At 66.0% G+C, this 57,160-nt stretch carries 51 protein-coding genes, 1 pseudogene and 1 riboswitch (1 of these 53 cut by a window edge); of the genes and pseudogenes, 19 read left to right on the top strand and 33 right to left on the bottom strand.

Features of this window, described 5'->3' with window-relative positions:
- From J7024_RS19355 to J7024_RS19375, 5 genes and pseudogenes are all read right to left on the bottom strand, one after another.
- Positions 1-284: pseudogene (locus J7024_RS19355) on the bottom strand (NADP-dependent oxidoreductase); the annotation flags it as partial.
- Positions 285-318: 34 nt separating this feature from the next.
- Positions 319-1,107 carry an SDR family oxidoreductase gene (locus J7024_RS19360; RefSeq protein ID WP_124826507.1) on the bottom strand — a complete coding sequence of 263 codons (789 nt, stop codon included), beginning with the start codon at positions 1,105-1,107 and terminating at the stop codon, positions 319-321.
- 419 nt (positions 1,108-1,526) lie between these two features.
- Positions 1,527-2,114: a phosphatase PAP2 family protein gene (locus tag J7024_RS19365; RefSeq protein ID WP_175750674.1), complete on the bottom strand. Its 588-nt coding sequence runs from the start codon at positions 2,112-2,114 to the stop codon at positions 1,527-1,529.
- An 81-nt stretch (positions 2,115-2,195) separates the two neighbouring features.
- Complete coding sequence (locus J7024_RS19370) at positions 2,196-3,512, bottom strand: Nramp family divalent metal transporter (protein ID WP_124826510.1); 1,317 nt, start codon at positions 3,510-3,512, stop codon at positions 2,196-2,198.
- A complete protein-coding gene (locus J7024_RS19375; protein ID WP_124826511.1) occupies positions 3,461-4,534 on the bottom strand; it encodes a helix-turn-helix domain-containing protein in 1,074 nt (357 codons plus the stop codon). Before J7024_RS19375 ends, J7024_RS19370 begins: the two co-directional genes overlap by 52 nt.
- 485 nt (positions 4,535-5,019) lie before the next feature.
- On the opposite strand from J7024_RS19375, the gene J7024_RS19380 reads away from it, so the two are divergent.
- Positions 5,020-5,961, top strand: a complete 942-nt coding sequence (locus tag J7024_RS19380; RefSeq protein WP_234745373.1) for a LysR family transcriptional regulator — start codon at positions 5,020-5,022, stop codon at positions 5,959-5,961.
- Between the two features lie 113 nt (positions 5,962-6,074).
- Positions 6,075-6,476, top strand: a complete 402-nt coding sequence (locus J7024_RS19385; RefSeq protein WP_124826513.1) for an OsmC family protein — start codon at positions 6,075-6,077, stop codon at positions 6,474-6,476.
- A 131-nt stretch (positions 6,477-6,607) separates the two neighbouring features.
- On the opposite strand, the gene J7024_RS19390 is transcribed toward J7024_RS19385, so the two are convergent.
- Complete coding sequence (locus J7024_RS19390; RefSeq protein WP_124826514.1) at positions 6,608-7,489, bottom strand: Dyp-type peroxidase; 882 nt, start codon at positions 7,487-7,489, stop codon at positions 6,608-6,610.
- A gap of 508 nt (positions 7,490-7,997) precedes the next feature.
- On the opposite strand from J7024_RS19390, the gene J7024_RS19395 reads away from it, so the two are divergent.
- Positions 7,998-9,860 carry an ABC transporter ATP-binding protein gene (locus tag J7024_RS19395; RefSeq protein ID WP_124826515.1) on the top strand — a complete coding sequence of 621 codons (1,863 nt, stop codon included), beginning with the start codon at positions 7,998-8,000 and terminating at the stop codon, positions 9,858-9,860.
- Between the two features lie 328 nt (positions 9,861-10,188).
- Here J7024_RS19395 and J7024_RS19400 read toward each other — a convergent pair whose 3' ends face one another.
- A complete protein-coding gene (locus J7024_RS19400) occupies positions 10,189-11,091 on the bottom strand; it encodes a LysR family transcriptional regulator (protein ID WP_124826516.1) in 903 nt (300 codons plus the stop codon).
- Between the two features lie 230 nt (positions 11,092-11,321).
- Between J7024_RS19400 and J7024_RS19405 the strand changes: the two genes are divergently transcribed.
- The 3 genes from J7024_RS19405 (at position 11,322) to J7024_RS19415 (ending at position 13,955) form a co-directional block, all read left to right on the top strand.
- On the top strand, positions 11,322-12,284 hold the full coding sequence (locus J7024_RS19405) for a LysR family transcriptional regulator (RefSeq protein ID WP_124826517.1): 963 nt from the start codon (positions 11,322-11,324) through the stop codon (positions 12,282-12,284).
- 241 nt (positions 12,285-12,525) lie between these two features.
- Positions 12,526-13,179, top strand: coding sequence for a cytochrome d ubiquinol oxidase subunit II (locus J7024_RS19410; RefSeq protein WP_268838386.1), 654 nt, complete (start codon positions 12,526-12,528; stop codon positions 13,177-13,179).
- Between the two features lie 95 nt (positions 13,180-13,274).
- On the top strand, positions 13,275-13,955 hold the full coding sequence (locus J7024_RS19415) for a hydrolase (RefSeq protein ID WP_124826519.1): 681 nt from the start codon (positions 13,275-13,277) through the stop codon (positions 13,953-13,955).
- Between the two features lie 94 nt (positions 13,956-14,049).
- On the opposite strand, the gene J7024_RS19420 is transcribed toward J7024_RS19415, so the two are convergent.
- From J7024_RS19420 to J7024_RS19460, 9 genes are all read right to left on the bottom strand, one after another.
- A complete protein-coding gene (locus J7024_RS19420) occupies positions 14,050-14,403 on the bottom strand; it encodes a BON domain-containing protein (RefSeq protein ID WP_124826520.1) in 354 nt (117 codons plus the stop codon).
- 50 nt (positions 14,404-14,453) lie between these two features.
- Positions 14,454-15,545: a porin gene (locus J7024_RS19425; RefSeq protein WP_390680040.1), complete on the bottom strand. Its 1,092-nt coding sequence runs from the start codon at positions 15,543-15,545 to the stop codon at positions 14,454-14,456.
- A gap of 148 nt (positions 15,546-15,693) precedes the next feature.
- A complete protein-coding gene (locus J7024_RS19430; RefSeq protein ID WP_124826521.1) occupies positions 15,694-16,143 on the bottom strand; it encodes a nuclear transport factor 2 family protein in 450 nt (149 codons plus the stop codon).
- Positions 16,144-16,391: 248 nt separating this feature from the next.
- The gene (locus tag J7024_RS19435; RefSeq protein WP_124826522.1) at positions 16,392-17,102 is read right to left on the bottom strand and encodes an NIPSNAP family protein; all 711 of its coding nucleotides are present in this window, start codon (positions 17,100-17,102) and stop codon (positions 16,392-16,394) included.
- 38 nt (positions 17,103-17,140) lie between these two features.
- Complete coding sequence (locus J7024_RS19440) at positions 17,141-18,199, bottom strand: maleylacetate reductase (RefSeq protein ID WP_175760244.1); 1,059 nt, start codon at positions 18,197-18,199, stop codon at positions 17,141-17,143.
- Positions 18,200-18,241: 42 nt separating this feature from the next.
- Entirely contained in the window at positions 18,242-18,877 is a 636-nt protein-coding gene (locus tag J7024_RS19445) for an alpha/beta hydrolase (RefSeq protein ID WP_124826524.1), read from the bottom strand.
- 62 nt (positions 18,878-18,939) lie between these two features.
- Complete coding sequence (locus J7024_RS19450) at positions 18,940-19,899, bottom strand: VOC family protein (RefSeq protein ID WP_124826525.1); 960 nt, start codon at positions 19,897-19,899, stop codon at positions 18,940-18,942.
- Positions 19,900-19,963: 64 nt separating this feature from the next.
- Positions 19,964-20,722, bottom strand: coding sequence for a citryl-CoA lyase (locus tag J7024_RS19455; RefSeq protein WP_124826526.1), 759 nt, complete (start codon positions 20,720-20,722; stop codon positions 19,964-19,966).
- Positions 20,722-22,218 (bottom strand): class I adenylate-forming enzyme family protein, encoded by a 1,497-nt coding sequence (locus J7024_RS19460; protein WP_124826527.1) that lies wholly within the window; start codon positions 22,216-22,218, stop codon positions 20,722-20,724. The genes J7024_RS19455 and J7024_RS19460 overlap by 1 nt, the downstream gene beginning before the upstream one ends.
- 229 nt (positions 22,219-22,447) lie before the next feature.
- Here J7024_RS19460 and J7024_RS19465 point away from each other — a divergent pair, with 229 nt between their 5' ends.
- From J7024_RS19465 to J7024_RS19475, 3 genes are all read left to right on the top strand, one after another.
- Positions 22,448-23,221 carry a GntR family transcriptional regulator gene (locus tag J7024_RS19465; protein WP_124826596.1) on the top strand — a complete coding sequence of 258 codons (774 nt, stop codon included), beginning with the start codon at positions 22,448-22,450 and terminating at the stop codon, positions 23,219-23,221.
- 281 nt (positions 23,222-23,502) lie between these two features.
- Positions 23,503-24,306, top strand: a complete 804-nt coding sequence (locus tag J7024_RS19470; RefSeq protein ID WP_124826528.1) for an SDR family NAD(P)-dependent oxidoreductase — start codon at positions 23,503-23,505, stop codon at positions 24,304-24,306.
- 123 nt (positions 24,307-24,429) lie between these two features.
- Complete coding sequence (locus J7024_RS19475; protein ID WP_124826529.1) at positions 24,430-25,143, top strand: riboflavin synthase subunit alpha; 714 nt, start codon at positions 24,430-24,432, stop codon at positions 25,141-25,143.
- Between the two features lie 85 nt (positions 25,144-25,228).
- Here the strand turns inward: J7024_RS19475 and J7024_RS19480 are convergent, their stop codons facing one another.
- From J7024_RS19480 to J7024_RS19530, 11 genes are all read right to left on the bottom strand, one after another.
- Positions 25,229-26,470 carry a voltage-gated chloride channel family protein gene (locus J7024_RS19480; RefSeq protein WP_124826530.1) on the bottom strand — a complete coding sequence of 414 codons (1,242 nt, stop codon included), beginning with the start codon at positions 26,468-26,470 and terminating at the stop codon, positions 25,229-25,231.
- 79 nt (positions 26,471-26,549) lie between these two features.
- Positions 26,550-26,655, bottom strand: a riboswitch (Fluoride riboswitch).
- Between the two features lie 97 nt (positions 26,656-26,752).
- Positions 26,753-27,772 (bottom strand): chemotaxis response regulator protein-glutamate methylesterase, encoded by a 1,020-nt coding sequence (locus J7024_RS19485; protein WP_124826531.1) that lies wholly within the window; start codon positions 27,770-27,772, stop codon positions 26,753-26,755.
- Positions 27,769-30,078: a hybrid sensor histidine kinase/response regulator gene (locus J7024_RS19490; RefSeq protein WP_234745374.1), complete on the bottom strand. Its 2,310-nt coding sequence runs from the start codon at positions 30,076-30,078 to the stop codon at positions 27,769-27,771. Before J7024_RS19490 ends, J7024_RS19485 begins: the two co-directional genes overlap by 4 nt.
- A complete protein-coding gene (locus tag J7024_RS19495; RefSeq protein WP_124826597.1) occupies positions 30,075-30,788 on the bottom strand; it encodes a chemotaxis protein CheW in 714 nt (237 codons plus the stop codon). Before J7024_RS19495 ends, J7024_RS19490 begins: the two co-directional genes overlap by 4 nt.
- A gap of 52 nt (positions 30,789-30,840) precedes the next feature.
- Positions 30,841-32,280: a CheR family methyltransferase gene (locus tag J7024_RS19500; RefSeq protein WP_124826533.1), complete on the bottom strand. Its 1,440-nt coding sequence runs from the start codon at positions 32,278-32,280 to the stop codon at positions 30,841-30,843.
- Positions 32,277-32,789, bottom strand: a complete 513-nt coding sequence (locus J7024_RS19505; protein WP_124826534.1) for a chemotaxis protein CheW — start codon at positions 32,787-32,789, stop codon at positions 32,277-32,279. Before J7024_RS19505 ends, J7024_RS19500 begins: the two co-directional genes overlap by 4 nt.
- On the bottom strand, positions 32,786-34,462 hold the full coding sequence (locus tag J7024_RS19510) for a methyl-accepting chemotaxis protein (protein ID WP_124826535.1): 1,677 nt from the start codon (positions 34,460-34,462) through the stop codon (positions 32,786-32,788). The genes J7024_RS19505 and J7024_RS19510 overlap by 4 nt, the downstream gene beginning before the upstream one ends.
- Before the next feature lie 123 nt (positions 34,463-34,585).
- Positions 34,586-35,719: a hybrid sensor histidine kinase/response regulator gene (locus J7024_RS19515; protein WP_124826536.1), complete on the bottom strand. Its 1,134-nt coding sequence runs from the start codon at positions 35,717-35,719 to the stop codon at positions 34,586-34,588.
- A 496-nt stretch (positions 35,720-36,215) separates the two neighbouring features.
- The gene (locus tag J7024_RS19520; RefSeq protein WP_124826537.1) at positions 36,216-37,799 is read right to left on the bottom strand and encodes a Na+/H+ antiporter; all 1,584 of its coding nucleotides are present in this window, start codon (positions 37,797-37,799) and stop codon (positions 36,216-36,218) included.
- 225 nt (positions 37,800-38,024) lie between these two features.
- A complete protein-coding gene (locus tag J7024_RS19525; RefSeq protein WP_124826538.1) occupies positions 38,025-39,458 on the bottom strand; it encodes an aldehyde dehydrogenase family protein in 1,434 nt (477 codons plus the stop codon).
- Between the two features lie 28 nt (positions 39,459-39,486).
- Positions 39,487-41,127: an acetolactate synthase large subunit gene (locus J7024_RS19530; RefSeq protein ID WP_124826539.1), complete on the bottom strand. Its 1,641-nt coding sequence runs from the start codon at positions 41,125-41,127 to the stop codon at positions 39,487-39,489.
- 385 nt (positions 41,128-41,512) lie between these two features.
- On the opposite strand from J7024_RS19530, the gene J7024_RS19535 reads away from it, so the two are divergent.
- Positions 41,513-41,830: a type II toxin-antitoxin system RelE/ParE family toxin gene (locus J7024_RS19535; RefSeq protein WP_124826598.1), complete on the top strand. Its 318-nt coding sequence runs from the start codon at positions 41,513-41,515 to the stop codon at positions 41,828-41,830.
- A gap of 3 nt (positions 41,831-41,833) precedes the next feature.
- Positions 41,834-42,133: an addiction module antidote protein gene (locus J7024_RS19540; protein ID WP_096505596.1), complete on the top strand. Its 300-nt coding sequence runs from the start codon at positions 41,834-41,836 to the stop codon at positions 42,131-42,133.
- Positions 42,134-42,181: 48 nt separating this feature from the next.
- Here J7024_RS19540 and J7024_RS19545 read toward each other — a convergent pair whose 3' ends face one another.
- Complete coding sequence (locus J7024_RS19545) at positions 42,182-43,468, bottom strand: DUF445 domain-containing protein (RefSeq protein ID WP_124826541.1); 1,287 nt, start codon at positions 43,466-43,468, stop codon at positions 42,182-42,184.
- Positions 43,469-43,796: 328 nt separating this feature from the next.
- Between J7024_RS19545 and J7024_RS19550 the strand changes: the two genes are divergently transcribed.
- From J7024_RS19550 to J7024_RS19575, 6 genes are all read left to right on the top strand, one after another.
- Positions 43,797-44,537, top strand: coding sequence for an IclR family transcriptional regulator (locus J7024_RS19550; RefSeq protein ID WP_124826542.1), 741 nt, complete (start codon positions 43,797-43,799; stop codon positions 44,535-44,537).
- Between the two features lie 75 nt (positions 44,538-44,612).
- Positions 44,613-46,232 carry an OPT/YSL family transporter gene (locus J7024_RS19555; RefSeq protein WP_124826543.1) on the top strand — a complete coding sequence of 540 codons (1,620 nt, stop codon included), beginning with the start codon at positions 44,613-44,615 and terminating at the stop codon, positions 46,230-46,232.
- Positions 46,233-46,256: 24 nt separating this feature from the next.
- Positions 46,257-47,441: an aminotransferase class V-fold PLP-dependent enzyme gene (locus J7024_RS19560; protein WP_124826544.1), complete on the top strand. Its 1,185-nt coding sequence runs from the start codon at positions 46,257-46,259 to the stop codon at positions 47,439-47,441.
- 31 nt (positions 47,442-47,472) lie between these two features.
- Positions 47,473-48,228, top strand: coding sequence for a dipeptidase PepE (pepE, locus tag J7024_RS19565; RefSeq protein ID WP_175750679.1), 756 nt, complete (start codon positions 47,473-47,475; stop codon positions 48,226-48,228).
- A 53-nt stretch (positions 48,229-48,281) separates the two neighbouring features.
- Positions 48,282-49,427, top strand: coding sequence for a porin (locus tag J7024_RS19570; RefSeq protein ID WP_124826546.1), 1,146 nt, complete (start codon positions 48,282-48,284; stop codon positions 49,425-49,427).
- A gap of 79 nt (positions 49,428-49,506) precedes the next feature.
- The gene (locus J7024_RS19575) at positions 49,507-50,466 is read left to right on the top strand and encodes a DUF1177 domain-containing protein (RefSeq protein WP_124826547.1); all 960 of its coding nucleotides are present in this window, start codon (positions 49,507-49,509) and stop codon (positions 50,464-50,466) included.
- Positions 50,467-50,511: 45 nt separating this feature from the next.
- Here J7024_RS19575 and andAa read toward each other — a convergent pair whose 3' ends face one another.
- Genes andAa through andAc form a run of 4 tightly spaced genes read right to left on the bottom strand, consistent with a single transcriptional unit; the run spans position 50,512 to position 53,843 of the window.
- On the bottom strand, positions 50,512-51,732 hold the full coding sequence (gene andAa / locus J7024_RS19580) for an anthranilate 1,2-dioxygenase system ferredoxin--NAD(+) reductase (protein WP_124826548.1): 1,221 nt from the start codon (positions 51,730-51,732) through the stop codon (positions 50,512-50,514).
- A complete protein-coding gene (gene andAb, locus J7024_RS19585) occupies positions 51,722-52,048 on the bottom strand; it encodes an anthranilate 1,2-dioxygenase ferredoxin subunit AndAb (RefSeq protein ID WP_039344765.1) in 327 nt (108 codons plus the stop codon). The genes andAa and andAb overlap by 11 nt, the downstream gene beginning before the upstream one ends.
- Positions 52,049-52,068: 20 nt before the next feature.
- On the bottom strand, positions 52,069-52,554 hold the full coding sequence (gene andAd, locus J7024_RS19590) for an anthranilate 1,2-dioxygenase small subunit AndAd (RefSeq protein WP_059531699.1): 486 nt from the start codon (positions 52,552-52,554) through the stop codon (positions 52,069-52,071).
- 17 nt (positions 52,555-52,571) lie between these two features.
- Positions 52,572-53,843 (bottom strand): anthranilate 1,2-dioxygenase large subunit AndAc, encoded by a 1,272-nt coding sequence (gene andAc / locus J7024_RS19595; RefSeq protein ID WP_234745375.1) that lies wholly within the window; start codon positions 53,841-53,843, stop codon positions 52,572-52,574.
- Between the two features lie 210 nt (positions 53,844-54,053).
- Between andAc and andR the strand changes: the two genes are divergently transcribed.
- Complete coding sequence (andR, locus tag J7024_RS19600) at positions 54,054-55,010, top strand: anthranilate 1,2-dioxygenase regulatory protein AndR (RefSeq protein WP_124826550.1); 957 nt, start codon at positions 54,054-54,056, stop codon at positions 55,008-55,010.
- Between the two features lie 148 nt (positions 55,011-55,158).
- Here the strand turns inward: andR and J7024_RS19605 are convergent, their stop codons facing one another.
- The gene (locus tag J7024_RS19605; RefSeq protein ID WP_124826551.1) at positions 55,159-56,049 is read right to left on the bottom strand and encodes a LysR family transcriptional regulator; all 891 of its coding nucleotides are present in this window, start codon (positions 56,047-56,049) and stop codon (positions 55,159-55,161) included.
- Between the two features lie 91 nt (positions 56,050-56,140).
- Here J7024_RS19605 and J7024_RS19610 point away from each other — a divergent pair, with 91 nt between their 5' ends.
- Positions 56,141-57,160, top strand: the 5' portion of a protein-coding gene (locus J7024_RS19610) for a muconate/chloromuconate family cycloisomerase (protein ID WP_124826552.1). 114 nt of this gene lie beyond the right edge of the window; the window shows 1,020 of its 1,134 coding nt (coding positions 1-1,020); its start codon is at positions 56,141-56,143; its stop codon lies off the right edge, out of view.

Here is a 57,160-nt window from a genome sequence, read left to right on the forward strand (position 1 = left end):
TGCACGAGACCGCCTTCGGGGACACCCGGGTTGCGGGCCCCAGCCGCGCGCCCGGGGCCGCGCGCGCGCATCACCTCGCCGATCGCGACGGGCGGCAGGTATTGCGGCACGTCGCTCATCCACACGCGGTTGGTCGGGTCCATCGACAGATACAGCACGCGCACGAGCACTTCGCCGTCGGCGAGCGCAGGCACCGGCGTGTCGACCAGCGAAAAATGTTCGCGGCCGACGCGTCCTTCCGGGCGCGTCTTCAGCAGCAGTTGGCGGTTCACTTGTGTCGGCACGATGTTCTCCTCCGGTTGTGGTTGTCGATGCGCGTCAGACCGCGCACATGCCGCCGTCGATCACGAGTTCGGCGGCCGTCACGAAGCGGCTCTCGTCGGACGCCAGATAAACGGCCGCATGCGCGACGTCGTCAGGGTCGCCGAGCCGGCGCAGCGGAATACCGCGAGCGAGCTTGCGCGTCGCGTCGCGTTCGCCGAGCGACTGGAACAGCGGCTCGACGATCCCCGTGCGGATGAATGCCGGGTGAATCGAGTTGCAGCGCACGTCGAGTTCGCGGCGTGCGCAATCGATCGCGACCGACTTCGTCAGCGACGCGACCGCCGCTTTCGACGCGTTGTATGCGGTGAAGTCCGGTTCGACCTTGAACGCGGCCACCGACGAGATGTTGACGATCGAAGCGGGGCTGCTCTCGGCCAGATACGACAGCGCATGCTTGCAGCCGAGCACGATGCTCTCGACGTTGATCGCCATCACGCGCCGCCACTCGTCGAGCTCGATCTGCGCGGGCGAGCCGATCGACCCGACACCCGCGTTGTTGACGAGCACCGACAGCCCGCCCATCGTGTCGACCGCCTGCACCAGCAGCGCCTGCCAGCGCGCTTCGTCGCGCACGTCCTGCGTCGCCGCGAACGCGACCGGCGCCGCGCGCCCCGCGTTGAGCTCCTGCGCGAACGCATCGAGCACCGCTGCTTCGGCGATGTCGGTCAGGAACACGCGCGCGCCCTGCTCGACCATCCGGCGCGCGATCGCGCGGCCGAGGCCGCCGGCGGCGCCCGTGATGTACGCGCACTTGCCTGCAAGGCGCGGAGAAACGACTGTCATGTGACCTGCTCCTATCGTGAATCGTCGTTGCGGACCGCTGCCGCGACGGCGGTTACCGTGCGCCGGCCGACGGCCGCGCGGTGTTGCGCGAGTATAGCGAGCGGGCAGCGACACACGCCCCGGACGGCTCGGGCAGCCCGTCGCAGCCTGCCCCCGATCGAACGAACGTCAGCGTACGCGAATGCCGCCAATCGATGAAATGAATATTCGTAATGCCCGGTCATAGATGTCGCTCATGATCTGCTCGCATCCGTGCCGATCCGATGGTGCGGCGCGACCGGGCTCTCGGCTCGACGGAAACCGGACGCCGGCACGAGTCGGCAACACGATGAAACGAATGGACTGAAGTATAGGAAGAGAGCCGCGGTGCGAGAACCGCATGCGGCACCGGGGCATCCGTGCCCCGGCGAGAACCGTCGTCAGAATCCGTCGCCTGACGCGCGCACGAATGCGCAGAGCTGCGGAGAATGGGTATCGATCATCTGCTGGAACGGCGCGCGATGTCCATACGCGATGCCGGACACGAGCAGCAGGCAGACGGCCGCGATGCGCGGCGAGAACGAGCGCTTGAGCGCCCGGCCGTACGCGTGCAGGAACACCAGCGCGACCAGCGCGCCAAGCAGCCAGCCCGCAATGACTTCGGGAATCGTGTGCGAATGATCGAACACGCGCGCAACCGCCGTCACTGCGCCGACCGCGAGGCCCGCCGCCACACCCGGCAGCTTCCCCGGACGAAACGCCTGCCACAGCATCGACAGCGCGACGGTCCACACGGACGTCGACAGCATCGTATGCCCGCTGATCACGCGGAAATCGAACTGCGGAAGCTCGATTCCGCACCCTGCGTAGAGAATCTTGGTGGCCCCGACGAGGCTCATCCCGAGCGCGAGCAGCGCGACCCATCGCACCGCGAGCCGCCAATTGGACAGCGCGAGCCAGACGGCGCACGTCAGCGCGACCGGCAGGGTCAGCGCGGCATCGCCGATGTTGCTGATTTCACTCCACATGACGGACTTCGAACGACAAGCGAAAGGCCGCAGTTTAACGCAAGCGCGCCGTGCGTCTGTGTCAGCCTGTGACAGGCTGTATCAGCCCGCGACACCCGTAATCAGCAGCAGGTTCGTGCCGGTGATGACGGCAAACAGCGCCCACGCGGCCACCTGCATCCGGCGGCCGATCGCATGCTCGCCCATCGTGTTGCGATCGCTGACCGAGCGGATCAGCGGCCACATCGCGAACGGCAGTTGCAAACTCAGCAGCACCTGGCTCCACACCAGCAGCTGCCCGACCGAACCGTCGCCGAGCCACAGCACGCCGATCAGCGCCGGCACCAGCGCGAGCCCGCGCGTGATCAGCCGGCGCTGGTAGCACGGAATCTTCGTGTGCAGGAAGCCGTCCATGATCACCTGGCCGGCGATCGTGCCGGTCAGCGTCGAGCTTTGCCCCGACGCGAGCAGCGCAATGCCGAACAGCAGCGCGGCAGCGCCGCCCGCGATCGGCGTGATGAGCCGATACGCCTGTTCGATGTCGGTGACGTCGTGCCGGCCGGTCGCATGAAACGCGGCGCCCGCGACGATCAGGATCGCCGCATTGACGAGCATCGCGACGACCAGCGACACGCACGTGTCGATGCGCACCAGCGCGAGCGTGTCGCGAACCAGACCGCGCGCGCCGCCGACCACGTGCCGCGTCTGCACGACCGACGAATGCAGATACAGGTTGTGCGGCATGATCGTCGCGCCGACGATGCCGAGCGCGAGCACGATCGCATCCTTGCGGTCATGGCCCGGATCGCCCGGCACAAGCCCCAGCGCGACCGCATGCCAGTCGGGCGGCGTGATCGCGACCTGAGCGACGAAGCAGAACGCCATCGTCGCGATCAGCCCGAGCACAATCGCCTCGATCTGCCGGAAGCCCTTGCCTTGCAGCCCGAGGACGATCACCGTGTCGAGCGCGGTCAGCACGATCCCCCACGCGAGCGGCACGCCCAGCAGCAGCTTGAACGCCAGCGCGCAGCCGAGCACTTCGGCGATGTCGCACGCGATGATCGACACCTCGGCCGTCACCCATTGCACGACGCGGCCGAAGCGGCCGTAACGGTCGTAGCTCGCCTGCGCGAGGTCCTTGCCTGCGACGAGGCCGAGCCGCGCCGCCAGCATCTGCAGGAAGATCGCGGCAAGACTGGAAAACGCGACGACCCACAGCAGCGAATAACCGAATTGCGAGCCGGCCTGGATGTCGGTCGCCCAGTTGCCGGGATCCATGTAGCCGATCGCGACCAGCAGGCCCGGGCCGAAGAAGCGTTTGAGCTTTACCCAGCGCGACGCGCCGGCGTCGATCGTGATGCTGCCCTTTACTTCTGACGGGCAGAAGGGGGCTGTGGCGGTAGTGGGAAGCAAGGGCATGGGAACCGGGGATCGTGATCGCGACACGGTGATTTTACGGTCATCCGCCCCGTTTTCTCGCGCGCCTCGGCGCGCGGGCCGCGGCCCGGCCGCTCGCCGTCGGCGCGGCCGGGCCGCGGCGTAGCCCGCGCGTCGGGTATCCCGTCCGGCGCCCCGGCACCATTCGCCAGCAGCCGTTCGCGTTCGGCGACGCGAAACTCGGTCGGCGATATCAGCAGCCGCTGGCGAAACAGCTTCGCCAGGCGCTCGCCGCTGCCGAAGCCCGTGCGCCGCGCGACCTTGTCGGCCGGCAGCGTCGTGTGGATCAGCATGTGACATGCGCGCTCGAGCCGCACGTGCTGCACGAACTCGGTCGGCGTCACGCCGATTTCCTTCTTGAAGCGCCGCAGGAAATTGCGCTCGCTCATCGCGACCGTCTGCGCGATGTCGGCAATCGAGATGCGGTTCGCGCTCTGCGCACGCAGTTGCTGCACCGACATCCGGATCGACGGGCTCGCGCTCAACTCGCGAAACGCCCACATCGACTGCGTACAGCGCTGCTCGACCGGCCGCAGCAGGTTGCTGGCGATCTCCTGCGCGGCGCTATCGCCGAGATCGGCGCGGAACATGTCGAGCACGGTGCCGAGCACGTCCGCGTCGTCGGCCTGCCGTTCTATCGTTGCCGCCGAGCGACGGGCGCGACCCGTCGTCGTCGCGCCGGCATCCTGCGGCCGCGCTGCTCCCGCGAGCGTCGACAGGTCCATCCCGTCGACGATCCACCGCGCATGCCGGCGAATGTCGATCAGCCGGCGCCGCAACGCATCGTCCCAGTTGACCGACGCGCGATCGCCGTGAAGATGAAAGAACGCGAACGCCCGGCGGCCGTGCTCGTCGCCGAGCGCCTCGGCGGCGATCTTCACGCCGGACGACGACTGCAACAACCCGCCGCTTTCGGATACGTACTTCAGCTGGTAATCCGCACTGAACGCATGCAGGCGATTCGCCAGATTGAAAGCCTCGCCGAGACGCGCGGCCTGGGCCAAAGAAAACCCCGTACTCAAATAGACAACGACCCACCTCTGATCTGCTGCTTCCACTGGCCAAGCCCCCGACTGTTTCGACTTCTTCTAATACCGTCGAACTGTCGGGCTTATATTTGGTTTGACCTCGTGCGACAGGACGGCTATCTCGAAATATGAAGCGACGGCATCTTAGCCGAACGGGTCATGTCTTTGGCGCGAAATGGCCGAGAGGGACAGCATGATGGCGGATTACTACAGGCTGTCGCCGGCCGACGGCACGACCGCGCCGAGGTCTGCGTCCCGATGCGGCGCGCGGGCAGCGGACGCAGCCAATGCTGTGTATCGGAGCGAACGTCATCCACGCGCATCGAATCGCATCGATCGTCGCGAACGAACGGGATACGAAACGACATTTCCGGCAATGCCGATTCGGGCGAACGCACACATGCCAGTCCGTTGTTCGCGCATCCTTTAGAATCGGCGCACTACCCTCCTCGCCTGCATCCGTGCCCGCCGATCATCGTCTCGACCTGAACCTGTTTCGCGTGCTCGACGCCGTCTACGTGCACGGCGGCATCGGTGCGGCCGCCCGTGCGCTGCATCTGACGCAGCCGGCCGTCACCCACGCGCTCAACCGGCTGCGCGCGCATTTCGGCGATCCGCTGTTCGTGCGCCAGGGCAACCGCGTCGTGCCGACCGAACGCACCCGTGCGATCATCGCGGACGTACAGCTTCACCTGGCCGGCCTGCAACGCACCGCGCGCGCGCCGTCGGCATTCGATCCGGCAACCCTCGACCTGAGCGTCGCGGTCGGCATTCGCGACGTGCTCGAGTCGATCGCGCTGCCGCAGATCGTCGCCGCGTTCGCCGACGAAGCGCCGGGCCTGCGGTTCGTGAGTCGCCGCGTCGCGGTGCACGACATCAAACGCGAACTCGCATCGGGCAATCTCGACCTCGTCGTCGACCGCCGCGTGCAAACCGGCCCGCGCATCGCAACCGAGCACCTGCTCGACGATTCGCTCGTCGTCGCGATGCGCCACGATCATCCGCTGATGAGCGGCACGCTTCGGCGCGGCGACTATTTCGCCGCGCGGCATATCGCGGTGTCGTCGCTCGGCGAACCGCAGTCGCTCGACGTGCTGCTCGGCAACGACGGGCGCTTCCGTCACATCCAGCTGGTCTGCCAGCACTATTTCGCCGCATGCCAGATCGCCGCGTCGGGAGACCTGCTGCTCACGCTGCCGCGCACGTATGCGCTGCGCATGACCTCGATGCTGCCGATCGCCGTGCAGCCGTTGCCGCTTCGGCTCAAGCCATTTCCGCTGCTCGCCTACTGGCACGAATCGCGCGAAACCGATCGCGCGCACCGGTGGGTGCGGGAACGTGTCGCGGCGCTGGTGCGGCGCAGCGCGGGCGTCGTGGCCCAGGATCGCGCTTCACGCCAATAGCGCAGGCTTGCGAGCCCGCCCCGGCGCCCGCGATTCCGGCCGAACCGGTATGCTGGCGGCTCTACGCCGCACGCCGTCGCGGCCCACTCGTTCCCGCTCACCGGAGACTTGCCATGTCGCTCATCCACGCTGCCGCCACCCTCGCCGCCGACGCGCCGAACTACGTCGTCCAGCTCCAGGCCGGCACGCACGCGCTGACCGGCGACGAAGCGCCGCGCGAAGGCGGGCAGGATCTCGGCCCGGCGCCGTACGAGTTCGTGCTCGCCGGCCTTGCGCAGTGCACGGCCGCGACGCTGCGCATGTACATGCAGCGCAAGGCGTGGCCGGACGTGCGCATCGACGTGCGCACCGAGTTGCATGCCGATCGCGAAGGGCTGCAGTACGTGCGCCGCGTCGTGACGCTCGACGGCCCCCTCGACGACGCGCAACGCCAGCGTCTCGCGGAAATCTGCGAGAAGACGCCGGTTACGCAGTTCATCAAGCGTGGCACGCGCATCGAAACGACGTTGAATTGACGATCGTCGTACGCAGCACCGGCATGCGGCGCGCGAAGCAGCCTGCCCCGCACGCGACCGATACCTGACATGCAAAACGGGCGGGCCGTGCGCGATGCGCGGCCCGCCCGTTCGCGAATGTCGTCCGGCGCTTACAGTCCGAGCGCGGACAGATCCAGCTTGCCGTCCTTCACCGGCGGGCACCAGAAATACGCACCCGTCAGCGGCCGCGTGAAGCGGAACAGACCGTCGACGATACCGTCGTCCGCGCCGCTCATCCGGCGCATCTGCACGTCGAACGCGCGGAACGAACAGCCGAACGCGACGAAGTAGAGGCCTGCGCGACGCGCATCGGACCACGGCGACGAGCGGCGCAGCATGAACGCCTCCGGCTCGAAGCTTTCCTGCGCGGTGCGCTTCACGTGCGCGAACTCGGGTGCGTCGTCGAGTTCCTCGTTGTCCGAGCGGCGGCGGCCGATGATGTGGTCCATGTCGCCGGACGCAATACGTTCCATCTGATCGAAGTCGTGCAGCCATTGCTGGACCGCGACGAAGCTCGAGCCGTCGAGCCCGGCGCCCTGCCCCGTGACGATCGCCGCGGCCACCGCGTCGTCGCCTTCCGGGTTCTCCGTGCCGTCCTCGTAACCGGACAGGTCGCGGTCGTTCGAATAGCGGAACCCATCGACGGCGTCCTGCAGCGCGAATGCCGGCGCAAGCGCGCGCTCGATCGCGCGTGCGCGCAGCACGAGGTCGCCGCGATCGTCGCCGCGCAGCCACACCCACACGTCGGCCGGCGTGATCGGCAGCGTGCGGTCGTTCACCGCGAACGCGGGGTATTCGGTGAGACCGGGAACCGGGCGTCCGATGTGCGCGGCCAGCGAATGTCCGAAGCCGACGACCGCGTCGCGCCCGTCGACGAGTGCGCGCAGCGCCGCGAGCGCCGCTGCCACGTTGTCGTTGTCCGAAATCGTGAAAGTCAGGTATCGGGCCGCCGTGTCGATCGGAGCCAGGATGCCTTGCTGAACGTCGCTCATCGTTTCCTCAGGAATGTATCGGGGTGAATCTGCGGGGCCGTACCGGCCGGCGCGTGGCGGGTGGCCGCGCGCCGCGCAACGCGAAAGTGTAATCGATGCGGGCGGCCGCCCCGTGCGCCACCGCGCCGCGGCGCGCGCCACGAAGAAGGGCCGGAACCCCGAATACTAACCGTATCGACGCAGCAACGCCGCATTCGTCAGACGTTGCAGCGAGTCCGGCACTGCTGATAAAATCCCTTCACGTCTTTTCGGCGTCCTTTCAACCGTTCACTTCAGGGAGGTGCAGATGTCCCGAATGCCAGCAACCTTCCCGAACGTGGTCCCACGGCGCGGCTGATCCAGCCCGTCGTCCGCGCCGGCTCCCGGATGCTTCGCTAACCCGCCAGCCCGCGCTTTTTTCCCGACAGCCCGTTTCGTTTTGTCCGCGTCGCTCGTGCGGCCGGCTGTTGCGTTTTCGACGTTCTCCGAACCGGAAAGTCCCGTCGCGCGATGCGCCGGGCAACGACACATGACCAGAAAAACCACTCGTCTGGGCGGCCAGGCGTTCCAGGCCGTTTTCGGCTTCACTTTCCGCTACTGGCGCAAACAGCCGGTGCGCACCGCGACGATCGCGGCACTCGCGCTGCTCGGCGCGCTCGCCGACGTGCTCACGCCGCTGTTCGCGGGCCGCCTCGTCGATGCGCTGTCGACCGGCCTGACCGACCGCGCCGCCGCGTGGCATTCGGCCATCGTCGCCTTCATCACGCTCGCCGCGCTCGGCATCGGCGCGACGCTGCTGCGGCAGGGCGTCTACCTGAACATCATCACGCTCACGCTGAAGATGATGAGCGAGATCGCGGCCGCGTCGTTCCATCGCGTGCAGCGCTTCTCGACCGACTGGCACGCGAACAGCTTCGCGGGTTCGACCGTGCGCAAGATCACGCGCGGGATCTGGGCACTCGACCTGCTCAACGACACCGTGCTGATCGCGCTGCTGCCGTCGGTGACGATGCTCGTCGGCGCGACCGTGCTGCTCGGCACGCACTGGCCGGTGATGGGGCTCGTCGTCGGCGCGGGTTCGCTGCTGTACATCTCGGTGACGGTCGCCGTGTCGCTCGGCATCGTCGCGCCGGCCGCGCGGCTCGGCAACCTGTGGGACACGCGCATGGGCGGCGCGCTTGCCGACGCAGTGAGCTGCAACGCCGTCGTCAAGGCGTTCGGCGCGGAAACGCGCGAGGAAGCGCGGCTCGCACGCGTGATCGGAAAATGGCGTCAGCGCACGCGCCGCACGTGGGTGCGCGGCACGTTCAACGGCGGGTTGCAGGGTGCGATGCTCGTCGCGATGCAGGCCGCGATGATCGGTGTCGCGTTGCGGCTGTGGGCGAACGACGAAGCGAGCGTCGGCGATATCGCGTTCTCGCTGACCATGTTCTTCATGCTCCAGGGCTATCTGCGCGACGTCGGCATGCACATCCGCAACCTGCAGCGCTCGGTCAACGACATGGAAGAACTCGTCGCGCTCGAGCATCAGCCGCTCGGCATCGACGATCGTCCCGACGCACCGGCGATCCGGATCGGCCAGGGCGAGATCCGCTTCGAACACGTGACGTTCCGCTACGGCAACCATCCGGTTGCGCTGTACGACGATTTCTCGATGCGCATCGCGCCCGGCGAGCGCGTGGGCCTCGTCGGCCATTCCGGGTCGGGCAAGACGACGTTCATCAAGCTGATCCAGCGTCTGTACGACGTGTCGGGCGGGCGCATCACGATCGACGGCCAGGACATCGCGCAGGTACGGCAGGATTCGCTGCGCAGCCAGATCGCGATCGTCCAGCAGGAGCCCGTGCTGTTCCACCGCACGCTCGCGGAGAACATCGCGTATGCACGCCCCGGCGCGAGCCGCGCCGACATCGAGCGCGCCGCGCGCCTGGCCAGCGCGCACGACTTCATCGTCGCGCTGCCGGATGGCTACGACACGCTCGTCGGCGAACGCGGGATCAAGCTGTCGGGCGGCGAACGCCAACGGGTCGCGATCGCGCGCGCGTTCCTCGCCGATGCGCCGATCCTGATCCTCGACGAAGCGACATCGAGCCTCGACAGCGAAAGCGAGGTGCTGATCCAGCAGGCAATGGAGCGGCTGATGGTCGGCCGCACGACGCTGGTGGTCGCGCACCGGCTGTCGACGGTGCGCTCGCTCGACCGCCTGCTCGTGCTCGATCGCGGCAAGGTGATCGAGGAAGGCAGTCACGACGAGCTGATCCGCATCGACGGCGGGATCTATCGCCGGCTGTTCGAACGGCAGGCGCTGGAACTGGCGAAGGGCCTGATCGATTCGCCGCAGCGCATGGTGGATGACGACGCGGGGCCGTTGGGGGAGCCGGCGGCGGTTTGATGGTCGTCCGTCACGACGTGGCCCGACGTCTGTATCCGCCGGGCCACGCCGGCGATCGGGTTCGGATCGAGGCCGTGCTGATGCACGGCCTCTTTTTTGATTCGTCGCTATCGCTCCCCTCCGGGCCAGACGAACGACGTATCCATCCGCGTCGCCCCGCCTGCCTGTCGCCCGGCCCACGGACATCGGACCGCCCACGTCCCTTCCGGCCCGCTCCACGAACACGAACGCACTGTTCGAAAGGCACGTACTACACACGTCCTCGCGACCGGCTTAAGCTAACGAGGCCCGCTGCCGAAGTCTGCGGCACTGACATTCCGGCAACCCGTCAGGATTCTTCGATACGCGCAAACTCGTCGACCAGAAAATCCAGCAGTGCACGCACCGAGGGAAGCAGCCCTCGGCGGGACGGGAATACCGCGTGGACGATCCCGCTTTTCGGTAGCCAGTCGGGCAATATCCGGATCAGTTCGCCACGGCGCAGTTCGTCGCTCACCATCATCGTCGGCAACTGGACAATGCCCGCTCCCGCCACCGCGGCCTGACGCAACGCAATCATGTCGTCGGTCACGAATCGTGGCGTGTGGCGCACCGTCGCCCGGGCATCGCCCAGGCCCTCGAGATGCCAGACATGTTGCGGTTGCGGTGGCCCGAAATCGAGACTCGGCCATTCGGTCAGCTCGGCAGGCGCCGCAATTGCATGCTGCCGCACGAGAGCTGGACTCGCGACGAGGCACCAGGTGCGTTCGCCGAGCACACGCATAACGAGATCGCTGTCCTTCAACGGCGGCGGGCGAACGCGAATGGCAATGTCGATCCCTTCGCCGACCACGTCGACGACGCGGTTGGTCGCCTCGAGATGCACGGTGACGCGCGGGTTGCGCGCCATGAACTCCCCCAGCATCGCGCCGATTCGGGCATGCAGCATCGCGACCGGACTGGTCAGTCGAACCACGCCCTGCGGCTCCGCCCGCATCTGCTCGATCACATCCTGTGCCGCCTCCGCCTCGACCAGCATCGCCTTGCAGTGGTTGTAGTAATGCTGGCCAATTTCCGTGACCGAGAACTGGCGAGTGGATCGCTGCACGAGTCGCACGCCGAGATGCCGTTCGAGCGTCGCGATCCGTCGGCTCAAGGTGGATTTCGGCACGCCGAGCACGCGGCTGGCCGGCGCGAAACCCTTGTGGTCAACCACCTGTGCGAAGAAATAGAGATCGTTGAGGTCCTGCATCGGCGCGCTCGATCGTTCCATAAATGAGACGCTGAGGATAACTCGCGCAGTCTACCGACGCAAAACAGGTTCCTCTACGCTTCGGTCATGCGCTCACCACGCAATCAGCCGGCTGAATCGCCCGGATAGCGCTCCCCCGACGTCGCCCGTGTCCGGCAGCACCCGAGCCACGCCGAATCGCGATGGAAGACTGCTTGTGTTCCACGTCCGACGACCACCCTGATCGCCTCATGAAATCGCTGAACCATGACGATATCCAAGCTTTCCTGCTCGCCGTCGAGCGGCAGAGCATATCCGAGTCCGCGCGTCGGCTCGGGTTGTCGAAATCCGTCGTCAGCAAACGCATCAGCGACCTGGAGCGCACGCTCGGCGTCCAGTTGTTGACGCGCTCCACCCGTAATGTCACGCCGACCGAATCAGGCCTGACGTTCTACCGTACCGCATCGGATTCGATACGCCGACTCATCGATGCCGCGGAAGCGATCGCAGAGCAATCGCAAGGGCTGTGCGGGGAATTGCGCATTACCGCGCCGATAAGCCTGACACGGCTCTGGCTCGGGGCGGCGATCGCACAATTCGCCGCAACTCATCCGCAATTGCGCGTCACGCTCGAGACCGACGATCGTATCGTCAACATCGGCGCGGAGCGGTTCGATGTGGCGATCCGTTCCGCACGGCTTCCCGACAGCATGCTCGTCGCACGCCGTCTCGCCGCCTGCGAGCGTGTTGTCGTATGCAGCCCGGGCTATCTCGCGGCGCACGGCGAACCGCGATCAATCGACCAGTTGCTTGGGCACAAGTGCCTGAACTACAGCAACGCGACGCCGTCCGCCACTTGGTCCTTCGTCACGCCGTCGGGTCTCGGCAAACCACGATCGATCAGCCCGGCAAGCACCTTTCTGTCCAACAACGGCGAAACACTGCGCGACGCGGCGATACAAGGCATCGGCATCGCGATGCTGCCACGCTACATCGCGGACGCAGACCTGCGCGACGGCCGGCTCGTGCGCTTGCTCGCAGCGGCAACGCCCCAGGACGAGACCATATATGCCGTATACCCGCGCAACCCGTTCGCGAATCACAAACTCAAACTGTTCATCGAGCATGTTCGTATCACGCTGCTCGACCCGAAGTGGCCCGGCAACGACGGCGACGACCGACACACCGATGCGCTCGCCGAAGATGCGCTCTGACACCCGCCGCCTCGGCTGACTCGGGACGATATCGAACGAAGAGTCGCAACGAATACTCCTCCCCTGAATTTCCAGTCGATCAGTTGTCCATATCGATTAGATGATGTCGTCCCAACCGGAATCCTCAACCCGACCATGTCCGTCAAGAAAATCCTCTCGTTCCCGGCGAAGGCGATCGGCACGCTCGCATTCGCGGCGGCCATCGCCACAACAGAGGTGGCACTGATTCTTTGCGGTCGCGATGTACGTCATGCTGGACGGATTCGATCTGGGTGTCGGCATCCTGCTGCTGTCCTCGAGGCACGGCCCCGAGCACGACGCGCTGGTCGACAGTATCGACCCCGTCTGGGACGGCAACGAAACGTGGCTGATTCTGGCCGCCATCGTCCTGTTCGGCGCGTTTCCCCTGGCCTATTCGATCCCCGCACCGGCCTTCTATCTGCCGTTCATGGTGATGCTGGTGTCGCTCGCCTTTCGCGGTGTTGCGATCGAGTTCCGGGTTCATACGCCGTTTCCACGCTTCTGGGACGGCGCGTTCAATATCGGATCGATACTCGCCGCGTTTGCCCAGGGCCTGGTTGGGGGTGCGCTGCTGTCCGGCGATATCGCGGTGGCAGGGGGCCGATTTTCCGGCAGCACACTGGACGTTTTCACGGGTTTCAATGTGCGGACGGGCCTGGCCGCCATCGCGGCGTATGCGAGCCTCGGCACCGCATCACGACGATGTGCCGCATGGGCTACGCCGCCGTGCGCCCCGAGCGCGCCTGGAACGGGCACGCGGCAACGGACCACGTTCGCGTGCCGCCTGTATGTCGCATCGCTGCTGGTGTTCGCATTGACCGGCTGCCTGCTCCACCTGCTTTTCGCCTTGATCTTTCGACTGCAGTGCCCGTAAGCATGACAGCCATTCGCGCAACCGCGCCAACCCCGGGTCCATCCGCTGTCCGTCCGGAAACGGCGCACCGGACCCGCCTTACCAGGAGTATTGCCATGAGCGCACCTGCCAACTTCAACGGTCAGCGCCCCGTCATCGACCCGAACGATACGGCGATGTTGTTGATCGACCATCAGAGCGGCCTGTTCCAGACCGTGAAGGACATGGAAATGACGGTCCTGCGCAATCACGCGATTGCGCTGGCCAGGATCGCCACGCTTTGCAAAATGCCGGTGATCACCACGGCGTCGGTTCCGCAGGGCCCGAACGGCCCGTTGATCCCGGAAATCCACGAAAGTGCGCCGCATGCCACCTACGTCGCGCGCAAAGGGCAGATCAACGCGTGGGACAATCCCGACTTCGTCGATGCGGTCAAAGCGACCGGCCGCAAGACGCTGATCATCGCGGGCACCATCACCAGCGTCTGCATGGCGTTCCCGGCCATCTCCGCGGCCCACGAAGGCTATAAGGTCTTTGCCGTGGTCGACGCATCGGGTACCTACTCGAAAATGGCGCAGGAAATCACGCTTGCCCGGGTGGTTCAGGCCGGTGTGGTGCCGATCGACACGGCTGCGGTCGCTTCCGAACTACAGCAGACCTGGCATCGCCCCGACGCACAACAATGGGCCGAAGTCTACGGGATGATTTTCCCCCCGTACCGCCTGCTCATCGAGAGCTACCTGAAAGCCCAGGAGGTGGTGAAGCATAACGAGCAGCTCGATTCCGAACGGGCATAACCCGGTCGGCCGTGCCGGTCCGCGCGCGCGGACCGGCTACACCCATCCTTCCCGATTCACGGGCCGCCCCGAATGCAGCGGCCCCGCCCGATGCTCACTCCGGCCGAATCAACAGGTCGTTCCTGACTGCGGCGACGCCGCTCACCGAGCTCGCTACCGCGGTTGCGATTTGAGACTGCGCGCTATCCGTCACCGAGCCGCGCAAGACGATCGCACCGTCGCGCGCAATGACGCCGATGTTGGCCGCATTCAGCCCCTTGGCGCTCCCCAGCGCGCGAACGACGGCCTTCTGAAGCCGGCGATTGGCGGCCCGGATTTCCTTCTTGCTGGACGTGACCGCCGGCGGCGCACTACCGGAACCGGCCGGCTCCGACTGAGCCTGGACGTTCACCGCAACGGACAGCGCGGTCGCCACGTAGAGCGACAACAGGGCGTGACTGGTCTTCATGTCTGATGTTCCTGATTTCGCGGCCCGGTACCGGGCCACGATCGAGATGATTAGAAAAATTTCCGGATGCCGACCGTCCCGCCGAACGTCGTGCCCGCGGTGCCATACAGTGCCCCGATCATCGACAGGCCGGTATTCATTGCCCCGTGATTGTTGACCAACCCGCATTGCGCGTAGAGGGTCGTGCTCTTCGACAGGAAATAGTCGGCGCCCACAGCCGCCATGACGGAATGATTGGTCGTACGGTTGCGATCGCTCGTCAGCCATACCCCTGCGTTGATACCCAGCGTCGGCGATGCGAACCAGTTGATGCCGCCGCCGAACACATTACTGTCGAACGAGCCGGCAACCTTGAAGTTGACGAACGATGCCTTTGCGGTGAGCGAGCCGAATTGATAGCCGACACCGATCATGCGGCCATCGAACTCGACATTGGTCGGCACCGGCGTGCTCTGCGCGCCGCCTGCATTGCCGCTGTAAAGCGCGGCATTGACCGTCAGTCCGCCGTGCTGGTATCGGATGCGCGCTGCATATTGCTTGCCGGAGCCAAAATCACCCGGCTTTCCGCCAAACGCGAACATGGTGCTGACGGTCAAACCGGAAAAGGTGGGGCTCGTATACGTCACTGCGTTGGGATTGAAAATGCTGGTTCCCAGCACGGTACCGACGTAAATGGTTGCTTCGCTGCCGAACAGCGAGAGATCGCGAGGATCCGAATCGTAAATTGCCTGAAAGAACGGGGAAAATTGCAACCCCATTTTCAACTCGCCGGCAGCGCCCGACAACGCAATCCACGATTCGCAACCGAACAGGTTTCCATTGCAGTGGAACAAGCTGCCGTCCGTCGCACTGATACCGCTCTGCAGACGAAACTTCGCCTTCAATCCACCTCCGAGATCTTCGACTCCCTGCAGGCCGAACTGCGAATAGTAGCGACCGCCGTCGATCATCGACACCTGGCTTCCATCGTTGAGACCGGTGACGGGGTTACGCGTCTTGTTCGTATAGAGCATCGCCACGTCAACTACACCGAATAGGGTGACACTGCCTTGAGCGTACGCAGGCGCGCATGCGGCAGTCGCCATCAGACAGCCGGCAAGCCCCAGCGAAACATGCTTTCTCGCTGACATCTTCATCTCCATACCTTGCCGCCAATCAAGCGACAATGATTTGTTATCCTGATTTTTATAATCACATGCCGGATCGATCGACAAGACCGGTACCTATCTGCGTACCGTCAAGATCGACCTGGACGGTTCGATAGCGCGATCCGGCATCGCGAGCGCCAGCTCAGTAGCGGCGGATCGGTTTCGTCCCGAGCCACGGGTAGCGCTCCGTATCGCCGCCCGCATAATCCGGATCCAGATAGACGTGACACCGCTGGATCCTGAAATCGCGAATCTCGAACACATCGCACCAGCGCCCCGCGTGTGTGGCACCCGCCTGCCAGGCCGCCCCGGTTTTCAAGCTGCCGCTCGACAGCCCCTCGACGCACACGAGATCTCCGTGTTGAATGACGTTCAGGCAGGAAGTCTCGTGCGAGACGCCGGCAAGAATCGTCATGAGATCGCCAAACAACTGACCGATTTCCTCCTTGCCGCGTGCAACACCCCACTTCGGGAAATACATTTGCGCGTGGTCATCGAACAGTTCCAGCAGGTTGCCGCCCCGGTCCAGCCGCCTGAAGTACTCGAGCGCGATCGCCTTCCGTTGCTCATCGTTCATCGTCTTGATTTCCATCTTCGTCTCCTTTAACCAAAAACTTCATGCCCAGGTAAATACATTTGCATTCCTTATCGATTTTAAAATGACACTCCATTGAAATTTCCACGTCCGGAATGCTCCGTGCTTATTTCATGCCGGGGCGGCTACGCATCGAAAGATCGGGCCGGCGGTTTCGTCGTGAGCGCCCGGCCTCGGCAGGAACATCGCCATCAGGAAAAACGGGGGCGTCCCTGCGGAGCGCATGCCTGCACTGCCACGATCGGTTACTGTTCGATGAACAGCGGCGACATGTCGGCCACTGGCGACGGCCGGAGCAAAGCATGGGCGACGTCCAGCAACACCGGAGAAAGTTCGTTCAGCAGCGACTTCCATGTGCCGGGCCAGGACTGCACCGTCTGCCGGGCGACCCAGTCGTCCACGCTCGTCGGGTGCATATAGACACGCACCCGGTTCAGCGGGCCGACCATCACATTGAACGCGCCCAGCAAGCCATCGGCAAACGATGCGTCGTCGGCCAGCCCCCGTTGCGCGAAAGCCTGCCAGAACCGCGGCACGCCGCCTGCGCGGAACGTCAAGGTCGTCTCCGCGACCACCGCGCGTAGCGCGGACACCGGTATCGGCGCCCCATGTGCCGGCAACCAGTCGTTGCCGTTACCCCACATCGGCGTCGCCCGATCGAGGCTGGCCGGCACGAGAAATTCGTTTTCCTGGCGCAGGATCATCGGCCGGACTCGCGCGAAATAGGCGGCCAGACGCGTATTGCCGGGCAGGCCGCCCAACCGCGCTTGCCAGTCCGCGAAGTCGTCGTAGCGATAAAGGCAAACGACCGACTCGGACATACCGGATACAGCAGCGAACGCGCCGATCAGGCGCTGCAGGATCGGGCCCAGCCCGTCGGCGCGCAACTGCTGCGCCTCCCAGAAGTCATTCAGCATGCCTGGCTGCAGCGTGTAGGTACGGCGCTCGATCAGCATCGGTTTCTCCACTTCGCGGCGACGACGCCGCTATCGTGTTACAGGGGATCGGCGCCTTCGTAAGCGCGTTCCAGCAGTTCGCGAACCGCGTGTCGCTCGATCGGGCGAGGATTCGGATAGGCCTTGTCGACAATCAGGTCCGCCGCACGGTCGATGCCGTCGCGCGGCATCCCGATCTCGCGCAATGAACGAGGTGCATCGAGCGAGTCGATCAGGTCACGCAGCCCGGCGATCGCGTCCGTGGCACCGATCGCCCGCCCTACACGCCCGAGCGCATGCTCAACGTGAGCCGCGTTATAGCGCAGCGCATACGGCAGGATGACGGTATGGACGTCGGCATGAGGAAGATTGAACGTTCCGCCCAGCGTATGGCATATCTTGTGATGAACGCCCATTTGCACATTGCCGAGCACGGTTCCGCAGAGCCATGCGCCGTAAAGCGCATCGCCGCGCGCGTCGACGTCGGAAGGCGACACGTACAGACGCGGGAGCGCACTCGCGAGCGCACGTATCCCCTCTTCGGCCATCAGGCTATATACCGGGCTGCCATCGCGCGCATACAGTCCCTCGACGGCGTGCGCGATGGCGTTCATGCCACTCGTGACGCTCAGCTTCACCGGTAGCGTGAGCGTCAACCGCGGGTCATATACAACGCACCGCGGCAGCACGCGCCAGTCCTTGCCGGTTTTCTTCACACCCGCTTCGGTCAGCCCGTAGAGCGGTGTCATCTCGGAGCCGGCGTAGGTTGTCGGCAACGCGATGATCGGCAGATCGGCTTCCAGCGCAATGGCCTTCGCAAGGCCAGTCGTCGACCCGCCGCCCGCCGCGATGCACGCATCCGCGCCGGACTCCCGCATCACCCGGACCGCCTCTCGCGCCACCTCGACAGGGACATGCATGACTGCCTTGGCCAACACGCCCGCACTGCGCTTTCCGAGCAGATGGTCGATTCGACGCCCCAACTCCGCCTGTTCGGGCGTCGTAATCAGGATGGCCCGAGCGACACCCAGCGAGTCGAGAATCCCGGGAAGGGTTTCCAGGCTGCCGCTGCCGAACACGACCCGACCGCCGTGGCTTTCATGGTTGAACGACTGCATGATGTGATTCCTGCTCAAAGGGGTGTCCGCCGCGCGACCGGGTCATGTACCGAGCGTGCATCTCGCATATTCGATTTCCGCATCACGTATTCCGTGCTCGGTCGCCGGATCAACGTGCAGTGTTACGGCCGCGCCGGCCGCTTCGAACAGGGCCGCCGACCGGCGGACGTATTCCACCGGGACATGAGGGTCGTGCTCCCAGGTCGAAAACAGTACCGGCATCCCTGAAAAATCGTGCGCAGCCGGAGCGCGCGGCAGTTCCGACGGCCCGATCAGCGCACCGGTAAAGGAAATCAACGCACGGTACCGCCGCCGGCTGCGCCACACGAACTCGCTGCACAGGCAGGCACCTTGCGAAAACCCCATCAGCACCTGCGATGCATACGGGATACCCTGCAACCGCAGCCGCTCCGACAGCGCGTCCAGGCACGCGAGCGCGTCGGAAAGACGGGGCTCGTTCAATTCGACAGGAACCAGAAAACGCTCTGGATACCACGATGCACCGTCTGCCATGGGCGCCCGCCATGCAAGGTCCGGCCGACCGAAACGGCGCACGACGTGATCGTGCATCCAGTCCGCCGACTGACCACGCCCATGCACGAGAATTACCGCGGCACGGGCACGATCGATCGGCTCGCCATAATCGATCACCGGCTGTTCGAGATGTGCATTCGTCATGAGATCGACACTTCCAGACAATCGCAGCGGGTGGCACGTAGCCACCCGGCCTGCTTCTCATTTCAGTAATTGAGGGCTTCCAGCGACTCAAGGATCACTGCGCGCTGACTTTCGAACTGCGGCGCAAGCTGCACCGTCTGCCCCATCTTCTCGTACGGTTCGTCGACGAGGAACGCATCCGGCTTCGAAACGGTCGCCTCGAACATCGCGCCGCTCGGGGTGCGAACGTAGATCGATTCGAAGTAACCGCGGTCCTTGCGCTCCGACGTATCGGTAAAGCCAAGGCCTTCGAGATTCGCCTTGACCCGATCCTGTACCAAGCGGTCGGCAACCTGGAACGCGCAGTGATGCACGATCCCCTCGCCGTACGTCCAGCTCGCCTGCGGCATGTCCGGTTCCAGCACGTAATCGACAAACTTGCCGGAGCCGCCGTCGCCGAACGCATAGCGAGCGAACTTGCCATCCTTCTCGACCTCGTGCGCCGACCAGCCCTGCTGCATGAATTCCTGCGAAGCCTCCATGTCGCGCACGTTCACGCCGATCGTATGCAGACCGCGAATAGCCAGCTCGGCCGGCACGTCGCCGTTCGAATAGGGCTTGCGCGCGTCGTCGGCAATGCCGATCAGCTCGTACGGGATGCCGCACGGATGGGAAAACGACAGGACCTGCTCGCCGAAACGTTCCGAACGGCGGACCTCAAATCCGTGCGCGGCGAGCCGTCGTTCCCAGAACGGAATCGCCGACTCAGGAACCGACAGCGACAGGCCGCCGATCTGCCCCGCACCGCGCTGACCCTTGCGGCCGAAATGCGCCACCGGAAAGCAGGTAATCAGCGTGCTTTCCTCTCCGAGATCATTTCCGTAGTAAAGGTGGTAAAACGGCGCCATGCCGTCGTAGATGAGCGTCTTCTTCACGCTTTTCAGCGACAGCACCTTCGTATGAAAGTCGTAGTCCTGTTGCGCGGTGCCGACGCACAGCGTGATGTGATGGTGGCGCATGATCGCCTGGTTGATCTGGGTCATGTTTGTCTCCTTCATGGAATCGAATGCGATACGAATTCACGGCGGACAGGAACCGGCCGACGTACTAACCGGTCATCGCGTCGTCGACGAGTTGCCAGATGAAGCGCCCCGACGGACGCTTCTGCTCTTCCGCGATATGCGCGATCAATCCGGCCGCGCGACCGAGCACGGCGAAGCCGCGCATCAACGACGGGGGAATACCGAGATCGCCAAGCAGTGCCGCAATCGCGCCGGTCGCATTGATCGTGATGTGCTTGCCGGCAGCGGCATCGACTTCCGCAGCCAGCATGTCGAGCGCTTCGCAATGTGCGCCATACGTACCGGCGTCGCGCGCGAGCGCCAGCAATGCGATGGCACGCGGATCGTCCGGCCGGTGCAGATGGTGACCAAATCCCGGAACGGGCTCGTGCCGTGCACGGTATTCACGCGCCACATCCGCGGCTTCGCGCGGCGCGTCCGGCTGTGCCGCGACAATCCTCGCGAGCAACTCCGCGGCCGGCTCCATCGTGCCGACGAAACGGCTGGCCACCGCAAGCAGGCCTGCGGCTACGCCCGCCTGAAGATTCTCGGGCGAACTCGAGTAAACCATCCGCGTCGCAATCGCACTGGGGGTCATGCCATGCTCCATCAGCGTCACGAGAATCGCATCGACGACACGTCGCTGGTTCTGCCCGAGCGCGATACCGAAGGTCTGCTGCATGAATACATCGATAAAACCTGCGTTGCCGATCAGGTCGTGGACGAGATTACTGTCGCCGTAGTACACCGCATCCGCGGTGTAGTGACAGAGCCGGCTATCCGGCACATCGGCCTTGCCCGCCATCACTGCCCCCTTGTTCCCAGGATCGCATCCCGAACAGCCGGCTTGAGCACCTTGCCGACCGCGCTACGCGGCAATGCATCGAAAAAATGAACGACCTTCGGCGTCTTGACCGAACCCAGCTCGCGCTTGACGAAGGCGATCAGTTCGTCCGTGCGTACGCTTGCGCCCGGGCGCAGTTGCACCGCGGCATGTACCGCTTCGCCCCACTTATCGTCCGGAACGCCGACCACCGAGCAGTCCGCGACGGCCGGGTGCCCCGACAGGACCACTTCGACGTCTCCCGGATAAACATTGAATCCGCCAGTGATGATGACGTCGCGCATGCGGTCGCGCAGAAAAAGATAGCCGCGCTCGTCGAACACGCCCGCATCGCCGGTACGCAGCCAGCCGTCGATCAGGGTCTTGCGCGTTTCTTCTTCCGCATTCAGGTATCCGCTCATGACAAGGCCGCCGCGCACGGCGATCTCGCCCTCCTCGCCCGGCGGTAGCGGCGCCCCATCCTTGCCGACGACCGCCACCCGCGTCAGCAGCGTCGGTCGTCCGACCGACGCCAGGTTCTCGCCCGTCATGTCGGTCGGCGGCAGGAACGTGATGATTTGCGGTGCTTCAGTCTGCCCGAACGATGTACAAACGACCGGACCGAACACGGCCTGCGCATCGCGAATCTGCTCGGGCCGCATCGGAGCGCCCCCGTAGACCAGATAGCGCAACGAACCGAGCGCGCGCGGCATGCGGCGCTGTTCGTCGGCGAGCGCCTGGATCAGCGTCGGCGGTGCAAAGAAGACCGTCACGTCGTGCGCGCTCGCGTTATCGAGCAACGCACCCGGTTTCGCATGGTCGGGAAAGACCAGCGCACCGCCCGAGCCGAGGATCGGCAGCATGTATGTAGAAGTGCCGTGCGTGATCGGAGCCGCGACGAGATACCGGTCATTCGGCTGCAACCCGAGTTCATGAATCTGAGTCGCGATGCTCGTCGTCCACGCACGCAGCGGCTGGATCACCCCTTTCGGGAAACCTGTCGTCCCGCCGGTAAACTTGATGGCCTGCGCGTCGTCCAGCGGAATCCCGGCGCGCGAGCGAGGGCCCATCGCGAGCGCATCGCGATTTCCGGTCTGACGGGCCAGCGCCTCGAGCGGCTGCAACGGCGCAGCGATCGGCTCGAGACGCTCCAGCATCGCCGTATCGGCGAGTACCAGGGACGGCTTGACGAAATCGACGATGCGGTGCAACTCGGGATCGCCATTGCGCGGATTGAGCGGCACCCAGATCTTGCCGGCCGCGAGAATCGCGAGAATTGCCACCAAATGGTCGACCGAATTCGCGGCCCCCACACAAACACGGCTGCGCGGCTGCGGATCGATGCGATCGAGCGCGGCGGCGCGATCGAGCACGATTTCCGCGAGCGCGGAAAACGTCAGATCGCCCGCCGAGCTGATCACCGCGAGACGGTCGGGATGCCGCTGCACGGCACGCCACAAATAGTCGATTGGATACATGGGACGGACTCCGGGTTCAGGGCGCACTCGAGGCGAGTGCCATCAGTACGTGGCTGAACTTTATGAATTGTTCAAATGTTCGAACATTCGGATATACCCGAGGACCATGCGATACGTCCCCGCAACAAGGGAAGCGGCGCGCTTCATGAGACGTGTCGGGACGAACATTCGAACAAAGCGACCGAGCCGCCCGCTATACTGGAAGCCGCCCAATCATGCGTTGCCCCCGATGAACGCCCCCGTCCAAGCGTCCGATACCGTCTCGCTCGAATCCCCCCAGCCTCGTCATGTCGACCTTGCACGCACGTTGATGCACGACATCGGCAGCGGCCGATACCGAGTCGGCGACATGCTGCCGACGGAAGCCGAGCTTTGCGCCCAATGGAATCTCAGCCGCTATGCCGTGCGTCAAGCCATTCTGAAGCTGTGCGAGCTTGGCCTGATCAGCCGCCAGGCAGGGATCGGCACGCGCGTGATCGCGAGTCATCCGCACACGCGCTACGTGCAGTCGATGGATTCGTTATCGGATCTCGCCCGCTACGCGCAAGGCACGCGACTCGATGTCGTATCGCGAAGCGTCCGTCCCGTGAGCGATGCCGAGTCCGCCCTCCTGCACTGCGCACCGGGGACCAAATGGCTGCATATCGCCGGCATTCGCCACGATGTATCGGGTACAGCCGAGCCGATCGCGCTCGTCGACCTGTATGTCGCGGAGCGCTACAGTCGCCTGAAGGGCGTGGCAGAAACGCTCGACACACCGATACACACGATGCTCGAGCAACAGTTCGGCATCAAGGCGACTCGCGTCGAACAGCAGATCCAGGGGCTGCTGCTCGTCGGCGACCAGGCAGTCGCATTGCGGGTGCCGGACCAATCGGCCGGGCTGCGCATCGTGAGAACCTATTACGCTCAGGACACGGTGATCGAGGTCACGTCGGGCATTCATCCAGCAAGCCGCTTCAGTTATTCGATGACGTTTCAGCTGACGCATACATCGAACTGATACTCGATCTCCGGCGGCGTGCCGTGTCGAGCGAACGCGTCGCGTTCGTTCGACAAAAACGCTCTGTTCGACCAATCGTGTCTACCGCGCTTGCAACGTTTCGCTTAACGTAGCGTTTTAAATCCGCCGGCTGCTGCGCGATACCCTTTTCCGCGTTTCGGCTCGTTCGCACCATATTCTCTTCCAATAATATGTACTGCGAATTTTCATGTCGGATTCTCGATAACGCGCATGCCTGCCACGCAACCGATCACGAATCGCAACCATGAAAGGAAACGACGATGGACCTCAATCTCAGCGGACGTACGGCACTCGTATCCGGAGCAAGCAAGGGCGTAGGCAAGGGCATTGCACGAGCGCTGGCCGCCGAGGGCGTAAACCTGGTGATGCTGGCTCGAGGAGCGGATGAACTCGAGCGCACTGCCCGCGACATCGCGGACGAATTTGGCGTGCAGACGCTGCCCGTCAGCACCGACGTCAGGAACGCGGACGAGGTTCGGCATGCCAGCTCACGAGCCCGCGCGCACTACACGAACGTCCATATCGTGGTCAACAACGCAGGGGCCGCGATTCAGCGCAGCGATCGCGAAATTCTGTGGGACGACAGCGACTGGCTCAGCCAGATCGAGATCAAGAACCTCGGCGCATTGCGGGTGATCCGGGAGTTTCTGCCGCTCGTTCCAGACGATGGCACCGGACGAATCATCAACATCACGGGAGCATCGGGAACGATGACCTGGAACCCTGCGCTGACGTATGGGATGAACAATGCCGCACTCATTCATATGACCGGCTATCTCGCGGCCGATCTCGCGAGCCACAGGATCAACGTCAATGCGGTGGTGCCCGGACTGGTCGGCACTGAATGGCGAGAGGAATGGGCGCAGTCGATGGCCATCAAGGCAGGGAAGCCGGTCAGCGACTGGTTGCGCGAATTCTGCATCGGGAAGGGCATCCTGTCAGGACGCTGGGCGCACGTGGAAGAAATCGGCAGCATGGTTGCCTATCTGTCCTCCGATCATGCCCGCTATATCAACGGTGCACGCATCGCCGTCGACGGTGGCCTCACGGTGAACGCGCGGTGAGCAATCGATACGCCGGATCGTCGACGATATTTGCAACCCACCGGGCCGGTGCACCCGGGCCCGGCGCCATCGCCCCGGATCACTTATCATACCGGCCAGGCAATTTGCGACGAAAGGCAGATCATGTTTACAGGCATTGTTCAGGGTATTGGCGTCATCGAGACCATCAAGGATCACGGCGAGCTGCGAACGTTCAGCATCGCGTTCCCCGAGGGCTTCACCACCGACATCGAGATCGGCGCGAGCGTGTCGGTCGACGGCGTCTGCTTGACCGTGACGACGATCCATTCCCCGGCCCTGATCGACTTCGACGTGATGCTGCCGAGCCTGCGCATCACCACGCTGGCCGACCTCACGACCGGCGCGCGCGTCAACGTGGAGCGGGCCGCCAAGGATGGCGCGGAAATCGGCGGGCATCCGCTGTCCGGCCACGTCGACTTCATGGGGACCATCGCGGACATCGCGTCGTCCGAGCACAACCGGATGATCCGGATCGCCGTGCCGGCCGATTTCAAACGCTATGTGTTCGCGAAGGGCTATATCGCGATCAACGGCTGCAGCCTCACCGTGTCGGACGTCAACCGCGACGAAGGCTGGTTCGACGTGTGGCTGATTCCGGAAACGCGCCGCGCGACGACCTTCGATGCGAAGGGCGTCAGCGACAAGGTCAACATCGAGATCGAGCGCAGCACGCAGGTGGTCGTCGATACGATCCGCGAATCGGTCAAGGAAACGCTGGGCGAATTGACCGGCGTCGTCACAACGTTGCTGGCGGAAAAAGGCATCGACATCGAGGAACTGCTCGCGCGCAACGTCGCGCGGCTGCCTAAGCAGTAGTGAACGGCGCCTTACCCGGTGATCCCCGGATCACCGGGTATCGGCCCGCGTTCTGCCCCCGGTTCGGCCACCTCGCGTGCCGGCCTTACTCCGCTTCCACGGCCACGCCCTTCCCCACCGCCACCCGCTGCGACCGATAGATCCCCGCGTGTCCGGAGAACAGGTACGCCACCACGCAAGCGACGATCGCATACACGCCGATATCCGCGCCGAACAGTTCGATCGCCATGATCGTCGACGCGATCGGCGTATTGGCCGCGCCCGCGAACACCGCGACGAAGCCGAGCCCCGCGAGCACCGGCACCGGCAGCGCGAGCACCTGTCCGAGCGCGTTGCCGAGCGTCGCGCCGATGTAGAACAGCGGCGTCACTTCGCCGCCCTTGAACCCCGACGCGAGCGTGACAACGGTAAACGCGAACTTGCCCGCGAAATCGTAAGCCGGCAGCGGCCCGTGGAACGCGGCCTCGATCGTAGGAATACCGAGGCCGAGATACTGCGGCACGTTCAGCACGGTCGCAGCCGCGGCAACCAGCAGGCCGCCGAGCACCGGCTGTAGCGGCGCGTAGCGCACGATCCGCCGAAGCCATGCCGTCAGCCCGTGCGTCGCGTATGCGAACAGTCGACCGACGACACCGAACGCGATACCCGCCACCACCGTCGCGGCAAGCCCCGCCGCCGACGCGGCCGGCACGAACGGAATCGCATACACGGTGTGATGCACGCCCCACGCGCGGCACACGACGTCCGCGACGATCGCCGATGCAACGCAGGTCAAGAGCGCGTCGTACCGCAAGCGGCCGATCGCGAGCACCTCGAGCCCGAACACGGCACCGGCGAGCGGCGTGCCGAACACCGACGAGAACCCGGCCGCGATACCGCCCATCAGCAGCACGCGCCGATGCTCGCGATCGAGACGGAACACGTGCGTGACGCGATCGGCGAGCGCGCCGCCCATCTGCACGGCCGTGCCCTCGCGGCCGGCCGACCCGCCGAACAGGTGCGTGACGACGGTCGCGACGAGCACGAGCGGCGCCATCCGCTTCGGCACGAGCGCCTTCGGGTCGTGGATCTCGTCGATCAGCAGGTTGTTGCCGCGCGCAACCGACTGGCCAAACCGATGGTAGATCCAGCCCGTCGCGAAACCGGCGGCCGGCAATCCCCACAAGAGCCACGGATGCGCGACGCGCGTACCGGTCGCCCAGTCGAGCGCGATCAGGAACACCGCGGAAGCCGAGCCGGCCAGCACGCCGAGCAGGGCCGAGAGTGCGAGCCAGCGGCACACGTAGCGCACGGTCGCGAAAAAATCGGCAGAAGTCGAAAAAAACATGATTTCCAGATTCGACGGAACATCGAACCCTGGGCGGCAGAACACCGCATGGACGGCCTGCGACCTCCTGACGACCCAGGAACACGCAGGCATCATCAGCCGGGCAAACCGGCGGTTGAGGGCCGAATCGTGCACGGAACGCGCCAGGATCGACCGCAGGGAGGCATGCCATCTCCGCTGGCGGCAATTGTACGCGACGCGAAGCACGGCGCGCAATGCGGCCCCAGCCCCGGCCCCGGCCGCACGTGCTGCCCGGGCCACGCGCGAGGCCCCGGCGCGCCGTCAGTCGCGCGGCATGCGCGTCACACGCGAGATCAGCTGCGGACCGATCCGCTCGAGCGGCAGGATCGCCGATGCCGCGCCGATGGCCGCGGCCGCCTTCGGCATTCCATAGACGGCGCTCGTCGCCTCGTCCTGCGCGATCGTGTAGCAGCCCTTCGCGCGCATCGCCTTCAGCCCGAGTGCGCCGTCGCGTCCCATTCCCGTCAGCAGCACGCCCAGCGCATCGCCCTGCCAGCCATCGGCGACGCTGTTGAAGAACACGTCGATCGACGGCCGGTACGGCGTCTCGGCCGGATGTCGCGTATAGCCAAGCACACCGCTCGACGACAGGCACAGGTGATCATTGGTCGCCGCGAGCAGCACCTCGCCCGCCTGCGGCACGCTACCCTGCCGCGCGATACGCACGGGCAGCCGCGTATAGCCGTCGAGCCAGTCCGCCATGCCGAGCGCGAATGCCTGGTCGACGTGCTGCACGATCACGAGCGCGGCCGGAAAATCGGCCGGCAGCGCGCGCAACAGCGCGGTGAGCGCGGTCGGGCCACCCGCCGACGCACCGATCGCGACGAGCGTCGGCTGGCCGCGCGCGGGCGCCGGCCCCGGCGGCACGAGCGTGACCGTGCGGCTTTCGAGCAGCCGGCCGATCTGGTCGATCTTCGCGAGCAGCGGCTGCCGCGCCCCATCCGACGGCAGGCCAAGCGCGGGCGTCGGCGTGTCGACCGCGTCGAGGGCGCCGGCACCCATCGCCTCGTAGACCGACGACGTGTTCGCACTGACGCTCGCGGTCACGATCAGGATCGCGCACGGCGCACGCGCCATGATCTGCCGGGTCGCGGCCACGCCGTCGAGCTTCGGCATCACGAGGTCCATCAGCACGAGATCGGGCGGATGCGCGACGCAAAAATCCACCGCCTCGTCGCCATCGGTCGCCACCCACAGCACCCGGTGATCGGTGCGCAGCGCGATCACGCGGCGCAGTGCCTCGACGGCAAGCGGCAGATCGTTGACGATACCGATGTTCATCCGCGTGCATCCCCGATCAGGTCGTGCACCGCATCGAGCAGCGCCTCGTCGTGGAAACTGCTCTTCGCGAGGTAGTAGTCGGCGCCGGCATCGAGTCCGCGCCGGCGATCCTCGTCGCGGTCCTTGTACGACACGATCATCACCGGCACGCGCGTGAGCATCGGATCGCCCTTGATGAGCGTGACGAGCTCGATCCCGTCCATGCGCGGCATGTCGACATCGGTCACGACCAGGTCGAACGCGTCGCTGCGCACCGCGTTCCAGCCGTCCATTCCGTCGACCGCGACGGTCACGTCGTAGCCACGCTTCTCCAGCAGCTTGCGTTCGAGCTCGCGCACCGTCAGCGAATCGTCGACGACGAGCACGCGGCGGCGCCGGTCGGCGAGCGCGAGTTGCGGATCGCGCGTGAGCTTCGCGAGTTGTCCGCCGCGCACGAGCTTGTCGACCGAGCGGATCAGGTCCTCGACATCGACGATCAGCACCGGGTCGCCGTTCTCGAGCAGCGCGCCGGCCGCGATGTTCTGGATCTTGTGAAGGCGGCTGTCGAGCGGCTGCACGACGAGCATCCGCTCGCCGAGGAAGCGGTCGACCGCGACGCCGTACAGCTCGGGCTCGCCGCCGACGATTACCACCGCCGTGCTGGTACGCGTGATGTCGGGTTCGCCTGCATCGAGCAGCTGATGCGCGGAAACAAGGCCCGCACGCCGCCCGTCGAACGGAAAATGCGGCTGGCCCTCGAGCACGTCGATGTCTTCGTGTGCGAGTTCGAGCGTGCGCCGCACGTGGGCAAGCGGGAACGCGTACGGCTCGCCGCCGACCTCGACCAGCAGGCTGCGGATCACCGACAGCGTGAGCGGCAGCTGCAGCACGAAACGCATGCCCGCACCGGGCTCGTTGAAGATGCGCACCGAGCCGCGCACGCCGCGCGCCATCTCCTGCACCGCGTCGAGGCCGACACCGCGCCCGGACACGTCGGTCACCGCGTCGCGCATCGAGAAGCCCGGCAGCAGCAGGAATTCGAGCAGTTCGGGATCGGATAACCGCGCGGCCGTCTCGTCGTCGGTCAGGCGCTGACGGACAACGGCCGCGCGCAGCGCGTCCATGTCGACGCCCGGGCCGTCGTCGATCACGCTGACGAGCAGCGAGCCGGCGCTGTGGCGCGCTTCGAGCGTCACGCTTGCCTCGGCCGGCTTGCCGCGCGCACGCCGCGCGTCGGGCGACTCGACGCCGTGGTCGAGCGCGTTGCGCAGCAGGTGGCCGAGCGGCGCGTCGAGCAGATCGAGAATGTCGCGGTCGACCTGCGTGCCTTCGCCGACGATCGAGAAGCGCACCTGCTTGCCGAGCGAGCGCGCGAGATCCCGGACGATGCGCGGATACGCGCGCGTTGCGTCGCCGAACGGCCGCATCCGGCACTGCAGCGCCTCGTCGTACAGTTGCTCGGCGATGTGCGTGCTGCGTCGCTCGAAGCGGTCGAATTCGTCCATCCGCTCGGCCAGCGAACGCTGCAGGTCGTTGAGCATGTGCCGCACTTCGTTCACCGACGCGAGCACGCCCGCGCCAAGCTCGTCCGCAAACTGTTCGTACACCAGATCGAGCGAACGGGCCGCGTCGCGCTGCGCGCGCTTCACGCGCAGCATCGATTCGGAGAACGGCTTGAGCCAGCGCGATTCGACGAGAGATTCGCCGGACAGGCTCAATAGCCGGTTCAGCGTATCGGCCCGCACGCGGCGCATCGCGCCCGCGCCGGCCGCACGGTCGGCCTGGACCGAATCCGGCACGGCCGCCGATACGGCCAGCGGCGGCACCTCGGCCCCCGCTCCCACCGGCTCGTTCGCGGCGCCGTCGTGCTCGCGAAGCGGTACGACGGACGGCGGCGCCGGCGGCGGTGCGAACGTCGGCGCCGGCATCGCCTGCACGCCGTCCGCACCAATGAGCGCCAGCGCGAACGCATCGATCTCGGACGACGACACGGGCGGCGCGTGCGGATCCGCGACACGCACCAGCAGGTCGACGCCGGCGAGCAGCACGTCGACGTGCGCCGCCGTCAGCGCGATCGTGCCGGCTTGCGCGGCGACGAAGCATTCCTCCATGCGCCCCGCGATGTCGACGCCGAGCGGCACGCCGACGATGCGCGCCGCACCCTTCAGCGAATGCGCTGCGCGCATGCATGCTTCCAGCGCGACGGAATCGGGCTCGCCCGATTCGAGCGCGAGCAGGCGCTCGGACAGCGCCTGGGTCTGAGTGCGCGTCTCCTCGCGATACAGTTCGAGCAGCGACAGGTGGCTCAGATCGTCATCGCCGCTCATCGCATGCTCCGGGTCACGGCATCGAACAGACGATCGTCGTCGAGCAGGCCCACCGACTTGCCGCGCCACGACAGCACGCCGCGCGACAGGCCGGCGCTCGCGCGTCCGACCGTCGCCGGCACGGGTACCCATTCGGATGCGCCGAAGTGCAGCACGCCCTCGACTTCGTCGACCGGAAACACTACCGGCTCGCCCTGGTGCGCGACGACCAGCAGACGAGTGAAGCGGCCGTCCTCGTCGCCAGTGACGTTCTTGCCGCCCTTGCCCGCATCGAGGCCGAGCAGCGCGCCGATCGAGATCGCGATGCGCAGCGTGCCGCGAATGTTGACCACGCCGCGCACGGCAGAGTGCCGACGATGCGGCAGCGAATGGATCGGGCGCGTGCCGGCGATCTCGCGCAGCACGCCGATCGGCAACGCGAGCCATTCGTCGGCGACGCGAAATGCGAGCGCCGCCTGGCGCGTGTCGTCGTCGCCATGCGCGCGGGTCGCGTCGAACGCGCTCATCCGGCGTGTGGCCTCGGCCATCTCGGTCGCACCGAGCGGACGCTCGAGCAATTTCGCCGCGTGATACGCGTAGACCGGACAGTTCAGGCAGCGCAGACAGTCGGCCAGCCGCTCGCACGAACGGTCGCCGCGCGTGCCGATCCGGTTCCAGCAATCGTCGACGCCGATCGTCGTGCCGTCAGTGACAACGGCGTCGCTGTTCATTCTTTCCTCGGTCATCCCGATCTCGGCTCCAAAACCGTATTCTCATATTCTCTTATCCGGCCGAGCGCCGCGCGCGCTCGAGCAGCCATTGCGCGCCGGCGCCATCGCCGCCGACGTCGAGCAAGGTCGCAAGATGCGTCAACGCTTCATGGTGCGTGGGCCGCAAGTACAGCGCCTTCCGGTAGAAGTCGCCGGCTTCCGCGGCACGCCCGCGTGCATCCGCGATCAACCCGTTCAGGTAGAACGCATCGGCGTGCGGCCCCACCCGCGCCGAAAACTGCGCGAGCACGCGCTCGGCCTCGTCGAACGCTCCTGCGTTCGCGAGCGCCTGTGCCTCCTCGAGCGTCGGCGCAACGTTATCGGCAGCCGGCGCCGCCGTGTCGGCCAGCAGATCGCCGCGCATGCCGGTCCGTATTTCAGTCCGTATTTCAGCCCCGACATCGGCACGCGGCTCGCCCGCTATCGGGCGCTCGGCCGCCGCGAACCCCGCGACCGGTTGCGGCGCGGCACCGACCCACGTCGGCGGCACGACGGCCAGCATCGGACGCGTGGCGGCCGCCGGCGCCACCGAGAAGCACTCCGCGCGCCGGTATGGCGCAACCGCGGGCATCGGTGCCGCATGCCGGGCCGCGTATCCGTCCGCCATGTCACCGCCGCGCGCGCGATGAAACGCAAATGCCAGCGGCACGCGCGCCGAGCGCATCCCGTGCCGCATCGCGACACCCGTCTCGGCCGGGCCGACGAACAAGGTGCCGTCGTCGGCAAGACAGCTTTCGAGCGAACCGATCACGCGATCCTGCACGTCGCGGTCGAAATAGATCAACACGTTGCGGCAGAACACGAAATCGTAGCGGATACCCGTGTCGGCGCCCGGTTCGACCAGGTTGGCCTGGCGAAACTGCACGCATGCGCGCACACGCTCGTCGAGCAGCCAGCCGTCCGCAGCCTGCGTGAAGTACCGGGCGCGAAACTCGGTCGCCGTACCGCGAAACGCATTGCGTCCGTAGCAGCCGAGCCGCGCCTGTTCGATCGCGCGGGCGCTCAGGTCGATCGCGTCGATCGTGAAGCTGGCCGGATCGAGGCCCGCGTCGAGCAGTGCCATCGCCGCCGAATACGGCTCTTCGCCGCTCGAGCAAGGCGCGCTCAGCACGCGGATCACGCGCCCGGGCGTCGCGGCAAGCCGCTCGGCCGCGAGCCGCGCGAGCGTCGCGAATGCCTCGCGGTCGCGGAAGAACCACGTCTCCGGCACGACGAACAGTTCGATCAGCGCGCGCCGCTCGTCGGCCGATGCGTTGAGCTGCTGCCAGTACGCGTCGAGCGCGTCTGCGGTCACAGGCGGCCGCGCCGTCGACGGCAGCCGCTCGCTGTCGCCCTGCAGCGCATGCACGCGCTCGGTCAGCGCGCGGATCAGGAAATCGTTGCCGAGCGAATCGGGGTCGATGCCGGTCTCGCGCAACAGCCAGCCGCGAAATCGCGAATCGGACGCTTTCATGCGGACTCCCCTTCATGGCCCGGCTGGCCGTCGAACAGATACAGGCGTGCAACTTCGTCGATCAGGTCGGCCACCGACACCTGCTGCACGATGCCGTCGGGCGTGTTCGCGACCCGCCCGAGCCAGCGCGTGCGCGCAGTCGATACGCCGCTCGCATGGAACGTCGTGCGGTCGATCCGCAGGGTCTGCGTCGCGTGCTCGACGATCAGGCCGATCGCGCGTCCGCGCCCGGTCGGCGCGGTGCGATAGCGAACCATCACGAGCCGAGTCGAACGCAGCGCGTGCGCGCGCCGCCCGAGCGCCAGCATCGGCACGTCGATCACGGGCACTGGCTGGCCGCTGCGCATCAGCAGCCCGGCAATCCATTCCGGCGCGCCCGGCACGGCCTTGGTGGCCGCGAGCGGCAGCACCTCTTCGATCTCGGCCGCGTCCAGCGCGTAGCGATCGCCGTCGAGCTCGAACATCAGGAACAGCGCGTGCATGCCGCCGTGCGGCTCGGCGCGCGTCACGCGTCGACCTTGAAGCGCGACACGCTGGTGCGCAACTGGTTCGCGACGAGCGTCAGGTCGTCGATCGCCTGCGACGACTGGCGCAGCGATTCGGCCGTCTGCTGCGCGGCTTCGGACAGTTGCGACAGCGCCTGCGTGATCTGCTCGGCGCCGTTCGCCTGCGTCTGCATCCCTTCGTTGACCATCTGGAAGCGCGGCGCGAGCGTCTGCACTTCGGCAATGATCTGCGACAGCTGCCCGCCGACCTGCTGCACGTCGAGCATCCCGCGGCGCACTTCCTCGGAGAACTTGTCCATCCCCATCACGCCCGCCGACACCGCGGACTGGATCTCCTTCACCGTCTGCTCGATGTCGTAGGTCGCCACGGCCGTCTGGTCGGCGAGGCGGCGGATCTCGGTCGCGACAACCGCGAAGCCGCGGCCGTATTCGCCGGCCTTTTCGGCCTCGATCGCCGCGTTCAGCGACAGCAGGTTGGTCTGGTCGGCCACCTTGGTGATGGTTGCGACGACCTGGTTGATGTTCAGCGCCTTTTCGTTGAGGATCGCGAGCTTCGCGTTCACCGAGCCGGCCGCGTCCATCACGCTGCGCATCGTCTCGCCCATCCGCGTGAGCCCGCTCTGGCTCACGCCCGCGAGCGTCGCCGACTGTTCGGCCACGCCGGCCACCTCGTTCATCGTGCGCAGCAGGTCGCGCGACGTCGCGAAGATCTCGCGGGACGTCGCGCCGATCTCGGTGGTCGTCGCCGCGGTTTCATTCGCGGTTGCCTGCTGCTCGCGCGACGTCGCCGCGATTTCGGCGACCGACGTCGTCACCTGCAGCGACGACTGCTGCGCGCGAGCGACGAGTTCGGTCAGTTCGTCGGCCATCCGGTTGAATCCCGTCTCGAGCGTGCCGAATTCGTCGTGCCGGCGCAGGTCCAGACGACGCGTCAGGTTGCCGGTGCGCATCACGTCGTGCACTTCGACAAGCCGCGCCATCGGTACGGTCACCGCGCGAAACAGCCCGTAGCCGAGCCCGAGCGCGGACAGCAACACGATGCCCAGCGCAAGCGCGAGCACGACCTCGGTGTCCTGCACCGACTGGCGGATCACCTTCGCGGAGTTGTCGGCGAACTTGCGGTTTTCCTGCACGAGCGTGTTCGCGTCGCGCACGGTCTCGGCCCAGACGGGCAACGCCTTCGCGTATGCCGCGGCGGCTTCCTCGTGCGACGTGCGGCTCTTCTGGATCGCATCGTTCAGCAGCGGCACGTAGCGGTCGTACGCACCGCGGAACGTCGCGAAACGCTGCCGGTCATCGTCGCGAAACGTCGCGTTCTGGTAGTCGACCGACAGCGATTCGACGTCCTTCAGCGAATCGGCGATCTTCGCGAGATCGTGCTGAACGGCGTCGGGATCGGTATCGACGAACGTCGCCTGCTGCAGCAGCGAGAACGAATCGCTGACCGACGCGCGCAGCGACGCCGCGAGATAGACGCCGGGCAGCGAATCCCGTTCGATGCTGACGGCTTCGCTGTCGATCGCGCGCAGGCGCTCGTAGGACACGCCGGCGGTCACCAGCATCAGCACGAACAGCACGCCGAAGCTGAGCAGGATGCGGTTGCCGAGCGTCAGCCGGGCGGCGCCGAAGGTCGGATGCAGGCTTTCATTGGTCGCACGGGGTGTGACGGTGGCCATGTTCGTTATGGGCTTTCTAAAATCAGCGTTGAAAAAAATTCGCGCCGCCTGCGCGCCGAACGGCGTGCCACGAGCGCATCTGGGCCAGCGGACGATGCGGCGCCGGCAGGCCGCGCCGCGATATTACCGCTCCGCCTGCGCCGGCAGTCGAAGCCCGACCATGAAGCCGCGCGGCGAATTGCGCATCAGGATCTGGCCGCGATGCCGAGCCGCCGTCGCGCGGACGAACGCCAGGCCGAGGCCGAAGCCGCTGCGCGCCGCGCCGTGCGCGGATTCGAGCCGCACGAACGACTCGGTCGCGGCCGTGCGCTGCTCGGGCGCAATGCCGGCGCCGGCGTCCTCGACGCCGATCAGCCACGCACCGCCATCGTCGCTCAGCGTGCAGTGCACGTCGGTGCCGGCCGGGCCGTACTTCAGTCCGTTGTCGATCAGGTTAGCGACCGCACGCGTGAGCATCATGCGGTCGCCCATCGTCACGCACGCGGTATCCGGCACATGGGCGACGACGCGGCTGCCGAATCCGGCCGCCTTTTCCCACAACTGGTCGACGGCGTCGAGCACGATTTCGTTGAGACTCACGACCTCGTGCGCGCGTCGCTCCGACTGCGCGCGGGTCAGGTGAATGAAGCCGTCCGCGAGCGCGAGCGCCCGGCGTGCGTGGCCGGCAATGCGCTCCATGATCGCCGGCATGTTGCCGTGTTCGGCCCGGTAGACCTCGAGCAGCGCGAGGATCGACGTCTGCGGCGAACGCATGTCGTGCGACAGGAAATCCAGCGCCTCGTCGCGCTGTCGCGACATCAGGTACGAATTCGAGTGATAGCGGATCCGCGCGGTCAGCTCCATCGCGTCCGGCAGCTTCACGAGATAGTCGTTCGCACCGGCGATGAACGCCTCGCGCTTGACGATCGGCTCCTCTTTCGCCGACAGCACGATGATCGGCACGCGCGCGGTATCGGCGTCCGCGCGCCACGCGCGAACGAGATCGAGGCCGTCGATTTCCGGCATCACGAGGTCCTGCAGGATCACCGTCGGCTTCACCTCGCGCGCGATTGCCATCGCCCTGTGTGCATCGGTGCACACATGCAGGTCGATATCGTGCTCGCTGCGCAACGCGCGCCGGATTACCTCGCCGACGAACGGCTGATCGTCGACGAGCAGCACCGACAGCCCCGATTCAAGACAATCCGGCGCATTTTCACCGCTCGATTCTTTCATAAATACCGTTTCAAACGCCAAATCTCCAATTGATTCTTTCATAGGAGTTGTTTATCTGACTTGGGCGCCATCTTAATTTGGCGGCTGAGAAATTCACCCGTTGTTGCCGATCTGGCCTGTCGGCATTGCCTCACGGGGATTCGAACGCCGATTTTTCCCCGTCGACGGTCGCATTACCTCCGCGTGCTTTCTCTCAATAAAGATAACCGGCTGATTCTAAATGAAATTAGAACACAGCATCTATCTCCTTCCGGTTTAGTTTTGCCAAATATAGTGAAAGAGCGGGATACAGATAAATCAGATCATTTCCGGATTCGAAAGACGAGAACGTTTGCGCGGGCGGTGCTGCGAGGTTTGCATGCGCAGCAAGGCCGGCACGCCGGCCATATCGGGGCCGGATCCAGATATGCCGAACCGGGGAAATGATGGGGAAATGGCGCCGCGACGGTGGACATGGACGCTAGATGCGGGCGCCAGGTGGCAGCGGCCACGGCGATGGCGGCGATGCGCCAACGCCCCGCCGCCGTGCAGTCGATCGTCAGCCGCGCGCGTGCTGCGCGGATACTTCCTGCAGATCGAGATCGCGCTCGAGCGCGTGCAGCATCTCGTCGTGGATATGGCCCGAACGGTGCAGGCGCAACAGTTCCGTGCGGCCCGCCGCGATCGCGGCCAGCACCACGTCGTAGTGGGCGGCACGGGCGCTGTCCGGAAATGCGGGCTCGTCCTTCAGGCGCTCCGTCAGTTCCGCACGGTAGGTGTACTGCTCCAGCAGGCGCGGGTGAATCACGTTGCCGCTGTCGTCGCGCACGAGCGGCTGGATCGCCGCGAGCTGCGCGGCCTCGATCTGCGCCCATGCCTGCGGCTCGGTCAGGTGATGCGCGGCGCGCTCGTGGCGTTGCGGCAGGCGCAGCAGCCGGATCAGCGGACCTATGGTCGTGCCCTGCAGCAGCACGGTAACGAGGATCACCGCGAACGACGCGACCAGGATCACGTCGCGCCCGGGCAGCGCCTGCGGCAGCGACAGCGCGATCGCGAGCGTCACGACGCCGCGCATGCCGGCCCAGCTCATGATCGTCGCAGCCTTCCAGTCGGGCGCGGCGCCGCGCCGCGCGATCCCGTGCACCGGCCACTTCAGCGCCTCGACCGCGTAAATCCACACGAAGCGCGACACGATCACCGCCGCCAGCACCGCGAGCACGGGCGGCACCATCGTGGCAAGCACCTGCTCGAAACCGCCGAGCCGATACATCGCACCGCGCAGCGACAGCCCGATCAGCACGAACACCATCGCTTCGAGCAGGAACACGATGACCTGCCAGAATGCGGTGCCGCGCGTGCGCACTGCGGCCGAGAACACTTCGTGCTGGTGCCAGCCGACGATCATGCCGGTCGTCACCGTCGCGATCACGCCCGACACCTCCACCATCTCGCCCGCGATGTACGCGATCCAGCCGGCGATCACCGCGACGGTGATCACCAGATAGTCGTCGTCGAGCAGCTTCAGAAACCACACGACGATCTTGCCGACCAGAAAGCCGACCAAGACGCCGCCAAGCCCGAGCTCCGCAAAGCGTACGACCGCGTGCTCGAGACTGAACGCGCCCGTCAGCGCGGCAGCGACCGCGAAGCGGAACAGCACGAGACCGGCCGCGTCGTTCAACAGGCTCTCACCTTCGAGCAGCACCATCAGCCGGCGCGGCAGCGCGACACGTTCGAGCACCGCCTTCGCGGCCACGGCGTCGGGCGGCGACACGATCGCGCCGAGCGCGAAGCACGCGGCCCACGGCAGCGATGGCACGACCCAGTGCACGGCGAAGCCGACCGCGAACGTCGTGAACACCACCGCGCCGATCGCGAGCATCAGGATGCCGCCGACGTTACGCTTGAACTCCTCCCACACCGAGAAATACGCGCCGTCCATCAGCAGCGGCGGCAGAAACACCAGCAGCACGAGATCGGGATCGAGATTGATCGGCGGCAGGCCGGGAATGAACGCGATGCCGATGCCGCCGATCAGCAGCGCGGCCGCGGGCGGCAGCCGCAGCCGCTTGGCGATGCATTCGAGCGCGACGATCGCGAGGAATGACAACAGAACCAGCTTGAATGCCGAGACGGGGGACATGAATCGATCTCGTGAAGAATGAATGCGCACGCCTTCGGGTGTCGTACCCCGACGGCCATTTCGCGCGATTACATCACGATGCGATACGTGCAGTCGAGCGCGTTCGGCACGCGGTGTCGCCGCGACGGTGCGCAGCAGACGACCGTCGTACCCGGATTCGCATGCCGAAATGAAAAACGGCATGCGGGCCGGCGCGATCGCCCGCGCGCGCGGCCCGTGAACGCGCTAGCGGCGTCGCACGACCATCAGCCGCGGCTCGGTCATGTCCTCGATTGCGTAGCGGATCCCTTCGCGGCCGAGCCCCGAATCCTTCACGCCGCCGTACGGCATGTTGTCGACGCGGAACGACGGCACGTCGTTGATCACCACGCCGCCCACCTCCAGTTCGTCCCACGCGCGCTGCGCATGCGCGAGTGAATCGGTAAACACGCCGGCCTGCAGCCCGAAATCGCTGTCGTTCACGCGTGCGAGCGCATCGTCGAAGCGGTCGAACTTCTCGAGGATCGCGACCGGGCCGAACGCCTCCTTCCGGTACAAGTCCTGCTCGCGGCCGACGTTTTCCAGCAGCGTCGCCTCGAACATCGCGCCGTCGACCTTGCCGCCCGCGACGATCTTCGCGCCTGCCGCGACGGCCGCGTCCATCCAGCCCGACAGCCGGCGCGATTCGGATTCCGAGATCATCGGGCCGACGAACGTCGACGAATCCTTCGGGTCCCCCATCTTCAACGAGCGCGTCTTCGCGATCAGCTTGTCGCGCAGCGCGTCGTACAGGTCCGCATGCACGAGGATCCGCTGCACGCCGATGCAGCTCTGGCCGGACTGGTAATACGCGCCGAACGCGAGACGATCGACCACGTAGTCGAGCTGATCGCGCTGATCCGAGTCGACGATCGCCGCCGCGTTGCCGCCGAGTTCCAGCACGACTTTCTTCTTGCCGGCCTTCTCCTTCAGCGCCCAGCCGACGGCCGGCGAGCCGGTAAACGACAGCAGCTTGAAGCGCTCGTCGGTCGTGAACAGATCGGCGCCGTCGCGATGCGCGGGCAGCACCGAGAACGCGCCCTTCGGCAGGTCGGTTTCCGCGAGCACTTCGCCGATGATCAGCGCCCCGATCGGCGTGCGGCTTGCGGGCTTCAGCACGAACGGGCAGCCGGCGGCCAGCGCCGGCGCGACCTTGTGCGCGGCAAGGTTCAGCGGGAAGTTGAACGGCGAGATGAACGAGCACGGGCCGATCGGCACGCGCCGCGTATAGCCGGTGTAGCCTTGCGCGCGCGCCGAGATCTCGAGGTTGATCACTTCGCCGTCGATGCGCACCGACTCCTCGGACGCGACACGAAACGTGTCGATCAGCCGCGTGACTTCGCCCTTCGAATCGTTGATCGGCTTGCCGGCCTCGATGCACAGCGCTTCGGCCAGCTCATCGAAACGCTCGCGAAAACGCGCGACGCAATGGTCGAGCACCGCCTGCCGCCTGTAGGCCGGCAACTCGCGCATCGGCTTCTCGGCGGCCACCGCCGCGCCGATGGCCGCATCGATCGCCTTCGCGTCGGCCAGCGCGACGCGCGTCGCGACCTTGCCGCTGAACTTGTCGGTCACGTCGAGATCGGTGTTCGCGTAGACCGCCTCGTTGGCCAGATAGTACGGATAGGTATCCTTCAGCATGGAACGCTCCTTCCGGTGAACTGCGGATTCAGAGTTGCGCCGACAGACGCTTGATTTCGCGGTTGAGCACGCGCTCGTTGTCCGAATAGTCGATCGGCACGTCGATCACGTGCACGCCCGGCGTCGCGAAGCAATCGCGCAGCAGCGGCTCGAGATCGTCCGCCGATTCGACGCGATGCCCGTGCGCGCCGTAGCTCTGCGCATACGACACGAAATCGGGGTTCTTCAGCGTCATCGCGAAATCGGGGAAATTCATGTTTTCCTGCTTCCATCGGATCATCCCGAACGCATCGTCGCGCAGGATCATCACGACGATGTCGAGCTTCAGCCGCACGGCCGTTTCGAGTTCCTGCGAATTCATCATGAAGCCGCCGTCGCCGCACACTGCGATCACCTTGCGCTGCGGGTGCACGATCTTCGTCGCGATCGCCGACGGCAGGCCCGCGCCCATCGATGCCAGCGCGTTGTCGAGCAGCAGCGAGTTCGGTTCGTGCGCCCGCCAGTAACGCGCGAACCAGATCTTGTACATCCCGTTGTCGAGACAGACGATCCCGTCGACCGGCAGCGCGTTGTACAGATCGTTGACGATCCGCACCGGATACATCGGGAAGCGCGGGTCGTGCTGCCCCTTTTGCAGGTGCGCGTCGAAATGTTCCTTTATCATCGCGAAGCGTTCGAAATCCCAGTGCGACTGCGGCGTCACCGCCTCCTTCATCTGCCACACCGCGTTCGCGATGTCGCCGATCACCTCGATCTGCGGGAAGTAGACCGGATCGACCTGCGCGCCGAGGAAGTTCACGTGGATCACGGTCTTGTCGTCCGCGCGCATGAAGAACGGCGGCTTCTCGATCACGTCGTGACCGACGTTGATGATGCAGTCCGCATGCTCGATCGCGCGGTGCACGAAGTCGCCGTCGGACAGCGTCGCATTGCCGAGCCACAGCGGGTGCGTTTCGTCGATCACGCCCTTGCCCATCTGCGTCGTGAAGAACGGGATGCCCGTCTTGTCGACGAATTCGAGCAGCATCTTGCAGGTCGTCTTGCGGTTGCCGCCCGCACCGATCATCAACAGCGGATGACGTGCGGCCTGGATCGCGCCGATCGCGTGCGCGACCGCCTTCTCCTCCGCCACCGGCCGCCGGCTGTAGCTGCGCGGGATCGGCTTGCCGTCGCCCTCCTCGTGCGCGATGTCTTCCGGCAACTCGAGGTGCACCGCGCCCGGGCGCTCCTCCTCCGCGCGGCGGAATGCCTCGCGCACCGCCGACGGGATGTTGCCGATCGACACGATCTGACGCGTGAACTTCGTGAGCGGCTGCATCATGTCGACGACGTCGACGATCTGGAAGTGGCCCTGCTTGCTCGACTTGATCGGCTTCTGCCCGGTGATCATCAGCATCGGCATGCCGCCAAGTTGCGCATACGCGGCGGCCGTCACGAAGTTGGTCGCGCCCGGCCCGAGCGTGGCGAGACATACGCCGGTGCGGCCCGTCAGGCGGCCGTAGGTGGCGGCCATGAACCCGGCCGCCTGCTCGTGCCGGGTCAGCACGAGCTTGATCTTCGATCGCCGGAGCGATTCGAGCAGATCAAGGTTTTCCTCGCCGGGAATGCCGAATACATACTCGACGCCTTCGGCTTCCAGCGCCTTCACGAACAAATCCGATGCTTTCATGGGGGACCTCGGTTGATGCCGCCTGCCCGGCTTACGGACGCGCGGCGTTCAGAACGCGCGCCGGCCTACGGCACGCGGACGCCTTACCTACTGGACACAGACCACGGCACGACACGCCGCGCGAAGCAGGGTTGGCAACGCGCGACGGCACCTCCGGGAGACGGAGGGCAAACGGATCCACCCGCGCGACAAACACGCACGGGCGGCAAAGACGTTTTTGATTGTAGACGGATTCGGGACATTCCGACCTCGACCAGGTGGCCGGGTCCGACGGCCGGAAAAGGTCGGCCTGATGGCCATTCCTGCGTCAAACGACGCGCGCGGCCCTACTGTAGCGGCAAGCCCACACCCTCGACTGTGAACTATGGTTGACACGCTGCAAGCCATGCCCTACAGTGCCCCTACATTCAGCATCCGGACCACCGACGTCTTCGATGCGTGGTTCGCCGGCCTGTCCGACCGCGTCGCCCGGCGCCGCATCCAGGCGCGCATCGACCGCCTGTCGATGGGCAATCCAGGCGACTGGAAATCCGCCGGCTCGCCCATCGTCGAAATGCGTATCGACCACGGGCCCGGCTATCGCGTCTACTACGTGCGACGCGCAACGATATGGGTGATCCTGCTCTGCGGCGGCGGCAAGTCGACGCAACAGGCGGATATCCGCGCCGCGCACGCGATGCTCGCGCGGCTCGACCTGGAGTGATCGATGGACAAGATCAAGACCCGGCCGTGGGATTCGGCCGAACACCTGAAAACCGACGACGACATGGCCGAGTACTTCGACGCGTGTCTGCGGGAAGCCGGCGACGACCCGGCCTTCATCGCGCATGCGCTCGGCGTGATCGCCCGTGCTCGCGGCATGTCGCAGGTCGCACGCGATGCGGGCCTGTCGCGCGAAGGGCTGTACAAGGCGCTGTCGCACGACGGTAATCCGAGCTTCGGCACGATCCTGAAGGTCATCAAGGCGCTCGGCCTGCAACTGCACGGCACCAAGGCGCACGCGTGATCCGGCCGCATGCGGCGCCGCACCGCCGGCGCCATGCCCGCGGCCGCATCAATGCAGCCATCCGGCCGCCCAGCGCGGCACCAGCGACACCAGATACAGCCCGAGCCCGATCAGCCCGCCGACCAGCGTGCCGTTGATGCGGATGTACTGCAAATCCTTGCCGATGTTCAGTTCGATCTGCCGCGACATCTCGCGATCATCCCAGTTGCGCACCGTGTCGCGGATGTGACGCATCAGGAAATCGGCGAAATCCGGTGCCATCTCGTGCACGGCTTTCTCGATGTGCTCGTTCAGCGATGCGCGCAGAGCCGGACTTTCCGCGAGCCGCGCACCGAGCCAGCCGCCGAGCGTCGTGGCGCGCCGGTGCAGCGCCGAATCGGGGCGCGCGAGATCGGCCTTCAGCCATGCCCGCAACTGGTCCCACAGATCGCGCACATACTCGTTGAACGCGTCGCCGTCGCGAATGTAGCGCTTGATCTCGTCGCCTTTCGCGATGAATGCGGGATCGTGCTTCAGCCGCTCCGTCAGCCGCACGACAGTGCGGTCGAAGCGCTGCCGCAGTTCGTGCTCCGGATCGTCGGCCACGCCTTCGAGCACACGGCTCACCGCGCTCGCCAGCACGCGTGCGCCGTTCTCGCCGAACCACTGCGTCGGCACGATCTTCTCGATCTTCGGATATTGCGTCTTCAGCCATTCGACGATGAAGCCCGCGATCACCTCGCGGTTCTCCTCCTTGTCGAGCACGTCGACCACCTGTTCGATCGCATCGTCGAGCAGCGCCTGGTGGCGGCCGTCTTTCGTCAGCGTATCGAGGATTGCGCCGGCCGATTGCGACAGATCGATCCGGTCGATCACCGCGCGAAACGCATCGTGGACGAACGACTGGATCCGCGCGTCGTCGGTCATGTCGAGCGCGAAGCTCGTCAGCTTCGTCACGTAGCTGCCGAGCGCGTCGGTGTTCGCCGGCTCGCCGAGCCAGGCACCCAGCTTCCGGGCGGGATCGTGCTGGCGGATCTGCGCGGCGAGCGCATCGGGGCCGAGGAATTTCTCTCGTACGAACACCGCGAGATTGTCGGCGATCTTGTCCTTGTTCTTCGGGATGATTTCGGTGTGGCGCGACACGAACGGGATCGGCACGCGACGGAACAGCGCGACCACGGCGAACCAGTCGGCGAGCGCGCCGACCATCGCGGCCTCGGCCACCGCCTTGAAACCGTCCACCCACGGGCCGCGCGGCAGCAGGATCGTCGTGACGAACACCGCGACGGCGGCGAGCAGCAGCCACAGCGCGCGGCGCTTGCTTCGTTTCAGTTCGAGGGCTTTGTCTGGCGTCATGGGTGACCGGTAAGGCGAACGATGCCGCCAATATGCACCGAGTCGGCGGCGGCCGCCAAATACCCGGCCCGTCCGACGGGATGGCCGCCCGCGCCGCCAACCGACCGGTCGAGCCATTCCGGTTCGACGTTTCCGCACGCAGCCGGTCCGCCTTCACGCTCGCTCCCGTCCCGCCGCAAGCCCGTCCCGACACCTCGAATCGCCCGCTCGGCCGCGCCGGCCGGACTGTCTCTCAATATCGTGTTTACCCGGATAGCACGACGTCGTCGCGTCCGCTCAGACTGTATTCACATTTCGAGACAGCGTCTCTCATATAGAGACATAAATTATGCTCAAGACACTCAGCAGCGCACTGCAACTGATGCAGCACTTCACCGCCCGGCAGGCCGCATGGGGCGTCCGCGAACTCGCGAAGGAAAGCGGCGTGCATCACGCCATCGTCCACCGCGTGCTCGCGACGTTCGCGGCCGAGGGCTATCTCGTGCAGGACGAAGCGGGGCGCTACGCGCTCGGCCTGCGCTGGTTCGAGATGGGCGAGATCGTGCGGCGTTCGCTGTCGCCGTCGCAGATCGTCGAGCCCGCGCTGCACCGGCTCGCGCAGCAAAGCGGTGAAACCGTGTTCCTGTCACTGCTCGACGGCTGCGAAGGACTGTGCCTCGACATCGCGCACGGCGACCAGCAACTGCGCTTCTCGATCGAGGAAGGCCAGCGCTTCGCGCTGCATGCCGGCGCGCACGGCAAGGCGATCCTCGCGTTCCAGCCCGATTCGATGCGCAATGACGTCTTCGCGCGTGCGACGCAGGCCGGCCAGGCGGTCGACCGCGCGGCCATCGAGGCCCAGCTCGACGTGATCCGCGAGAACGGTTGGGCCTACACGCGCGAAGAAGCCGCCGCCGGCGTCGCGGGGCTAGCCGTGCCGCTCACGGCGAAGGGCAGCCGCTCGGTCGCTGGGTCGCTCGCGATCTCGGGGCCGATGCAGCGTCTCGACGAATCGGCCGTGCCGCGCCTGCTCGATGCCCTGAGCGACGCGCGCCGCAAGATCGAAAGCGTGCTCAGCCTGATGCGCTGAGCACCATGGCGGCCGGCGAATCCGGCGCCGCCCCGACACACCACAACAAGCTACCGGCATCAAGAGGAGATACCCATGAACGCCCTGCAAGACGCGCAAGCCGGCGACCCCGCCGCGCCCGCCGCTTCGTCCGGCGCCCCGCGCGTCCGTTTCGTCGAACCCGTGCTGCTGATCGTGTCGGTTCTGCTGTCCGTGCTCGGCGCGATCATCGGCATGCAGTTGATCGTGTCGCTCGGCATTTCGGCAAACACGTCGATCATCGGCGCGCTGATCGCGATCGTGTTCTCGCGCATCCCGCACGAACTCGCGCGGCGCTTCCGCGTGCTCGAACGCCAGAACCTCGTTCAAACGGCGATTTCGTCGGCCACGTTCGGCGCGGCGAACTCGCTGATGATCCCGATCGGCGTGCCGTACGCGATGGGCATGCCCGAACTCGCAACGCCGATGCTGATCGGCGCGCTCGCCGCGATGCTGGTCGACGGCACGATGCTGTACCTGCTGTTCGGCAGCCGGATCTTCCCGGCCACGGGCAGTTGGCCGTCGGGCGTCGCGACTGCCGAAGCGATCTGGGCCGGCGACCGCGGCGGCCGCAAGGCCGCGTTCCTCGGGATCGGCGTCGCGGTCGGCGTGGCCGGCGCGTGGCTCGGCATCCCGATGTCCGCATTCGGTGCCGCGTTCCTCGGCAACCTGGCCGCGCTGACGATGTTCGGCCTCGGCCTGCTGATCCGAGGCTACTCGGTCGCGCTGACGGGCGTCGACATCGCGAAGGCGTATATCCCGCACGGCGTGATGATCGGCGCGGGCATCGTCGCGATGCTGCAGGTGTCGTCCGAGATCCGCCGTGCGCGCCGCGCGCCGGTCGACGAGGCTGGCGCCGGCGACGTGTCGCCGCTGCGCGCGGGCCGCATTCTCGGCCTCGGCTATGTCGTCTACATGCTGATCGCGCTCGTGATCGTCGGCTGCACCGGCGGCTTCTCGGAGATGTCGATCGGCATGCTGATCGTGTTCGTGCTGTATGCGGCGTTCGCCGCGTACATCCACGAGTTGATCGTAGGCATCGCCGCAATGCACTCGGGCTGGTTCCCGGCGTTCGCGGTCGCGCTGATCACGCTGACGATCGGCATCCTGATCGGCTTCCCGGCGCCCGCGCTCGCGGTACTGGTCGGCTTCTCGGCCGCGACGGGCCCGGCGTTCGCGGACATGGGCTACGACCTGAAGACCGGTTTCCTCCTGCGCGGCTCGGGCCAGGACCAGGCGCTTGAAATGGCCGGCCGCCGCCAGCAGTTCCTCGCGGCCACGCTCGGCTTCGTCGTCGCCGGCGTCGTGGTCGTGCTGTTCCACCACGGCTTCTTCAGCCGCGACATGCTGCCGCCCGTCGATCGCGTCTATGCGGCGTCGATCGAGGCCGGCTCGTCGTGGGACATCGCACGCGACCTCGCGCTCTGGGCCGTGCCCGGTGCGTTGCTGCAATGGCTCGGCGGCGCGAAGCGCCAGCTCGGCGTGCTGCTGTCGACCGGCATGCTGCTCACCTCGCCGCTCGCGGGCTTCGCCGTGCTGATCGGTCTCGCGATCCGCTTCATCGTGCTGCGCACGCGCGGCGAACGCGACATCGCCGAGATGAGTGCGTTTGCGGGCGGCGTGATCGCCGGCGATGCGCTCTTCAGCTTCACGCGCTCGCTCATCAAGCTCAGGTAATTCGTTTCACCGACAGGACTTCAGATGGACATCACTGCAATTCGCGCCGACACGCCGCTGACGGCATCGACGATCTACCTCGACACGGCCGCCGCATCGCTGCCGCCCGAGCCCGTGCTCGATACCGTCAACGACTATCTTCGCGACACCGGCCGCGTCGGCATCTACCTGCCCGCGTTCCGCAAGGCCACGTATGCGCGCGTCGATGCCGTCCGCACGCAGCTCGCGGCGTTCCTCGGCGCACGGGCCGACGAGATCGCGTTCACGAAGAACGCGACCGAGGCGATCTCGCTCGTCGCACAAGGGCTGCGTTGGCGGCCGGGCGACGAAGTGCTCGTCGCCGATACCGAGATGCTCAGCAACCTGCTGCCGTGGAAGCGGCTCGAAGCGACGCACGGCATCGTCGTGAAGATGATCGCCGCCAACGACGAAGGACTGCTCGCGTCGGACGCGTTCGCGCAGGCCGTCACACCGCGCACGCGCCTGCTCACCTTTTCGCACGTGCCGAACTCGTCGGGCGCGCTGCAGGATGCCGCCGCGCTGTGCTCGGTCGCGCGCGCCAACGGCGTGCTGTCGCTCGTCAACGCATCGCAAAGCATCGGGATGGTCGAGACCGATGTGCGTACGCTCGACTGCGACTTCCTCGCGGGCTGCGGCCGCAAGGCGCTGCGCGCGACGGAAGGCTCGGGCTTCCTCTATGTGCGGCGCGAATGCATCGACGCGCTCGAACCGGTGCTCGCCGGCTGGTGGAACGGCGCATACGACCGCGCGACCGGCGCGTTGTCGTTCGTCGCCGGCGCGAAGCGTTTCGAGGCCGGCTGCCCCATCGTGCCGGCGATTCTCGGCCTCGGCGCCGCGCTCGACTATGCGCAGCGCATCGGCGTCGCACAGATCGAAGCGTGCGTGCGCGACCTGACCGCCTATGCGATTGCCGCCTTCGCGACACTGCCCGGTTTCGAGCTGTACGGCCCGCGCGACGTCGCGCAACGCATCGGCATCGTACCGTTCAACCTGCGCGGCATCGATCCCGCGACGATCGTCGCAGCGCTGGAGGCGCGGCACTGCATCATCGAGGCCGGCAACTTCATGGCCGACGCGATCCTCGCACGCTACGGCGTATCGACGATGGCGCGCGTATCGCTGCATTACTTCAATACCCGCGAAGAAATCGACCGCACCGCCGAGCTGATCCGCGCGGCAGCCCGCTAACCCCTACCCCACAACCGGCACAGGAGCCGCCATGAACCAACGATTTCTGCTGATGAGCAGTTCCCGCAAGGACGCACTCGGCTATCTCGAACACGCGACCGAACAGATCCACGCACTGTTCCGCCACGAAGCGCGCAAGATCGTGTTCGTGCCGTATGCCGGCGTGTCGTTCAGCTTCGACACCTACGAAGGCATCGTGAAACCGGTGTTCGAGAAGCTCGGCTATACGCTCGAATCGCTGCATCACAGTGCCGATCCGCGCAAGACGATCGAGCACGCCGACGCGATCGCCGTGGGCGGCGGCAATACCTTCGCGCTGCTCAAGCGCATGTACGACGCGAACCTTGTCGACGCGATCCGCGCACGCGTGCAGGCAGGCGTGCCGTATGTCGGCTGGAGCGCGGGCAGCAACGTCGCGTGCCCAACGATCCGAACGACCAATGACATGCCGATCGTGCAGCCGCCGACGCTTCGCGCGCTCGGCCTCGTGCCGTTCCAGATCAACCCGCACTTCATCAGCGGCAAGCCGGCTGGCCACAACGGCGAGAGCCGCGAGGAGCGACTCGGCGAATTCCTCGACATCAACGCGCCCGAACAGGTGTTCGCGTTGCCCGAAGGATCGGCCCTGCTGTCCGACGGCACGACGGGCACCGTGCTCGGCGAGCGCGGCGCGCTGCATTTCGCGAGCAAGACCGACGTGCGCGCACTCGCGGAACACGCAACCTTCCCGCTCGCATCGATCACAGGTCCGGCCGGCATCGACCTGTGGCCCGCGTTCCGGCAATAAGCACCGGATACCACTTTTAAAAAACATTCCCATATCGGTTAGGAGACCTTTTCATGAAGAAGCAGCTTGCCGGACTCGCGCTGTTGGCCGGCGCGACGGGCGTCGCGCATGCCCAGTCCACCGTGACGCTGTACGGCGTCGTCGACGTCGCGATCGGTTATCAGACGCATACCAACCCGTCCGGCGACCGGACGATCGGCCTGCAGCAGGGCAACGAGGGCTTCCTGTCCGGAAGCCGCTTCGGCCTGAAGGGCAACGAAGCGCTCGGCAACGGCTGGAAGGCCGGCTTCACGCTGGAGAACGGCTTTCTCGCGAACAACGGCAAGCTCGACCAGCAGGGCCAGCTGTTCGGCCGCCAGGCCTTCGTGAAGCTCGGCCACGAGCGTTGGGGCGAGCTCGCGCTGGGCCGACAGTACACAACCGGCAACACGATGCTGTACTACGTCGATCCGCTGGGCGTCGGAGCCGCGCCGACCAATTCGTGGCAGGTCTACCTGGTCGGCCAGCGCTACGACAACGCGCTCAGCTACACCGGCGCCTACGGGCCGCTGCAGGTGATCGCCGAGTACGCGTTCGGCGGGATCGCGGGCGATACGCGCGCGCGGTCGTCGATGTCGCTCGGCGTCAAGTACGAATCGGGGCCGGTGACGTTGATCGGCGATGCTCAGCAAACGCGCGACTCGCAAAGCCGCCGCGCACGGATCTATCTCGCCGGGGCGAAGACCGCAATCGGCAGCGTGAACCTGTTTGCGAATTACCTGCACAGCGACCGCGACGCCGGTTTCGACTCGTCGAACGGCGGGACAGACACCGCATCGATCACGAGCATGGCGTCCGGCGCGCCGAGCGCCGCCGTCGCGATCAACTCGGTCTTCGACTCGCATCGCCGCGACGATTTCTTCACGGTCGGCGCAAGCTGGCGTGCAACGCCCGTATGGAACTTCGTCGTCGCCGGGATGCACAACCGTACGCTCGCCGACGGCTTCAACGGCGCACGCAGCACCGTATACGGTGTCGCCGACTACAGCATCAGCAAGCGCACCGACGTGTATGTCGCGACGTCGTACGAATGGACGCGCGGCGGCTGGTCGGGCCTGTTCGGCAACACGACGACCAATGCGGCAGCCGCGCAAGGCACTGCACTCAACGGCCGCAACGAGCAGTTGTCCGTGCTGCTCGGCCTGCGGCATTTCTTCTGACCCACCGCGCATTCGACCGATGCGGCTCGCGGCGCGGCGCACGATCGCCGCATCGGCAACCTGAACCAAGAGGCATTCGATGGCATTGAAACAGACCCTCGTCATTTTTGACGCACTCGACGGCGCGGCCGTCAACGGACAGTACATCGCCGCGCTGTTCGCGCCGTACGCCGCGCACGGCGTGACGGTCGACGTCACCACGGTCAATAACGAACCGCCGGAAGACACGACGAAGACGACCGACTTCATCACGATCGTGATCCCCGGCTCGCGCGGCAAGCAGGCCGGCGGCGACGCGCGCACGCTCGGCATCGTCGGCCGCAACGGCGCGATCGGCGCCCGGCCCGCTAAGTTCGGGATGGTATCTGACGCGGACGGCCCGATCGGCTCGCTCGCGGCCGCACTGAAGCTCGCGCAGATGAAGGCGAACGGCGACGTGCTGCCCGGCGACGTGATCGTCACGACGCACCTGTCGACCGACGTGTCGATGAGCGAGAACAACGGCGTGCCGTTCATGGGGATGCCGGTTTCATCGGCAACGATGAACCGCTACGAAGTGACGCCTGACATGGACGCGATCCTGTCGCTCGACGCGTCGAAGGGCAACCGCATCGTCAAGCAGCGCGGCTTCGCACTGTCGCCGACCGCGATGCAGGGCTACATCCTGCGGATGGCGCCCGACCTCGTGTCGATCATGGAATCGACGACCGGCATGCCGGCCGTCACATTCCCGATCTCGCTGCAGGACATCACGCCGTACGACAACGGACTGTCGCACTTCAACAGCATCATGCAGCCGCACGTCGGCACCGACAAGCCGGTGGTCGGCGTCGCGATCACCGCGCGCGCGGTCGTCGGCGGCAGCGATTCGAGCGCGAGTCACGAAGTCGATCTGGCCGAAGCCGTGCGCTTCTCGGTCGAAGTCGCGAAGCGTTACACGGCCGGAGCTTGCGAGTTCTACGACGCGAACGAGTGGCGCAAGATCCGCGACGCATATCCGGACCTGAGCGTGTTCCAGGGGTACGGCAAGTCCGTTTGACGGCTTGACGCGGCGCGCGACCGGAAGATCGGGCCGCGCGCCGCGCTACAGAAACGTCTTCAGATTGACCGCCGGATCCGCGAGCTTCACCGGATCGGGCACAGCCCCGGCCGCGATCAGCCGGCGCGATGCGCCGATGTCGCGCCCCAGGTTCGCCGCGGCAACCGCCACGATTTTCCCGTCGCCGCCGAGCCCGAACACCGTGAATGGCCCGCTCGCCGGATCGCCGCGCACGACGATCGTCCGTTCGCTGCCGAACAGCCCGAGCATCTGCAGATTGCAGTCGTACTGATCGGACCACAACCACGGCAGTTCCGCATAGGTCTCGTCCGCACCCAGCAGGTTCGCGGCCGCGACGGCCGGCTGGTTTTCCGCGACCTGCCACGACTCGATCCGCACGTGCCGGCCGAGCAGCGGATTGAAGTGCATCGTCACCTCGCCCGCCGCGAAGATCGCGCGATCGGCCGTGCGGCAGCCCGCGTCGACACGAATCCCGTTGTCGACGTCGAGTCCCGCCGCCTGCGCGAGTTCGACGTTGGGCACGACACCGATACCGACCACGACGATGTCCGCCTGCACGTCGCCGCGATCGGTCTCGACGATCGCACCGCCGTCCGCTGCGCGACGAATCGCACGCGGCAGCGTCGCCATCTGAAAATTCACCCCGCGCGCGTCATGCAACTGACGCGCATACGCGCCGACGACTTCCGGCAACGCCCGCTGCAGCAATCGCACGGCCGGATCGATCACCGTCACGTCGCAACCGATCTGCCGCGCCGCGGCCGCCACTTCGAGGCCGATGAAGCCGCCGCCGAGCACCGCCACGCGCCGCCCCGGCGCAAGCTGCGCACGCAATGCACGCGCGTCGGCAACGGTGCGCACGTAATGCGGCACGACGCCTTCGTCGACCGGCCCGCCGAACGCCCGCACCCGCGAACCCGTCGCGAGCACGAGCCGCGCATACGGCAGCGTCGCGCCGTCGTCGAGTTGTACGCGCAGTGCAGCGCGATCGATCGCCTCGACGCGCGTGCCGAGCCGCAACTCGATGCGCTCGGCGTCGTACCACGCCGCGTCACGCACGAACGCGCGCTGCTCGCCGCCGTCGCCGAGCAGCGCATCCTTCGACAGCGCGGGCCGGTCGTACGGCAGCTCGCGTTCCGCGCCGATCATCACGATGCGCGCTTCGGCGTCGCGCGCGCGCAGCGCTTCTGCCGTGCGGCGGGCCGCGTGGCCCGCGCCGACGATCACGTACGGATCAGCCGACATTGACTTCCACCTGTCCGTCGACGATCCGGATCGGATAGGTCCGGACCGGCTCGGTGATCGGCGCGCATTTCGGCGCGCCGGTGCGGATGTCGATCAGCCCCTGATGCAGCGGACATTCGACGCAGCCGTCCTCCACGTAGCCTTCGGACAGTCGCGCGTGGCCGTGCGAGCAGAGGTCGTGCATCGCGAACAGTTCGTCGCCGATCCGGAACACCGCGATCGGCTTCTGACCCGCGACGCGCGCCGCCGGTTCGTCTTCGGAAAATTCGTCGAAAGCGCCGAGCGGATGCCACTCGGCCAGCGTTGCTTCGGTCATGTCGTTTCCTTGCGTTCGCATCAGATCGGGGTGGCGAGCAGCGTCTGCACGCGCGACGTGTCGTAGATCACGCGCTTGGTCTTGTAGCGCAGCCCGTCGGGCGTGCGCACGACCGTGTCGTAATACTTGCCGGCCTGGTACACGTTCGATTCGCCGTTGCTGCGCGTCTGCACGACCACGTAGTTGCTCTCGGTGTCGATCTCGCCGTCGCGCTCCGCGACGATCGTCAGGCCCGACGTCATGTGCCGGTATGTATGCTCTTCGAAGATGTTCGCGTGCCGCAGCGACACCACGCGGTCGCGCAGCATCCGCTGGTTCGTGCAGTGGACGATCCCGACCGGCAGGCCGAGATCCGCGTTCTCCTTCGGCACGATCTCGTACGTGCAGTCCTCGGTGAACATCTCCGGCCAGTGTTCGAGCCGGTCGTTGTCGAGATGGCCGATGTAGCGGTTCTGGAGCATGTAAATCTCGAACCACGTCTTCATGTCTTCCGTCAGGTTTTCCATCGTTGTGCGCTCCCGCTTCAATAGCCCATCAGCTTCTGGTAGCCGACCCAGAACTTGCGGATCAGGCTTTCGGTAATCACCGTGTCCTGCTGGTCCGGATTGCCGCGCGACATCTCGATCACCGACGTCGCGTCGGCATCGCGCACGGTGCCGCGCTGCACGAGCTCGGTCGCCTCCGTGTCCTCCATCGAGATATAGCCGGCCGGCCCGACGAGGTTCGCCTGCTTGATGCGCAGCGCGCGCAGTTCGGGCGTGTCGTCCGCGTAGCCGAAGAAGTGGAAGATCAACTCGAAGTTGTCGGGGCCTTTCGGCAGGATCTGGCGCGCGACCAGCGTGTTGTGGATCTGCTGCACGACCAGTTGCGGGAAGATCGGCTGGATGTGATTCGTGCAATCCTCGTCGTATTCGGACACGAGATCGAGGATCGATTCGTCCTCCAGATGAAAGCCTTCGTCGAACGAGCGGATGTTCTGCTGCTTGTACGCGGCCGACGTGTCGTCGTTCGTCTTGGTCACCGTGATGATGCTGTGCAGCCCGTGCGTCGCGTCCGGAATCGAACGCGCCTTCATGCCGACGCGGAAGATGTTGAAGGTCGTGTGGAACAGGTGCAGCATGCTCGCGTGATACGGGTCCTTCACGTTCTCCAGGTACAGCTTCCAGTTCGACTTCGAATACTGGCGCGTGCAGCCGAGATATTCGATCGGCTTGTGGAAGATCCGGTCGATCCACGGGCGCATCTGCTCGCCGATGTAATCGGGAAGCGGCCCCACCGTCTCGCTGAAGGTCGCGAACACGAGCCCGCGATAGCTGTCGACGCGCAGCTTGCGCAGCCCGTGCTGCTTCGGATCGAAGTCGGCCGGCATCCCGGTCATCCCCTTCTGGCCGCGCCGGAACGGCACGCCGAGCAGGTTGCCCTGGTTGTCGAAGCTCCACTGGTGATAGACGCACGTGTGCGAACTCGCGTTGCCGCGCGACTTGCGGCACACCTGCGCGCCGCGGTGCGCGCAGCGGTTCACCCATGCGGACAGCGTGCCGTCCTCGGTGCGCGTGACGACCACCGGCGTGTCACCGACGAACGTGCTCTTGAAGTCGCCGGCGTTCGGGATTTCCGCTTTCAGCGCGACGAAGTTCCAGGTCGGGCCGCGGAAGATAAGCTCCTGCTCGCGATCGTAGACCGCGCGCGAACTGAACACCTTGTATGGCACGCGCGAGCCGTCGTCGTGCGGAAAACGCACGTCGGACGCGTCGTCGCGCGCGGCGAATACGACCGGCGATTCTGTCTGCTCCATGTCGGACTCCTTGTGGTTCCGTTTCGTTGATTGCACGGAGCAGATTTTTGAAAAGCTAATATTCCGCGTCTATCCGGAAAGTGCGATTGCGGCGTTGCAATATCCACTTTCGGCGGATTTCTGCGCTAGCATGACGACACACACGCGCCGCCGCTCGATCGCGCCCCATTCGTCCGATCGAAACCCGCGCCCATATCAAGGCCGATGCCCATGTCCCCCACGTCGTTCGAGCCGCATGCGCTACGCGCGCACCGGCTGTTCGAATCCCGCGATCTCGACGAGACGCGCGAGCGAATCTCGCGCGTGATGCAGCCGCACGCGCTGCTGCCGAGCGGCCGCGTGCGAGGCGCTTCGCACATGGATTTCGTCCGGCTCGGCGGCCTCGGGATCGGCACCATCGCATTCGGCGACGCGATGCGCGTGCAGGTCGATGCCGTCGACGGCTATTACCTTCTGATGTTCTGCCTGTCCGGGCAGGCAGAAGTCCACGCGATGGGGCGCCGGCTCGGCGTCGACGGGCAGACCGGCGTGCTGTGCGCGCCCGGCGAGCGCTTCGACGCGGTGCTGTCCGCCGACTGCGAGCAGTTCGTGCTGCGCATAGACGCGGCGACCGTCGGCTCGCTGACCGGCGACCCGCGCGCGACGCTCGACCCCGTGCTGCACGTCAGCGACGCCGCGCTCGCCGCGTGGCGCCAGCAACTGATGCTCGTCGCCCGCTCGCCGGAACTGCTCGAACGCGCGAACGCGAACCCGCGCGTCGCGTCGCAGCTCGAGCACCTGCTGATCGACCTGCTGATCGAGGGCCACCCGCCATCGGCGCTGCATGCACGGCACGATCCGGCGCCGGGCTTCGTGCGGCGCGCGCAGGAGTTCGTGAACGCGCACTACGCGCAACCGCTGCAGCTCGCCGATATCGTCCAGGCCGCCAACGTGCCGGAACGGACGCTGCGGGATGCATTCCTGCAGTTCCGCGGGATGAGTCCGATGCAATATCTGCGCGCAACAAGGCTCGATCACGCGCGGGAGTTGATCCGTGGGGCGGCGTCGAATCGGCGAATCGCCGATATCGCGCTCGATTGCGGGTTTACGCACCTCGGGCGCTTCGCGATCGCGTACCGGGAGAAATTCGGTGAGTCGCCGTCGGAGACGCTCGACGGGAAGCGCTAAGCGCGTCCTGACTCGTCGCCCTGCGCGCGGCTTGCCGGCCGCTCACGTGAGCCGCCGACGCTTGTGGTTTCGCGACGCACCCATCCCGATTCGGTTGCGGACGTTAAAATTGACCGTTAGTTGCAATTGAGCGGATGGCGAGCGATCTTCACGCCGCCGGCACGATCATCTCCCGCGCAATCGCACAGAAAGCGGTCGTCGCCGCGCTTTCGCCATGCAGCCGGCGGCTCATGATGATCGGCGACGTCGCCATGGGTTCCGGCAGCCGCCGGTAGACGACGCCCTTCACGCGCACGCCCTCCACGCTTTCGGGCACCAGCGATACACCCATCTGCGCGGCAACGAGCCCGAGTGCCGTCTGCAGTTCACGCACCTCGTGAACGGCCGCTGGCACGAGGCCGCCGTCGCGCAGCGCGGAAAGCTGCTGGTCCGCGTAGCTCGGCCGCGGCGTGCTCGGATAAACGATCAGCGTCTCGTTCGCGATGTCCGCGAGCGTCAGCGGCCGGTCCGGATCCGCGAGCGGATGCCCTAGCGGCAGCACCGCGATCAGCTTTTCATCGATCAGCGCTTCACGCACGAGCTGGTCGTCGTCGAAGCGCAGACGGCCGAAACCGACGTCGATTCGCCCGCCCTTCAACGCGCCGAGCTGTTCGAGCGTGAACATTTCGATCAGCGACAGCTCGACGGCCGGCTGCGCCTCGCGAAACGCGCGAATCACGTCCGGCAGCGCGCCATAGAGCGTCGACGGCACGAAGCCGATCACGATCCGCTCCGACAACTGCGCGAGCCGACGCGTCAGCGGGCCGAGCTCGTCGGCCTGGTCGACGAGGCGCTTCGCCTGCGCATAGAACACGCGCCCCGCGTCGGTCAGCTTCAGCGGCCGCGCGCCGCGCTCGAACAGCGGCAAACCGACTTCGTCCTCGATCGCCTGGAGCTGGCGGCTCAGCGGCGGCTGCGTCATGTGCAGCCGCTCCGCCGCCCGCGTGATGTTCATTTCCTCCGCGACGGCGATGAAGTACCGCAGCTGGCGCAATTCCATTTCATGCCTCAAAGGTATGGAAGTAGTCGGAAAGAGTGTTGGACGACGCCGGGTGGGAATTCCTACCATGTGCACCAACAGGAGGAATCGCATGATAGCAACTGCCGCCACCATCGAACGCATCGAGACGCTGCTCGTCGACGTGCCGACGATCAGGCCCCACAAACTGTCGGTCGCCACGATGAATTGCCAGACCCTCGTGCTGGTCCGTGTTCGATGCACGGACGGTATCGAAGGCGTCGGCGAAGCGACCACGATCGGCGGTCTCGCGTACGGCGAGGAGAGCCCCGAGAGCATCAAGGTCAACATCGATACGTACTTCGCGCCGCTGCTGCAAGGCATGGACGCGACGCGCCCCGGCGCCGCGATGGCGCGTGCGCGCAAGCTGTTTCAGGGCAACCGGTTCGCGAAGTGCGCGATCGAAACCGCTCTGTTCGACGCACAGGCGCGCCGCCTCGGCGTGCCGCTGTCGGAGCTGTTCGGCGGCCGCACGACCGACGCGGTCGACGTGGCGTGGACGCTCGCGAGCGGCGACACGCAGCGCGACATCGCGGAAGCCGAGGCGATGCTGGAGGCGCGCCGGCATCGGGCATTCAAGCTGAAGATCGGTTCGAACGCGGTCGACGACGACGTTGCGCACGTGATCGCGATCAAGCGCGCGCTCGGCGATCGCGGCGACGTGCGTGTCGACGTGAACCAGGCATGGAACGAAACCGACGCGATCCGGGCAGGTGCGCGGCTCGCGGATGCCGGCGTCAGCCTCGTCGAGCAGCCGATCGCCGCGACCAACCGCGCGGGGCTGAAGCGCCTCACGCAGCTCGCGCGGATTCCGATCATGGCCGACGAAGCGCTGCACGGCCCCGTCGACGCGTTCGCGCTTGCGCAGGACCGCGCGGCCGACGTGTTCGCGGTGAAGATCGCGCAATCGGGCGGCCTGCTCGGTGCAGCGAGCGTCGCATCGATCGCATCGGCCGCCGGCATCGACCTGTACGGCGGCACGATGCTCGAAGGCGCGGCCGGCACGATGGCGTCCGCGCAACTGTTCAGCACGTTCGGCTCGCTGAAATGGGGCACCGAACTGTTCGGCCCGCTGCTGCTCACCGAGGAAATC

The organism is Burkholderia sp. WTPI3, from assembly GCF_021483755.1.
GTDB lineage: Bacteria > Pseudomonadota > Gammaproteobacteria > Burkholderiales > Burkholderiaceae > Burkholderia.

Excerpts from the sequence above, each read along its gene's own strand:
- J7024_RS19360 (WP_124826507.1), bottom strand. The coding sequence starts at position 1,107 with ATGACAGTCGTTTCTCCGCGCCTTGCAGGCAAGTGCGCGTACATCACG.
- J7024_RS19365 (WP_175750674.1), bottom strand. The coding sequence starts at position 2,114 with ATGTGGAGTGAAATCAGCAACATCGGCGATGCCGCGCTGACCCTGCCG.
- J7024_RS19370 (WP_124826510.1), bottom strand. The coding sequence starts at position 3,512 with ATGCCCTTGCTTCCCACTACCGCCACAGCCCCCTTCTGCCCGTCAGAA.
- J7024_RS19385 (WP_124826513.1), top strand. The coding sequence starts at position 6,075 with ATGTCGCTCATCCACGCTGCCGCCACCCTCGCCGCCGACGCGCCGAAC.
- J7024_RS19390 (WP_124826514.1), bottom strand. The coding sequence starts at position 7,489 with ATGAGCGACGTTCAGCAAGGCATCCTGGCTCCGATCGACACGGCGGCC.
- J7024_RS19395 (WP_124826515.1), top strand. The coding sequence starts at position 7,998 with ATGACCAGAAAAACCACTCGTCTGGGCGGCCAGGCGTTCCAGGCCGTT.
- J7024_RS19400 (WP_124826516.1), bottom strand. The coding sequence starts at position 11,091 with ATGCAGGACCTCAACGATCTCTATTTCTTCGCACAGGTGGTTGACCAC.
- J7024_RS19405 (WP_124826517.1), top strand. The coding sequence starts at position 11,322 with ATGAAATCGCTGAACCATGACGATATCCAAGCTTTCCTGCTCGCCGTC.
- J7024_RS19410 (WP_268838386.1), top strand. The coding sequence starts at position 12,526 with ATGTACGTCATGCTGGACGGATTCGATCTGGGTGTCGGCATCCTGCTG.
- J7024_RS19415 (WP_124826519.1), top strand. The coding sequence starts at position 13,275 with ATGAGCGCACCTGCCAACTTCAACGGTCAGCGCCCCGTCATCGACCCG.
- J7024_RS19420 (WP_124826520.1), bottom strand. The coding sequence starts at position 14,403 with ATGAAGACCAGTCACGCCCTGTTGTCGCTCTACGTGGCGACCGCGCTG.
- J7024_RS19425 (WP_390680040.1), bottom strand. The coding sequence starts at position 15,545 with ATGGAGATGAAGATGTCAGCGAGAAAGCATGTTTCGCTGGGGCTTGCC.
- J7024_RS19430 (WP_124826521.1), bottom strand. The coding sequence starts at position 16,143 with ATGGAAATCAAGACGATGAACGATGAGCAACGGAAGGCGATCGCGCTC.
- J7024_RS19435 (WP_124826522.1), bottom strand. The coding sequence starts at position 17,102 with ATGCTGATCGAGCGCCGTACCTACACGCTGCAGCCAGGCATGCTGAAT.
- J7024_RS19440 (WP_175760244.1), bottom strand. The coding sequence starts at position 18,199 with ATGCAGTCGTTCAACCATGAAAGCCACGGCGGTCGGGTCGTGTTCGGC.
- J7024_RS19445 (WP_124826524.1), bottom strand. The coding sequence starts at position 18,877 with ATGACGAATGCACATCTCGAACAGCCGGTGATCGATTATGGCGAGCCG.
- J7024_RS19450 (WP_124826525.1), bottom strand. The coding sequence starts at position 19,899 with ATGACCCAGATCAACCAGGCGATCATGCGCCACCATCACATCACGCTG.
- J7024_RS19455 (WP_124826526.1), bottom strand. The coding sequence starts at position 20,722 with ATGGCGGGCAAGGCCGATGTGCCGGATAGCCGGCTCTGTCACTACACC.
- J7024_RS19460 (WP_124826527.1), bottom strand. The coding sequence starts at position 22,218 with ATGTATCCAATCGACTATTTGTGGCGTGCCGTGCAGCGGCATCCCGAC.
- J7024_RS19465 (WP_124826596.1), top strand. The coding sequence starts at position 22,448 with ATGAACGCCCCCGTCCAAGCGTCCGATACCGTCTCGCTCGAATCCCCC.
- J7024_RS19470 (WP_124826528.1), top strand. The coding sequence starts at position 23,503 with ATGGACCTCAATCTCAGCGGACGTACGGCACTCGTATCCGGAGCAAGC.
- J7024_RS19475 (WP_124826529.1), top strand. The coding sequence starts at position 24,430 with ATGTTTACAGGCATTGTTCAGGGTATTGGCGTCATCGAGACCATCAAG.
- J7024_RS19480 (WP_124826530.1), bottom strand. The coding sequence starts at position 26,470 with ATGTTTTTTTCGACTTCTGCCGATTTTTTCGCGACCGTGCGCTACGTG.
- J7024_RS19485 (WP_124826531.1), bottom strand. The coding sequence starts at position 27,772 with ATGAACATCGGTATCGTCAACGATCTGCCGCTTGCCGTCGAGGCACTG.
- J7024_RS19490 (WP_234745374.1), bottom strand. The coding sequence starts at position 30,078 with ATGAGCGGCGATGACGATCTGAGCCACCTGTCGCTGCTCGAACTGTAT.
- J7024_RS19495 (WP_124826597.1), bottom strand. The coding sequence starts at position 30,788 with ATGAACAGCGACGCCGTTGTCACTGACGGCACGACGATCGGCGTCGAC.
- J7024_RS19500 (WP_124826533.1), bottom strand. The coding sequence starts at position 32,280 with ATGAAAGCGTCCGATTCGCGATTTCGCGGCTGGCTGTTGCGCGAGACC.
- J7024_RS19510 (WP_124826535.1), bottom strand. The coding sequence starts at position 34,462 with ATGGCCACCGTCACACCCCGTGCGACCAATGAAAGCCTGCATCCGACC.
- J7024_RS19515 (WP_124826536.1), bottom strand. The coding sequence starts at position 35,719 with ATGAAAGAATCAATTGGAGATTTGGCGTTTGAAACGGTATTTATGAAA.
- J7024_RS19520 (WP_124826537.1), bottom strand. The coding sequence starts at position 37,799 with ATGTCCCCCGTCTCGGCATTCAAGCTGGTTCTGTTGTCATTCCTCGCG.
- J7024_RS19525 (WP_124826538.1), bottom strand. The coding sequence starts at position 39,458 with ATGCTGAAGGATACCTATCCGTACTATCTGGCCAACGAGGCGGTCTAC.
- J7024_RS19530 (WP_124826539.1), bottom strand. The coding sequence starts at position 41,127 with ATGAAAGCATCGGATTTGTTCGTGAAGGCGCTGGAAGCCGAAGGCGTC.
- J7024_RS19535 (WP_124826598.1), top strand. The coding sequence starts at position 41,513 with ATGCCCTACAGTGCCCCTACATTCAGCATCCGGACCACCGACGTCTTC.
- J7024_RS19540 (WP_096505596.1), top strand. The coding sequence starts at position 41,834 with ATGGACAAGATCAAGACCCGGCCGTGGGATTCGGCCGAACACCTGAAA.
- J7024_RS19545 (WP_124826541.1), bottom strand. The coding sequence starts at position 43,468 with ATGACGCCAGACAAAGCCCTCGAACTGAAACGAAGCAAGCGCCGCGCG.
- J7024_RS19550 (WP_124826542.1), top strand. The coding sequence starts at position 43,797 with ATGCTCAAGACACTCAGCAGCGCACTGCAACTGATGCAGCACTTCACC.
- J7024_RS19555 (WP_124826543.1), top strand. The coding sequence starts at position 44,613 with ATGAACGCCCTGCAAGACGCGCAAGCCGGCGACCCCGCCGCGCCCGCC.
- J7024_RS19560 (WP_124826544.1), top strand. The coding sequence starts at position 46,257 with ATGGACATCACTGCAATTCGCGCCGACACGCCGCTGACGGCATCGACG.
- pepE (WP_175750679.1), top strand. The coding sequence starts at position 47,473 with ATGAACCAACGATTTCTGCTGATGAGCAGTTCCCGCAAGGACGCACTC.
- J7024_RS19570 (WP_124826546.1), top strand. The coding sequence starts at position 48,282 with ATGAAGAAGCAGCTTGCCGGACTCGCGCTGTTGGCCGGCGCGACGGGC.
- J7024_RS19575 (WP_124826547.1), top strand. The coding sequence starts at position 49,507 with ATGGCATTGAAACAGACCCTCGTCATTTTTGACGCACTCGACGGCGCG.
- andAa (WP_124826548.1), bottom strand. The coding sequence starts at position 51,732 with ATGTCGGCTGATCCGTACGTGATCGTCGGCGCGGGCCACGCGGCCCGC.
- andAb (WP_039344765.1), bottom strand. The coding sequence starts at position 52,048 with ATGACCGAAGCAACGCTGGCCGAGTGGCATCCGCTCGGCGCTTTCGAC.
- andAd (WP_059531699.1), bottom strand. The coding sequence starts at position 52,554 with ATGGAAAACCTGACGGAAGACATGAAGACGTGGTTCGAGATTTACATG.
- andAc (WP_234745375.1), bottom strand. The coding sequence starts at position 53,843 with ATGGAGCAGACAGAATCGCCGGTCGTATTCGCCGCGCGCGACGACGCG.
- andR (WP_124826550.1), top strand. The coding sequence starts at position 54,054 with ATGTCCCCCACGTCGTTCGAGCCGCATGCGCTACGCGCGCACCGGCTG.
- J7024_RS19605 (WP_124826551.1), bottom strand. The coding sequence starts at position 56,049 with ATGGAATTGCGCCAGCTGCGGTACTTCATCGCCGTCGCGGAGGAAATG.